Here is a 56,284-nt window from a genome sequence, read left to right on the forward strand (position 1 = left end):
GGTTAGCAGCTTCCCTTACAGTTGTTGGAGTGGCCTACTCCGATATCAGGTATGACCTGAAGTACTCCTTCGATAGCATTCCCACCCGCCCCGCTCTTGCGCTTAAAGAAAGCTCACGCCCCGATTCGCCCACCACTTCGAAGGTATGTGGCACCCCTTACCTCCCGGAGCATGCACCCTACCCGTATTACGACGGTCGGCCCATGTTCTTCATTGCCCAGTTCAATTTCTCTGAGCTCGAGCAGCTTCCGGGGTTCCCCACGACCGGGCTCCTTCAGTTATTCGTGCCTGATACTGATTTTTGGGGTGATTTTTTGATGGCGCCGAACCAGCAGGATTCGCGCCAAGAACCCACCCCGTTCGCCAGGTATTTCGAAGACCTTTCTGCACCGCATGTAGGTGAGATGCCTGAGGAAGAGATCCTGCATTCAGGCGAGCATCCAGCTCCCGAGCCACTCGATCCCGTCACGATCGATGGAGTTCGAATCGACCAGGAGGTTGATTATAGCGCCCACGAGTACGGTCGGGCTATTTTTGATCCGAAAGGTCCCCGCACCCTGCTTAGAAGAGGCCAGGATTACGTGGATATTCACACGTTTAGGGGAAGCCTTGTTTCGCGTTGGGTAATCGGCGGGGAGACGACTTTCGAGAAGCCCAGCCGTGATGGTCAAGGATCGAGGAAAGATGCGTTTGCCGCGGCTGTCGGGCGCGCAGAACAAGAGGGCTTCACTGTCTATCCCCATGCCGATGAGTTCCTAGAACCCATTGACTATCCGTCTGCAAACGGATCCTCGCTCGGTGGATACGAAATTCTTCTGAACCGCGACCCCTTCCATCCGTCTGATCCCCGAATAGTGCTCGCGAGAATAGACCAGGACCTCCCTTGCGAATGGGGCGACACCGGAGTTGGAAACTTTTATATCCATCCCGATGACCTCGCTGCGCGCAACTTCGATCGGGTCGAATTTGCCTGGGACTGCTTATAAGACCTGCGTGTGGCATTGCAGCTCTCGCTGTCTTGCCGTTTGTCGTGCTAGTCGTCCAACGCGCGCAGATAGAAGCGGCGAATCAAAGCACGCCGAGGCAGGTCGATAAGTCGACGTAAAGCGGGGAAGCGAGCGGGCTGAGATTTGGCGTCAACAAGAAAAAGAACCCGGCCATCGTGCAACCGCTCGAGGGTAAAGGTCTCCTCGCCGCGCTCGAGGTGGCCGGGGAGAGTGCCGTAGGTAAAGCCGCAACGTCCCGGTTCGGCGAACACATCAACCACCCGGCAGCGGAAGGTCCACGGCCCAAATCCCAAGGCAACTTCCGCATTGAGTTCCACGACCTCATGCGTGGGGTGCACACGGAATAGTCCGCTGCGCTGCACGCCCCACCTGAAGAGACGGTCGGCGGCGGTATCGAAGTCTGCGTTAATGACCCGCGACATATGCAGCTCTGGGAAGCCAACGGTCGAGGTATAGGAGAGGGGAGCTCGTGGCGCTTCAGGGTTCATAGAACGCACCAGGCTACTTGATGTGCCCGGAGATCTGCTGATGCTGTGGCACATGAGGAACAAAATCCTGCACATAAGCTCCCATGGCGATCAATGCATCGACGCGCTCCCAGATTGGTGGGTGGGTGGCGGAGAAATTCCGCCGCTTATTCATTGCCCGCTCGAACATGCCGCCCTTTTTGCTCTGGTCGGAGTTGTGGAAACTCTCGATGATGTCCCTCTCCGGTGCATATAGAGCCAAGGAACCAGGGCTACCGTACATGGAGTTATCCACCGTGTGGGGGTTGGCCTGGTGAAATGCGCGGATCGTGATGAGGGCTTGTGCCAGGGCAGTGGGGTTGCGGCAGAGCGAAACGCCATGGCTATCGGCCTGCTGCTCGCGATAGCGCGACATATAGGCCCTCGCAATGTTGGACAGCGCAGGGGCTGCCAGGATGACGCAGAAGGAGACCAAGAAAATGACCAGTGCGACAACCGCATGGCCACCACCGCTGGAGTTCGAGTTCGACCGATTGCGGTTATTGGAGCTCAAACTTCCGTAGATAAACGCGGACTGCAGGATGGAGATGACAGACGCAATCGCCACCAGCTGGGTCATGACCCGGTTGTCCTCGGCGGTAAGGTGGCTCATCTCATGGGAGATCACGGCCTGCAGCTGCTCGCGATTAAGCAGGTAGCCGAGCTCTTCGGTGACAATGATCGTGCCAGTCTGCGGCTTCTTTCTCTTGCCACCCAGGGCATAAGCATTGGGCACTCCGGTTCCGATGAGCACATAGACCTTCGGCGGAGAAGGCATACCGGCGGCGATCGCCATTTCTTCCACAATGTTGTAGATCATGCCCTGCTCCACCAGGCGCTTTTGCCCGCCGATCGCGGACAGTACGGTCCGGGTGGAAAAGAAGTAGGAATACAGAATGATCAGCATCGCTACCGGAATGGCAACACCGGCAGAGATCAAAATGACCATGCCTAGGGTGTTGAGGTCAATATTGCTGCCCTTGGTGCCGACATAGGCGGCGCAGGCACATGCCACGATGGACAGCTGCAAGACCAGCACGTTTGCGAGCCATGCGACGGCGATGCCCCGACGCAGCTGAGACAATGATTCGTTGAAGGTCGTCGGTTGGTGGCCCATGGTTCCTCCTTGTTGGTCGTGTAGTCACCTCGACTGCGGCGGCGGTAAGTGCAGTCTCTACAAAAATTGAAGGTGACGGGGGAGGAGATTAGAAGGACACGTCGGGAGCCTGGCGCTTGGACTCCTCCACCTGGAAGTATTCGAAGGGGCGGAAGCCGTGCACGGAGGCCACGATGTTGGTCGGCACGGACTGGATAGCGGTGTTGTAGTTGTTCGTCGAAGAGTTGTAGTACTGGCGCGCAAAGCCGACCTTGTTTTCGGTGGCGGCTAGCTCTTCCTGCAGCTGTTGGAAATTGCGGGACGCCTGCAGCTCTGGGTAGGCCTCTGCGGTTGCGCGCAGGGTGGCCATGGTGCGACCGAACACTGCTTCTGCCTGGGATGCATCCTGCACAGTGCCGGTGGCGCGGGCGCGGTCAGTTGCGCTGCGCAGCTCAGCGATATCGTGGAACACCTTCGCCTCGTGGTTAGCATAGCCCTTGACCGTGGATACAAGGTTGGGGATCAAGTCGCCGCGACGCTGCAGCTGGGTATCGATCTGTGCATATGCCTCGTTGACCGTGTTTCGCTTTTTGACGAGGCCGTTGTACATGGCGAACCAGATGATGACGAGTAGGACGAGGATAACGATGGCGATAATTGCAATGATCATGTCAGTACTTTCCTTGGAACCCTTGAACGTATCTATGTGTGAAATCGGTTGCGAAGTGGCCATTTAGGAGGATACGAAACTTCGCACCAACCACCAGTATTGAAATGTATTATCGCCAACCTTTGTTCCCGGCGCAGTGTAGTGCATTTTGTGTCTGTGCTCTCGATAAGGTGTCCCAGAGCTCGGGGGCATCACAGTCGTTAAGGTGGATTCCATGTCAACTAGTCCAAATCCCATGGTCGACCACCAGCTTTCCCATCGCACAATCAGGGAGTTCACCGATCAGCCGGTGGACGAGCAAACCCTGGAAACGATCTATGACGTCGCTATGCGTACTGCGTCCTCCCGTGGAATGCAGCAGGCGAGCATAATTCGCGTGACGGATAAACAGCTGCGGGAGCGCCTGGCGGAGATCGGAAATCAGGAGTACGTTCGCCGGGCCCCTGTGTACCTGTTGTTCCTGGCCGACACTGCGCGCAATGCTCAAATCCTGCGGGAAAACGGCGGCGATCCACGCGCTGCGGGGCGCACGAAGGCGTTTGTGGAAGCTTTCACAGATGCCTGCCTGATGGCGCAGAACGTGGTGAACGCCGCCGAATCCTTTGACCTTGGCGCGAACTACCTAGGCAATATTCATAACGACACTGCCGGGGTTATCGAATTGCTGAACCTGCCGCAATTTACCTTCCCCGTCGTAGGGCTCACCCTCGGTTGGCCGAATCAGGATCCGCAGCTAAAGCCCCGCATGCCACGTGCTTTCCGCGTCATGGAGAACAGCTACCAGACCAGGGAGAACTTGACCGCCGACCTGGCAGATTACGACGCGGAAATGAGGACGTATTACGACCTGCGCAACGCTAACCGGCGGGTGGATAGCTTTACCAACCAGGTCTTGAAGAACTTTCCTTTCTCCCGGGATAGCAATGACGACTCACTGCAGGCGGCGCGCTGGCAAGGTTTTATTGTGTGACGCCCTCTCGCACGTCACCCGCATCTAACCTGAACTTAACCTTTAGTTCAGCTACTTGGGTTAGCATTCCGGAGAGTTTATAAAACTATGTGAATTCGCGCCGGGCGGGCTCGCAGGCCTGGCGTTCACAAAGAAGACACAGTCGACATTTCAAGGATGAGGAAAACAGTGACCAACAAGAAGGGTCTGAAGATCACGACGGCGACCGTGATGGCCGCGACGATGTCCCTTTCCGCAGTAAACGTAGGTCAAGCCGCAGCTGCTCCAGTGAGCATGCCAGCTATCGCTGGTTCGCAGGGGCTACCGAACTACCCGCACCCGGTGCAGCACAAGGGTGCCCCGACCCCGCAGCCTTTCGGCCCGGAGTACCTGGGTGGCTACATCTCTGACATCAGCTCCCACGGCTACGGCATCTACCTGGATGTCGTCGATGGCTTCAACGATGTGCGCGCCAACCACCCGGCGATCATGAAGCAGAACCTGGATAAGGTTGTGAACATCAACAACGCTGTGCAGGACAACCCGGCAGCTATCCAGCGTGCACAGAAGGACGCTCGCGCGGACAAGGCTGGCGTGCTGGATGCGTTCTCCGACTCGCTGGGTGACGAGCTTGGCCGCCACTTCCGTGCCGCCTTGCGCGAGAACCGCCTGCCGAAGACCCAGTTCCTGCTGGGCAACGGCTACCTGGCACGCGCTGGCGGAGTGGCTTCCTCCACCTTCGTGGAGAAGATGGTGTTCGGTTATGACCGTCCGTTCGTGGTCGCCCCGGATCGCATCAAGAAGTACGAGGATGGCCAGAACAAGTACTACGGCACCTCCAAGTCCTACCCATCTGGTCACACCAACCAGGCTGTCTGGTCCACCACTTTGCTGGCGCTGACCCTGCCGGAGCTGGCTCCGCAGATCCTGGCTCGTGGGTCTGAGGCTGGTAACAACCGCATTGTGATGGGTGTGCACTACCCGCTGGACGTCATGGGTGGCCGCATGTCCGGTACTGCAGCGGCAGCTGACCGTTGGAATGACCCGAAGATGCGCGATGCGATCCGCCAGGCTGGAAAGGAACTGCGTGCCGAACTCGAGTGGCGCGCTGGCCGCCCGCTGGCACAAGTCATCAAGAGCGACAAGGCCTACCGTTCCACCGACCAGGCTGTGCGCGAGTACACCGACCGCATGACCTACGGCTTCCCGAAGATCTACCGCAAGGATGCGCCGATGATCGTGCCGCAGGCTGCGCCGGATCTGCTGCTGCCGAAGTTCCCGAAGCTGACCTACAAGCAGCGCGCCTCCATCCTGCGTCAGACGGCAATTCCGTCTGGCTCTCCGCTGGACGATCAGGGGCCACGTGGTTCTTGGCAGCGCCTGAACATGGCCGCCGCATTTGCCGCTAAGGTCAAGGTCAACGGCGACGGCAGCGTCACTGTTCTGCGTTAGAACCGCGTAGCTGGGAGGCAGGGGTAACCTTTAGCAAACTGTTACCACTGTGGCGCATGTGAATCCTGTTTCGTGCGATAGGGTTAGTTCCATTGCCAACAAAAACGAAGGAAAGTATGCGCTCCCGGTCCTTGACAGCCTCACTCGTCCCCACTCGCACTACCCGTCGCTTCGCAGCTTTGATCGCGGGCGCGGCACTGGCCATCTCCGCCACATTTGGTGCGACCTTTAATGCGCCGGAGGCCTCCGCGGCTCCAGCAGGATCCGCCGATGCCTTCCTCAAGGCCACCGGCCAGCCCGGACCACACCGCATTCCCGGCCACTACTTCACTTCCCCCGGCATTCCTCAAGCACAGCGAGCCGCCGCACCAAACGTGCTGGCAGGCCCGTCCATGCCGATCTACGTAGGCAACAACATCTGCACTCTGGCCGTCGTCGGCTATGACAAAGCAGGGGACAAAGTGGGCATCACCGCTGGACACTGCGGTAAGCCCGGCGCTCCGGTCACTTCCATGGATAGCGAGCGTGCGGGGCAAATCGGCACCGTCGTTCGTAACGGCTACCCGGACTACGCCGTCATCAAGTTCAACAACAAGGTGCGCCTGACCCGCAGCTACAACAACGTACACCTCAACGCACTGGGCGGACCGACCCCAGGTAGCTTGCAGCAGATGTGCAAGACCGGAGTGGCCACGGGTACCTCTTGCGGCCCAATGCTGGCGATCTCCGGCCCCTTCCTGGTCTCGCACCTGTGCGGCTCCGTTGGCGATTCGGGTGCCCCGATCTACGTCGGCAACCGCCTCATCGGCATTATCAACGGTGGCGTAGCCAACCTGCCTTCCTGCACTACCCCGCTGCAAGGACCTTTCCACGCGCCGACGGCCGGTGCGGCATGGAATGTTATCGCTGCTGACCTGAACGCGGCTGGGGGAGTAGGAGCCGGTTTCCGCCTGGCATAAACCACTAACGCCACGCTCTTTAGCCCAAGCGCCCTCTGCCTAGCTGCAGCAGGGCCTTTGCTATTTCTACGCCCTCTGTGCCGAATTCCTCGCGGAATTGATTAATGATCGCGACCTCGCGCGTATAGACGAGCTTCGTGCCACCCGAACCTAGACGTGTTTTGCCGATGGCCTTTGAGACCTCGCTACGGCGGTGAATTGCATCGATGATGGCGCGGTCGAGGCGGTTGATTTCCTCGCGGTAGGATTGAATTTCTGAATCCGATAAAGGATCGTCCGTGCCGGAAGGCATTCGGACGGTGAACTCAGCAGGCTGCGAGTCTTCGTTGTCGCTCATGCGCTGTAGTCTACCGCTAGTTGGCCGGAGAGTTTCACAAAGAGTTTCTAGGGAGCACAAAGGGAAAACATGCACAACCAGCACGATCCATTCGCCGACCTGCCGCTGCCCGAAGAACCGACACTGTTTGCAGAAGAGGTGCCTCCACCAGAGGAGGATCTGCCTCCGGAGGGCTATGAGAACGTACTGGCGAGCCTGCACACCACACCTCGCCCAGAACCGCAGCCGCAGCGCGCGACTGGACAGTCGGGCGCGGAAACTGGGCGTCAAAAAGAAGAACTGCTGAACGGACTTAACCCACAGCAGCGGCAGGCGGTCGAGCACATGGGTAGCCCGCTGCTGATCGTGGCGGGTGCCGGGTCGGGTAAGACGAGTGTGTTGACGCGCCGCATTGCCTACCTGCTGGCCAACGGTGTGGCGCCGTGGCAGATCCTTGCAATCACCTTTACCAACAAGGCCGCGGCGGAGATGCGCGAGCGCGTGATGGATATGGTCGGTCCACAAGCGGAGCGGATGTGGGTCTCTACCTTCCACTCCTTTTGCGTGCGTGTGCTGCGTGCCAATGCACACCTCGCGCCAGGGCTGAACACGAACTTCAGCATCTACGACTCGGATGATTCCAAGCGCTTAATGTCCATGATTATCAAGGACGCCTCGCTGGATTTGAAGGAGTTCTCGCCGCGCGGGGTGCTGCACGTGATCTCCAATTGGAAAAACGAGCTGGTTGGCCCGCAAGGTGCATTGGAGGAGGCGCAGCGCGATTCGAATCCTCACACCGCGCAGATCGCCACGCTGTACAAGACCTACCAGCAGCGTCTCCGGGCGGCGAACGCAGTGGACTTTGACGACCTGATCGGCGAGGTTGTGGGGATCCTCAATAACAATCCGGACGTGCGCGAACACTACCGCCGTCGCTTCCGTCACATCATGGTCGACGAGTACCAGGACACAAACCATGCGCAATACGAGCTGGTCGCGGCACTCGCCGGCAAGGGCAAGGCGGAATCCGAGCTGTGCGTAGTGGGCGATGCTGACCAGTCGATCTACGCCTTCCGTGGGGCGACGATCCGCAATATTGAGGAGTTCGAGCGCGACTATCCGGATGCTCACACAATCCTTTTGGAGCAGAACTACCGTTCCACGCAGCGGATTCTCACCGCTGCCAATGCTGTGATCGACCGTAACCAGGGCCGCCGGCCAAAGAAACTGTGGACGGATCTGGGCGATGGAGAGCTGATCGGCGGCTATGTTGCGGATAACGAACACGACGAGGCGAATTTCATCGTCCAGCAGATCGACGACCTCGTGGATAACGAGGGTTACTCCTACGGCGATATTTCGATCATGTACCGCACCAACAATGCCTCCCGCGCGATCGAGGATGTGTTGGTGCGCTCTGGGTTGCCGTACAAGGTTGTCGGTGGCACGCGCTTCTATGAGCGCCGCGAGATCCGTGACATCGTTGCATACCTAAAGGTGCTGGATAATGCGGATGACACGGTGGCGTTGCGGCGCATCATCAACACCCCGCGCCGCGGTATTGGAGATAAGGCCATCGCGCAGGTTACGGTGCACGCGGAAGGCCAGGAGATAGGTTTTTCGGCTGCTCTTGGTGACGCCGCCGCGGGCAAGGTCGCCGGCCTTTCCGCTCGCGGCCGCAATTCCATTGGCAAGTTCCTGGACATGATGGACGCGCTGCGGGCGGAGACAGAGACGATGGAGATGACCGCCTCCGACGGTTCTGGGCTGGGGCTGCCCGACTTGGGGCGGGTGATTTCCGCAGTGCTGGATGTGACTGGGTATAAGGAGCTGCTGGAGAAGTCCAACGATCCGCAGGATGGGGCACGTCTGGATAACCTGAATGAGCTGGTGAGCGTGGGGCATGAGTTCTCTCAGGAGTCGGCGAATTTGAAGGCTTATGAGGAGATGCCTGGTGCTAGCGCAGGGAGCGCTGGTGAAGACAGTGCTGACGCAGATGAGGCTGCTGAGGCGATGCTGGCTGAGGGGGAGGCGCCACTGGGTAGCCTGCAGGCTTTTCTAGAGCGCGTGAGCTTGGTCGCTGATGCCGACCAGATTCCGGCAGACGAGCAGGACATGGTGACGCTCATGACGCTGCACACTGCCAAGGGGCTGGAGTTCCCCGTCGTGTTTTTGACCGGGTGGGAGGATGGCCAGTTCCCGCACATGCGCGCACTGGGCGACCCCACAGAGTTGGCCGAGGAGCGCCGTCTGGCCTATGTGGGCATTACGCGCGCCAAGCAGCGGTTGTTCCTGACCCGGGCGATTACCCGCAGTGGTTGGGGTGCACCTGTAAACAACCCACCGTCGCGCTTCTTGTCTGAGGTGCCGGAGAACCTGATGGAATGGATCCGCGAGGAACCCGCGCGTTTCGGCAGCGGAGTGGATTCAGCCTGGGGTGGCGGAGGATACGCCGACGGTACGAGCTTCGGCGGCTCGGGTGGATGGAGCTCTGGCTCTGGAAGCTGGGGTGGCCAGTCCTATCGCAAGCCTGCAAGGAATACGAAGCCCGCCTTTGGAGCCGGCGCAAAGAAGAACCAAGATTTGGACTTGGCGGTCGGGGACAAGGTCAACCACGACAAGTACGGCTTGGGGACTGTGAAGAGCGTCGACGGCAGCGGATCACACACTACCTGCATGATTGACTTCGGCAGCCAGGGCACGGTGCGCCTGATGTTGTTCGGCGGTGTGCCGATGGAAAAGCTCTAGCGAAGTAACGGCCCCGGGGTTATTCCCGGGGTTTTTCTGACGCCGCCCGCTTTTGCGTCGGTAGAGGTCGTGCGGTGAGGTTGATGAACGCCACAGCAGCGTTAAAAAAAGAGACTTTTGTGACAAAAGTTTCGCGACGAATATTTTTGTTATGTAACGTAACTATGCGTCTCCTCGTTGGATTTAGCGGAAACAAAGAAGGGTATGTATGTCAGAAAACCAATCGATCACCTCAAAATTGCACAACCTTAAGCATTTCGGCGAGGCTGCATGGGCTGAGACTCATGCGATTGCCACTGGCCTGGGGACCGCGCTGCGATCGGGCGTGGTCGTTAGGGGCGGCGGAGTTAAAGGTAAAGCAAAGCTGGTGGAAAGTATCGCCCGTTATGGCTTCACCGCTGCGCGTCAGGCGTGGTATGCAGCAGAAGCAGCTCCGGAGCGAACGGCCATCATCGATGACATTGGTGAGCGCACCTATGCGGAAGTTCGAACTGAGGCGCTTGCTTTCGCCCGCGCGCTGCAGCGCATGGGGTTGGGGCCGGGGAAAAACATTGCGGTGATGGCACGCAATTCCCGCGTTGTTGTCTACGCGCTAGTCGCAAAGGGCTTTATTGGGGCAGATATTTGCCTGCTTAATCCTGCTTCCAGCTCGGTCCAGCTGCAAAAGAGCATGGAAGAACTCGATGTCCACACCGTTATTATCGATGAGGAGTTCGCAGACCGGCTGCCTGCAGATTATTCCCGCGCAAAGGTGGTTATTGGGTACGCGGAAGACCTACAAAACCCGCAGGCGCCGAACCCGGAATGGGAGACCTTTCAGCAGGTCATCGACCGTGCACCTTCTGAAGCTGAGGAAAAGCTTCCTACCATCCCGAAACGTGGCTTTATCACCATTATGAGCTCCGGCACTTCGGGCACACCTAAGGCGGTTGTGCACCGGGAACCGCCTATTCCGACACCCCTGGCGGACCTTGTGACGTGGATTCCGTGGCGTGCGGAAATGATGATTCAACAGACTGCTTCTATGTTCCACTCGTGGGGCTGGGCGAACCTTAACCTGATCTTCGCTCACCGTGCGACGGTGGTTTTCCGCCGAGTATTCGATCCTGTTCAGGCTATGGAGGATGTTGAGCGTTACGGTGTTAACGGCATTATCACCTCGCCTATCTTCATCAAGGAGCAGCTAAAGGTCGCGCAGAACGGTAACTACGATGCTTCATCGTTGGAGTTCATCGTGTCTTCCGGAAATGCCATGCATGAAGATCTGCTCCGTGGCCTGCACAAGCAATTCGGGCCGGTGGTGTGTAACTTCTACGGCTCTACAGAGAACAGCGTCGTTGCCATCGCTAAGAAGGAAGAACTTGCGGAAAACCCAGCCTTGGCTGGGCGACCGGTGCGTGGCGTGCGCATAAAGATTCTGGATGATGAAGGCAATGTGTTGCCTCCGAACACTCCGGGACGAATCTATGCCCGTGGAACCATGACTATGCGTCGCTACGCGCACACCCGCGATCAAATGAAGATCAAGCATGGCTTGTTGGAGATTGGCGACCGCGGGTACCTCGATGAAGAGGGGCGCTTGTTTGTCCTCGGCCGAGCTGATGACATGATCATCGTCGGCGGTGAAAATGTCTACCCACGCAGTGTGGAAGAAGTACTGGCGCCGATGCCCGGTGTGAAGGATCTCTTTGCCAAGGGGGTAGACGACGAGGAGAGTTTTAAGCGCATGGCCGTCTGGATTGTGCGTGACGACAACCCGGAAGGTGAGGAGCTGACCAAGGAGTCTGTGCAGGAATGGGTTAGGGATAATCTTGCGGAGCATTCCGTTCCCCGAGAAGTGACCTTCCTGGATGAGCTTCCGCGCAACCCAACTGGTAAGGTCATGCCAGCAATGCTTCCTAACACCTAACATTTTTGAACCAATATCGATAGGCTAGACACGGCCTTTAAACACTCACTGGAGAACATGATGAAGAAGATTGCACGTATTCTGACTGCGGCAGTTGTCGCGGCTGGATCCGTCATGGGGCTTGCCCCTGCTGCGCAGGCTGCACCGGGTAACACCGTTTTGATCGGTGATTCCTACTTTGCCAACACGACCCTCAACCAGATCTTGGACGCTAAGCGAAGCGGGAAGCGCAAGTGTATCCACGGTAAGTTCCGCGTTGCCACCGAGCTGCAACGTCTGACAGGAGCTCATATTGACGACTACTCCTGCAACGGCAAGGAACTGTACTTGGGGCGTGAGCCACTGGAGGCTCGCGTGGATCAAGCTATTCGAGATGGCAAGCTGAACCGCAATACGCGCAACGTGCCGATCATGGTCGGCGCCAACGACACCTACCGCACCCTTTCCCCGATCGACAATCGCGCAGCGGCTCGTTCCTACGATCGCATCGCTAGGAAGATCAAGCGCGTTGCTCCCGGCGCCCGCATCCAGTTCGTTAGCTACCCGCACCTGACGAACGACCGTGCAGGTCTCTGCCTCATCCGTCCCCACGGTTTGCCACCGATTGAAGCTCCGTTCCCGATCGTGAAGGAAGCTGAGCGCCAGCTTTGGCGTCAGGCGCACGACGCGGCAAAGCGTAACGGTGGCGTATTCGTTGATCTGCACCGCTCCACGCGTGGCCACGACACCTGCCAGCCAGGTGGAAAGGCATGGGTTGCTGGCGTCTTCGACAACCAGACTCCGCGCTACAACCTGACCCTGCACATGTCCAATGATGGTGTAACCAACGCGGCGAAGCAGATCGGCGCTGCTCTGCAATAAGCTGTACCTCTCCTAGGGGACACCCCAACACCCCAAGGGGAGCACCCCGGGAAAGCAACCCGGGGGACCAATTAAATAATTTAAGGGCCTGACTCCGATGTGGTATCGGAGTCAGGCCCTTTTGAAGGCTTTAACGCTAGAGCCTTAAGGGCGCTCGGCGGTTTAAAGCTGAATACCGCGCTCAGCCAGCCATGGCTTCGGGTCAACGGCGTCGCCACCGTTCGGGTGAACCTCGAAGTGTAGGTGGGAGCCAGTGGAGAAGCCCAGGGAACCCATGCCAGCAATCTTCTGACCGCTGGTTACACGGTCGCCAACCTTGACGTCCAAAGTGGCCATGTGGCCGTAAACGGTGATGGTGCCGTCATCGTGCTTAATGCGAATCCAGTTACCGAAGCCGGATGCCGGGCCGGAGTCGATAACGGTGCCGTCGTGGACAGCGCGGATGGGGGTGCCGACAGCGTTAGCGATATCGATGCCCTGGTGGAAGGAACCCCAGCGTGGGCCGAAGCCGGAAGTGAAAGTGCCCTCGGCTGGCTTTGCGAACTCAGGCATACGGGCAGCCAGGTCAGCCTCCGTGCGCTCCTTGGCAAAGCGCAGGGCGGAATTAAGCTGCTGGGAGAGGTCGGAGACCGGCTTGGCCTGCGGAACCTCGAGGATCTGCGGGGCTTCGGCAGCCGTTGCGTCTGCACCGTCGGCGGTGGCTGCAGAGCCCTGGGTGCCGGCCCCTTCACCCTGGGCGAGAAGAGTGGTGTTCTCAGAAGCCAGTGCGATGTCGTCGTCAGAGCTCTGGGAAGCACCAGCGGTGGCACCAGCAGCGCCAGCGGTCGTGACGGCCGTCGTCGCGACTGCTACCAGCGCAAAGCGACGCTTCGCGCTGTGATCCTGCTTGCGGTGGGCACCGGTACGGTTCGCCTCGGTAGTGTTTTGCACTGTCCTTGTAACCCTTCGACTTATTCGGTGTTTCTTAGCAACTGTCAAATGCGGCTCTGTCTGCTGGGCTATGGCGTTGTCTGGCGGATCCTCGGCGGATCCTCGATGCCTTCGCGCAAGCATTTTGTAACCACTTTGTTATTAACGGAACGTAACATTATCGGTTGAGCAACGTTGCGGCAACTAAATTCACGAAAAATAACGCTTTGGTTACATTGCGGGGGTGGTGCGATCTGAAGTGATATTGATCGATGATTCATTCCCCCTGTTCCAGACGTTTTTCTGGCGCTTCTTCACGTGTTCTTCGATGTTAGTGATCTTCCGCACGCTACCTCCAAACCCTCAAGTAGAAGATTAGGCATGGCGTGGGTGAAGAGAAGAAGCGACGGCTAACGGGTGGGTCAGTCCGCCAGATACCTATTCCTCTTAGGCACAATGGGACGGGTGAGTAAAGATTCTGCTGCCCAACGCCCCGGATCCCGACGATCATCGTCTTCGCGACGCCCAGGTGTGAGCCGTACCCGGCGAACTTCGTCTGGTAGTGACGCAGCCAGGATCAAAGGAATCCAGGGAGGTTCCAGTAACACGGGGCATGAGCGCTTCGTGGCCGCTGATCAGGCAAAGGGAACCCCGGTAGATGGCCGGCTTGCCTCTAAAAGCAAGGTTGCGAAGGCTACCTCTACTTCTTCCTCCAGCTCTGCCTCCACGTCGCGTGGTGGCGTTAAAGCCGCTCTGGGGAGCTGGTGGTCGAAATGGAAGCCCCACGTCAAACGTTTTGGACCTCAGCTGCTGATTAATCATGCTGTGACTCTGGGTGTCATCGTCATTATTGCCGTTCTCATCGGCATCGGTACCGGCTTTGCCAAAGTTCCGGCAAGTATTGCATCGATGTGGATGGCGTTTAATCTCGCGCCGGTGGAAATGGCGGGTGCGAAGTTGGGATTTGTGCCGCTGCTTCCTGCACTGTTGTTGGTGTGGGGGCATGCTAAACGCGCGACAACGGTGCTTGGAAACTCCATTAGCGTTCGCGGGCTTCGCGTATTCACAACCCTAAGCTTGTTGATTCCCCTCGTGCTTACCTGCATCGCATGGTTAATGCTGTGGGATGCCTCGCGCGTATTCGATGTAACTCCGCCAAATCTGCTGGTTGCATTAATCTCTACTGCTCTTGTCAATGGCGCAGCCATTGTTATAGGTATGCGGGCACGCGTATGGCGAGCACTGCTGCTTCGCCGTGGTTGGTCCACTTGGCCAGTGGAATCAATGCTGTTGGCACAGAAGTTCCTCAAGTGGATGAGCGCCGCGGGGCTGGCTGTGGCGCTGATATACCTTCTGACGAACCTGAAGGCTTTCAGCGAGGCGTATGACATCACCTCATCCACGATGGGTGTTATTGGCCTTAGCTTTGTTGCCCTTTTGTATGTACCCAACGTCGTAATCGGCGCGATTGCGGTCCTACTCGGTGGAGAGTTTCATGTAGGAAACGGCGCGGTGAGCTTGTTTACCGCGAACAATGTCAACCTTCCCCCGCTGCCGATCCTCGCGGCTATCCCAAATGATCAGATTCCGTTTGGTCCAATGCTGCTGGCTGTGCCTGCTTGTGTAGCTGTGGGATGTGTCTACAACTTCCTGCGCGGGAGAAGCTATGTCGAGGCTCCGTTGCTCCAAGCAGTCGGGGCGGGTGCATTTTCCGGGTTGATTGGCTTCTGCGTTTCCTGGCTAGCCGGTGGTGAGCTCGGCGTGTATGGGCGGGCGGGAGCTGTTGAGTGGCTCTTTGCTGTGGAACTCGCAGCCTGGTTGTTGGTGCCTGCGGCTGTGATGATGTTCTTTACGGCGCGCCGAGGTGCGACCGTTATTGAGGACATCCCGGAGGCAGAGATGGTGTCTGCCGCAGAGTCTGAAGATGCTCAAGAAGTCGAAACTGCCGAGGAAGCCGAGGACGCCGAGGACGCTGAAGCTGCTGAGGACGACGCCCCTACGGAGGAACCGGACAACGGGAATGATGGGGGCGTCACGAAGAAAAAGCAGGAAGACCAACAAGAAGATCAAGTAAAAGAGCAAGAAGAGAAAACGGACGAAAAAGCGGACCAAGAAGCGGACGAGGATACGGATACAGAGGATGACGAAGCAGATGAAGATAGTGATTCTGGCGAGCGGGACGGGGACACTTCTGCAGAGCGTGATCGATAACGTCGATCGCGACAAGGTAGAAATCCTCGCGGTGGGCAGTGACCGGCAGTGCGAGGCTCTCGACCGTGCCGAGCGCGCAGGAATCGAGCATTTCCTGGTCGAGTACGTGCCGAAGCAGACTGATCGCGAACAATGGAACGAAGATCTGGCCGACAAAATTTCCAGCTATGAACCAGACCTCGTGGTGAGCGCGGGTTTCATGCGCATCCTTGGTCCACAGGTGGTGGAGCGCTTCACAGGGAAGATCATCAACACACATCCGGCGCTTCTGCCGGCTTTCCCCGGAGCGCACGCGGTGGAGGACGCATTAAGTTATGGTGTTCGAGTCACCGGGTCTACAGTTCATGTAGTAGATAGTGGAGTGGACACGGGTCCGATCATCGCTCAAAAGGCGGTGGAGGTCGCGCGCGACGACACAGTCGACAGCTTGCATGAAAGAATTAAAAAGGTGGAGCGCGCACTCTTAGTAGAGGTGCTGCACGAGATTTCACATGAGGGACGAAAGGCCAGGAACGAAAACAATGAGTGACGGCACTGCAGCAACCAACGGCAGCGATAAGAAGGAAATCCGTCGTGCACTGATCAGTGTGTACGACAAGACCGGCCTCGAAGAGCTGGCCAAGGGACTGCACGCCGCGGGAGTCGACATCGTCTCCACTGGCTCGACTGCGAAGAAGATCGCCGACGCTGGCGTGCCAGTGACCGAGGTAGAAACCCTCACCGGCTTCCCGGAGGTGCTGGAAGGACGGGTCAAGACCCTGCACCCGCGCGTGCACGCTGGCATCCTGGCCGATACCCGCAAGGACGATCACCTCAAGCAACTTGAAGATCTAGGTATCGAGGCTTTCCAGCTCGCAGTTGTAAACCTGTACCCGTTCACCGAGACCGTAGCCTCCGGGGCGGGCTTCGATGATTGCGTGGAGCAGATCGACATCGGCGGCCCGTCCATGGTACGTGCCGCTGCGAAGAACCACCCGTCCATGGCCGTGGTGGTAGATCCTTCCCGTTACGAGGATGTCGTAGCCGCTGCCAACGCCGGCGGATTTACCCGCGCGCAGCGTACCGACCTGGCCGTGGATGCGTTCCGCCACACTGCCGCTTATGACGTGGCCGTGGCATCGTGGATGGGGGAGCAGACCGCCGACGGCGAGCAGTTCCCCGAGTGGATCGGCGCTTCTTACAAGCGCGCCAATGTGCTGCGCTATGGCGAGAACCCGCACCAGGCAGCCGCACTGTACTCTGACGGCACCGGTCTGGCTGGCGCCAAGCAGTTCCACGGCAAGGAAATGAGCTACAACAACTACACCGATGCGGATGCCGCCTGGCGCGCAGCGTGGGATCACAAGCGTCCGACCGTAGCCATCATCAAGCATGCCAATCCGTGTGGTATCGCCGTATCCGATGAATCCATCGCCGATGCGCACAAGAAGGCACACGCATGCGACCCAATGTCCGCCTTTGGCGGCGTGATCGCAGTGAACCGCGAGGTGAGCGTCGAAATGGCTCAGCAGGTGGCCGAGATCTTCACCGAGGTCATCATCGCGCCGGGCTACGAAGACGGTGCTGTGGAGATCCTCTCGCAGAAGAAGAACATCCGCATCCTGCAGGCCGAGGCACCGAACGAGGAGCCGGAGCTGCAGGGCCGCGAGATCTCCGGCGGCTTGCTGGTTCAGCAGGTTGATGCGATCGATGCAAAGGGAGACGACCCGAGCAACTGGACTCTGGCCGCTGGCGAAGCAGCCGATGAGGAAACTCTGCGCGAGCTGGAGTTCGCTTGGCGCACCGTGCGCGCGGTGAAGTCGAACGCGATCCTGCTAGCCAAGGATGACGCCACCGTGGGCGTGGGCATGGGCCAGGTGAACCGCGTCGACGCAGCCAAGCTGGCTGTCGAGCGCGCTAACTCCCTGGCTGGCGACGAGAAGCGCGCTGAGGGTGCGGTCGCAGCCTCGGATGCTTTCTTCCCCTTCGCCGACGGTTTTGAAGTGCTGGCTGAGGCGGGCGTGCGTGCAGTCGTACAGCCCGGTGGCTCGGTCCGCGACGCTGAGGTTATCGAGGCAGCGGAGAAGGCGGGCGTCACCATGTACCTCACCGGTGAGCGTCACTTCGCGCACTAGAAAACACGCTTGAGCGCAGGAGTTTTACGAACGTATGTCTAATGAGCACCCCACACATCCTGGCAGCGGCGACTATCCGTCCCGGCCGGAGCCACCGCAGTATCACCGCAATATGGGTGCGCAAGGACAGAACCAGTGGCAGCAGTGGCAGAACCCACAGCAGCAGCCCGCCTACTCGGAGTACCCCTATGAGGACTCCGACGGTGACAGTAAATTCCTGCCCATCCTGGGGATCATTCTGGCTGCAATCCTGGCCATTGCATTGATCCTAGGGGCCGCCTACTACTTCGGCTGGTTCGGCGATGACAATGGGAAGGGTAACGGAGGTTCCGGCGGAGGCACCTCCCAGTCGCAGAACGCTGACGGCGGAAGCACAAGTACCAACGGCAATAGCGAAGACGCCAGCAGCGACAATTCTGACACTGCAGAGGAGGAAAGCTCCTCGCAGGATGAGACCTCGGAGTCGGAGAGCGAGGACTCCCGGCCCACCCGTCCGAAGCTGCCTTCCGGCGCAGTTCCTGCCAACCAGTCCGCCGAGCAGGACAAGCCAGGCGGGGACTTCAATAACGTCTACACCGGTAGCGACATTACGTCTAAGCCCTTCGCACGCGCGGTGCGCGATGCATTCGTTGAGCACTACCTGGATACGGATGAAACCAACGGCACAGTAAAGGCGTACTCGACGGTGACCGGCGAGACTTACACCATGAGCTGTAAGGATAACGGCCAGTATGTGACATGCACCGGGGGCAATGATGCCATCGTCTACATTGCATAGGTTCCGCATGAGGGAGCCAGACCGGAAGTCTCGCTCCTCACTGCTCGCCGTTGCACTGGCTTTTGTCGGCACGGCGGTTGCTGGTTGCACGATTGGTGATGTGGAGAGCGATGACGCCACGTCGTCCACCGTCAGCACTTCAGACAATCAGGACGAATCGACGGCGGAGCGTTCGCCACGGCCGACGGTATCTGCAGATAAACCCAAACCTGACGAGCCTAAACATTCGCAGAAGAACCCAGGTGGGGAGCTGAGCTATGACGGCAGTGCGGAGATAGCCGTTGCTGGGGCGAAAGGGGCGGGACAGACCGCAGTTGCACCATGGTCAACCATGAAAGTGCCGATTGCAATTGCGGCTCTTCGGCGCTCTCCAGGAGTGGAAGCTACTGCGAAGCAGGCGATTCAGAACTCCGATAATGCGGCGGCGGAAGAACTCTGGGGTGCGCTAGGTACGCCGGAGCAGGCGGCTGCAGCAACCTCAGGCGTGATTAAGGAGGGGAGTAGCACCGCGCGGGTGGAGTCACAGGTCGTGCGCCCGGGCTTCAGCTCATTTGGACAGAGTGATTGGTCGTTGAGTGACCAGGCTGAATTCGCGTCTCATCTGCGCTGCATTCGGGGAGCAGAACCAGTGGTTGCTGCCATGGGGAATATTGTTAACGGTGGTGAATACGGCCTGGGGACGATCCCTGGGGCGATTTTCAAGGGAGGCTGGGGGCCGTCCTCATCCGGCGGCTATGGGGTGCGCCAGTTTGGCTTGATTCCAAAGTCTGACGGCAAGGGATATGTGGCCGTAGCGATTGCGGTGGAAAGCCCAGACGGGAGCTACGAGGTGGGGCAAGCCGAGCTGACAGCAGCGGCGGAGTTTCTGCAATCGAGGGTGGATGATCTGCCGGCAGCGGCATGCTAGGTGGCATAGAAAAACCAATTCTTTCGGTTAATGTTTCTTAACCGGTAAGGTCGGGGTTATGAGCTCTCATTATCTTGCCGAACCTAACACCGAAGGCTTATCTGCACGCGCAGCGGCGAAGGAACGTCGCCGAGTGGAGCTTCTGCGTGCTGCTGCGAGAATCATGGCAAACAAGGGCTTTCATGGCACGAGTCTGGAAGAGGTAGGGGAAGCGGTCGGGATCTCCGGGCCGGCTGTGTACCGGCATTTTTCGGGTAAAGAGGAGATCCTGACCGAGCTAATGACAGGCATCTCGGAACACATGCTCTCGGAGGCGCAGAAAATTGTTGATGGCTTGACCGATCCGCGGGAGCGCTTGGCGGTGCTAATCGACTTTCAGGTGGACTTCGCGCTGTCGCAACCAGAGCTAATTCGCCTGCATAACCGCGAACTTTTTCGTATGGGGGAAGCGGGACGAGGGCGTGTGCGCTCAGTCCAGGGAAGCTATCTCAAGCTCTTTGCGGAGGCCTTGGCGAAGATGGACTCGCATTATCGGGGAGAGGCGGGGCGCATCACGGCGCAGTTGGTGGTGGGCATGATTAATTCTTCTGAGGTTATTCGCGGATGGGCGTCTACCGCGCTGGCGCGGCGACAGATGCTAGCTGCGGCTCGCGCGGCAGTCGGGTTGGAGTAAACCCCACCATACGGGGGTAGTTCACTGGCAGAAACTTTTTAGATTCCCTAGCCAAAGTGTTGTAGCTCACATACAGTGGCGTCAACAAGTTAGTTAATCGCTTGTAACTGAATGTGGGGAGTGTGGACAAGCGCTCTCATCACAATCCCGCCACCTTTCAAGGAGCTGCACACGTGGAAACCACTACTGCCAACTCAACCGCCCCGGCAGCCGCAGATCTGACCGAGCCACGCGGAATCCCGAGCCACCGCGAACTTGTCAACGAACTGCGTGAGCGCCTAGCTCGTGCCCAAGCCGGCGGAGGGGAGAGAGCTCGCAAGCGCCACACGGATCGTGGCAAGCTACTGCCACGCGAGCGCATTCGCTTACTTCTGGATCCCGGCAGTCCCTTCCTGGAAATCGCGCCGCTTGCCGCCGAGGAGATGTACGACGGCAAAGCCCCAGCCGCGGGCATCATCGCGGGAGTCGGGCTTGTACACGGTCGCCTGTGCCTTATCGCCGCTAATGACGCCACCGTCTCCGGCGGTACCTACTACCCGATGACGGTCAAGAAGCACCTCCGCGCCCAGGAGATCGCAGAGCAAAACCACCTGCCATGTATCTACCTCGTTGATTCCGGTGGCGCGATGTTGTTGCAGCAAGACGATGTATTCCCGGACCGCAATCACTTTGGCCGTATCTTCTTCAACCAGGCGAACCTGTCAGCGAAAGGGATTCCACAACTATCTGCTGTGATGGGTTCCTGTACCGCAGGCGGTGCCTATGTTCCTGCTATGAGTGACGAGACGATCATCGTGGAAAACCAGGGCACGATCTTCTTGGCTGGCCCTCCACTGGTGAAGGCTGCGACCGGCGAGGATGTCACCCCGGAAGAACTCGGTGGTGGAGCAATGCATTCCCGTATTTCCGGGGTGACGGATCACCTGGCCGCCAATGATGAAGACGCACTGCGGATCATGCGTGGGATCGTCGAAACTCTGCCAGAATCCAAGCCGACTCCCTGGAAGCGCAGTGCCCCCGTGCCGGCTCCGCGCCCGCAGGAGGATCTTTACGACATCGTGCCCACCGATCCGAAGATTCCCTATGACGCGCATGAGGTCATCGAAACGCTGTGCGACGAGGGCAGCCTCTCGGAGTTCAAAAGCGAATATGGCAACAGCATCATCACGACCTTTGCGCGGCTGGAAGGCCACCAGGTCGGAGTGATCGCCAATAACGGCATCATCTTTGCCGAGGCCGCCATGAAGGGCGCACACTTCATCGAACTTTGCGAGCAGCGCAACATTCCCATCATCTTCTTGCAAAACACCACCGGCTTTATGGTGGGGCGTCAATACGAAGAAGGCGGCATCGCCAAGCACGGGGCGAAGATGGTTAACGCCGTGGCTACCGCATCGGTGCCCAAGCTCACCGTTGTCACTGGTGCGGCTTTCGGCGCTGGCAATTACTCCATGTGCGGCCGAGCGTATTCGCCGCGATTCCTGTGGATGTGGCCGAATGCGCGTATCGCAGTGATGGGCGGACCACAGGCGGCCATGACACTTTCTACCGTCCGACGTGCGCAGATTGAGCGCCGGGGCGAGGAGTGGTCTGCCGAGGCACAAGAGGCCTTCGAAGCGCCAATTCGCGAGATGTTCGACGAGAAATCCACCTGCTGGTACTCCACAGCACGACTGTGGGATGACGGAGTGATCGATCCTGCGGACACACGCCGCACGCTCGCCATGGCCCTCGATATCTGCGCTCAAGCTCCGCGCGAGGAAACCGGTTTCGGCGTTTTCCGCATGTAAGGCGTTCAAATCCTTTCAACGCAGCCCACCAACGCAACGCACCCACAGAAAAGAGAAACTGCCGTGAGTAAAACAACTGCTACCACCGGCCCGTTCGATACGGTGCTGGTCGCCAACCGCGGTGAGATCGCCCTGCGCGTGATCCGCACCGTGCACCGCATGGGGCTTAAGGCCGTGGCCGTCTACTCCGATGCCGACTCCGCAGCACCGCACGTCCACGCTGCAGACAAGGCTGTGCGTCTAGGCCCTGCCGCCGCTGCCGAGTCCTACCTCAACATTGACAAGGTTATTGACGCCGCGAAGGCGGCCGGCGCTGGCGCTATCCACCCCGGTTACGGATTCCTCTCGGAAAACGCGGCTTTCGCCAAGCGCTGTGAAGGTGAGGGAATCATCTTCATTGGTCCCCCGGCCAGCGCTATCGAGACAATGGGTGACAAAATCACCGCCCGCGCGACCGTCGAATCCCGCGACGTGCCCACCGTTCCCGGAATCTCCCGGCCAAATCTAACGGACCAGGAGATCATCGACGCTTCTGAATCCGTTGGCTTCCCCGTGCTCATCAAACCCTCCGCTGGTGGTGGCGGCAAGGGAATGCACTTGGTGGAGGAACCTGAGACGCTGGCCAGCGCGCTGGTCTCCGCCCGCCGCGAGGCTGCAAGCTCCTTCGGCGACGACACGTTGTTCTTGGAGCATTTCGTAGATACTCCGCGCCACATCGAGGTGCAGATAGTCGCCGACTCCCACGGTAACGTGATTCACCTGGGTGAACGCGAATGCTCTCTACAGCGTCGCCATCAAAAGGTCATTGAGGAAGCCCCCTCTGCACTGCTGGACGAAAAGACTCGGCAGGAGATCGGCGAGGCTGCCTGCGATGCCGCCCGAGCCTGCGGTTACTGCGGTGCGGGCACGGTGGAGTTCATCGTCTCGGCCAAACAACCAGAGCGCTTCTTCTTTATGGAGATGAACACCCGCCTTCAGGTCGAGCACCCGGTCACCGAAATGGTCACTGGTCGCGACCTGGTGGAATGGCAGATCCGTGTGGCGCGCGGGGACGCTCTGCCCATCTCACAGGACGACGTGCAGCTCAACGGCCATTCCGTAGAAGCGCGTGTTTATGCTGAGGACGCAGCCGCCGGGTTCCTGCCCACCGGAGGAATGATCACGGGACTGTCTTGGCCGGGTGGGAACGGGGTACGTGTGGACGCCGGTGTAGTAGAAGGCCAAGAGGTCAGTTCTGATTATGACCCAATGTTGGCGAAAATCATTTCCCACGCTGAGACGCGCGAGGCTGCCCTTCAACGCCTCGACCAGGCGCTGGCCCACACCCGCATTGAAGGTCTGACGACCAATATTGACTTCAACCGCTTCCTGGTCACCCGCCCGGAGGTTATCGCTGGAGACCTGCAAACCGGCTTACTGGATTCCATCGTCGAGGACTTCCAACCTCGCGCAGTCCCCGTGGACACTCTCGCCGTTGCCGTGCTCCACCTGGCGGGCGCGCTAGGTGGGGGAGACGAAGGGGCGTCACAAAGAACGACCTCGGAACCCACCCTCGGCAGTGCCTGGACCGCGTGCGACGGGTGGCGCGGCGCTGGGAAGCGAGCACCTTTGCGTTTGGTGCTTGCCGATCCAGGCGGGGTAAGCGCGCCGGTTGAGGCACGTGCCGAATTTGAAGACGACGCGTGGACGATACGGCTCACTCCATTAGTCAGCGATGAAGGGGAAGACGAAGCGTCAGCTTCGGAAACCCGCCGTATCAAGATCGTTGCCGACCCGCAGGCCACGCGCAACGAATGGCGGCTGTCCATCGACGGCGCGCCTGCTGAGAAGTGGAGTGCCGGAAGACACGGCAGCATCACTGGACCGAACGGCACCCACGTGGTGGAGGTGTTCTCCGGCACGGCGCACGACGCAGAGGCCAGCACTCAGGATTCGCCGGACATCCTCAGTCCCATGCCCGGCACCGTTATCGCAGTGGAAGTCGCAGATGGCGATGAGGTCACCGAAGGCCAACCCGTAATCGTGATTGAGGCCATGAAGATGGAGCACACTCTGGCAGCGCCTCGCGGCGGAAAAGTCAAGGTCAGCGCTGAAGTTGGCCAGAAGGTCGGCACTGGAGAAGTCCTGGCGGAAGTCATTTCTGCGAACGACGCGTCCGATTAGCCAGCAGCTAAGCACATTCAACAGTTCACAAAACACAAGCACACCAAAAACCCACAGAAAGAGGAGAACAATGAGCCAAAGCACCAAGGATCGCAACCCCTACCTCTCCGACGAACTGCACGAACTGCGCGCCAGCGTGGAGGACTTCGCCAACTCCGTAGTCGACCCCGTGGCCGCCCAACACGACCGCGACCACACCTTCCCCTATGATGTCGTCCGCCAGATGGGCGAGATGGGTCTCTTCGGCCTGCCAATCTCCGAGGAATACGGAGGCATGGGCGGTGACTACATGGCCCTCGGCGTGGCATTGGAGGAGCTGGCTCGTGTGGATCAGTCCGTCGCCATCACCCTGGAGGCCGGAGTTTCCCTGGGAATCATGCCGATCTACCGCTTCGGCAGCGACGAGCAGAAGGAGACCTTCCTGCCGAACCTGGTGGCGGGCAAGAACCTGGCAGGCTTCGGCTTGACCGAACCTGAGGCTGGTTCCGATGCCGGTGGAACCAAAACGACCGCCAAGCTTGACGGCAACGAGTGGGTGATCAATGGATCGAAGCAGTTCATCACCAACTCTGGCACGGACATCACCTCCCTGGTCACGGCCACCTGTGTGACCGGCCAGCGTGACAATGGCAAGAAGGAAATCTCCGCCATCATCGTGCCGACCGGCACACCGGGCTTTACCGCCGAGCCCTCGTACAACAAGGTCGGCTGGAATGCCTCCGATACTCATCCGCTTACCTTCGATAATGTCCGCGTACCCGAGGAGAACCTGGTCGGCGAGCGTGGCCGCGGATTCGCCTACTTCCTCTCCATCCTCAACGAAGGCCGCATCGCCATCGCCGCCCTGGCCACCGGTGCTGCGCAGGGCTGTGTGGATGAATGCGTGCGCTATGCCAAGGAGCGCACCAGCTTTGGCAAGCCCATCTCCGAGTACCAAGCCATCAGCTTCAAGATTGCCCGCATGGAGGCTCGCGCCTGGACTGCCCGCCAAGCCTGGTATGCCGCGGCGGCGAAGATGGCCGCAGGCCTGAACTTCAGTAAGGAAGCCTCCATCGCGAAAATGGTTGCTTCTGAGGCAGCCATGGATAACGCCCGTGATGCCACTCAGATCCACGGCGGCTATGGATTCATGAACGAATATCGCGTTGCTCGCCACTACCGCGATTCCAAGATCCTCGAGGTAGGCGAGGGAACCACCGAGGTACAGCAAATGCTTATCGCCCGCGCTCTCGGCGTATAGGCCGCGCTTCACCCCCCCCTAAGCACGTCGGATACCGACGAGGCGTCACAAAGAAAACTAAGGAGACCTGCAACAATGAGCGAAGAAAAAGAGGTTGTGCAGCGCGGCCTGTGGTTCGAGGAGTTCGCCGAGGGCGTGGTGTACCGGCACCAACCCGGACGCACCGTCACCGAGGCGGATAACACGCTGTTCACCACCATGACCATGAATACCCAGCCGCTGCACATCGACGCAGCGTGGGCTGCCGCCCAGGACGGCTTCCGCGGCGAGCGACTGGTGAACTCCATGTTCACCTTGTCGACGGTAGTGGGGCTATCAGTGAGCCAACTTTCCCTCGGCACGATTGTGGCCAACCTGGGATTCAGCGAGATTTCCTTCCCGGCCCCCATGTTCCACGGAGACACTCTCTACGCCGAAACGCGCTGCGTGGGCAAACGGCTTTCGAAGTCACGACCCGGGCAGGGCATCGTGGAACTCGAACACATCGGGCGCAACCAGGACGGCACCATCGTCTGCAAAGCCACACGCAAGACACTGATGCAATGCGCACCGGGTGGGGAGGAGCCCAGCAATGGTTAGTTCGAGAACTCCCCAGCCGAACTCTTGGCTGCCAAAGGGGCCTGCGCTTTTGTTCGCCCCTGCCGACCGACCCGAGCGTTTTGCAAAGGCCGCGGATCGTTCAGACATGGTGATTCTCGACCTCGAAGACGGTTGTCGCGCCGAGAACCGAGCAGAAGCCAGGAAGAACGTCCAACATGCAGACCTCGACCCGGAACGCACGATCGTTCGCATCAACGCAGTGGACTCGCCGGATTTCGCCGAGGACCTCGCCGCCGTCGTCGATTCGCCGTATCGAACCGTGATGGTGCCGAAGGTAGAGTGCGGTTTCTCTCTTGGTGACGCCAACTCCAACGATCGTCCGCTGCCTGCTGACTTTCGAGTGATTGCGTTGATCGAAACCCCCAGGGGCGTGGTGAACCTCCCGGAAATCGCGGCAGACCCGCAGGTCGTGGCTCTGTTTTGGGGTGCCGAGGATCTGACTGCTGCACTGGGCGGGACAAGCTCGCGCTACAGTGCCGACGAGGTTCCCACCCCGGGAGGTGGCCCATCAGGCCATCCAGGTGGTTACCGCGAAGTACCGCGCCTCACCCGTGCGCTGGTGCTCACGCACGCGGCGGCGGCTGGCATCGTCGCGCTGGATTCGATTCACGCAGATACGACGGACACTAAAGGTGCCAGCGCCGAAGCCATCGACGCAGCTGCCAGCGGCTTTACCGCCACCGTGTCCATTCACCCTGGCCTGGTGCCCGTTATTCGCGAGGCCTATGCCCCAACCGAGGAACAGGCCACGTGGGCGCGCCGCGTCATTGAAGGCGCGGCCAAGAACACCGGGGCTTTCGCTCTGGATGGCCAGATGATCGACGCACCTTTGCTCCGCCAAGCGGAAATCATCGCCGCCAGAATCCGCTAGTTTCCATCGCCAGTTTTCTCAATTCCCCTTCTCACAACTCTTCAGCGAGATTCCTTTCGCACGAAAAGGTTGATATCCATGACACTTCCGATTCGCAACGACCGTCCGATTGTGATTTCCGATCCGGCGGATCTAGACCCCACACTGTCACACCAGGTTGGCCGCACTGACGTCGATCTGCTGGACGAGACCATTGGGCAGTGTCTAGCCCGCATTGTGGCCGAGTATCCAGAGCACGATGCGGTCATTGACTTCTACGGTGATGTGCATCTGACCTACACGGAGTTCTATCGCAAGGTTCAACGTCTGGCCTCTGGGCTGCACGCAGCTGGTTACCGCAAGGGCGATCGTATCGGCATTTGGGCTCCCAACCGCTGGGAATGGACTCTGGTGCAGTTCGCCACCGCTGAGATCGGCGCAATCCTGGTGTGCATTAACCCCTCCTACCGTCACAAGGAATTGGTCTATGCCATGGGGCAGTCGGGAGTAAAAGGACTGTTCTCCGCCGGTCGCTTCAAGGACTCGAATTACCGGGCGATGATTGATGCAGCAGAGAGCCAGTTCAGCCGCCACAATTACAAGGAAACGATCTTCTTTGGTTCGGAACGTTGGGACGAGCTAGCTAACCACGCCATCTTGGATCTCAACCCAGTTCGTGAACAGCTGCACCAGGATGATCCCATTAATATCCAGTACACCTCCGGCACGACAGGTATGGCCAAGGGTGCGACGCTGACCCACCGCAACATTCTGAACAATGGTTACCTGGTGGGGGAGACCCTCCAGTACACAGACCGCGACAAGGTCGTCATCCCCGTACCTTTCTTCCACTGCTTCGGCATGGTGATGGGCAACCTCGGTGCCATTACACACGGTGCGACGACCATCATCGCGGGCCCAGTGTTTAACCCCCAATCCGTGTTGGAGGCAGTGGAGCACGGCAAGGCCACCAGCCTTTTCGGCGTTCCCACGATGTTTATGGCGGAGCTGGATGAGATTGAACACGCCAAGGCCAAGGGGAAGACCTACGACCTATCTAGCCTGCGCACCGGCATCATGTCCGGAACTGCCTGCCCTACCCGCACGATGCGGCAGGTGATGGACATCATGAATATCAATGAAATCACCATCGCCTATGGCATGACGGAGACCTCCCCGGTGAATCACCAGACAGTGGTAGACGACCCGATTGAAAAGCGTGTGGGTACTGTTGGACGCCCCAATCCGCACATCGAAGTGAAAATCGTTGACCCGGAGACCGGGGAGACCGTTAAGCGCGGCGAACAGGGCGAGATTCTGATCCGTGGCTTCCTGGTGATGCAGGGTTACTGGGACATGCCCGGTAAGACTGCAGATGCGATTGATGAGGACGGCTGGATGCACTCTGGTGACCTCGGAACGATGGACGAGGAAGGCTATGCCCGTATTACGGGTCGAGCGAAGGACATGGTGATTCGCGGCGGAGAAAACCTTTACCCGCGCGAAATCGAGGAGTTTCTGATGACCCACCCGGATATCTCCGATGTGCAGGTCGTGGGCGTGCCAGACGAGAAGTACGGCGAGGAACTAATGGCCTTCATCATCATGCGGGAGGATACCGTACCGCTGGACAAGGAAGCTGTCCGCGAGTTCTGCGACGGTGAGCTGACCCGGCACAAGATCCCCAAGTACGTCCAGTGCGTTGATTCCTTCCCCATGACCCTGTCGGGCAAGGTTCGCAAGGTTGAGCTGCGCGAACAGGCTGTCGAGATCCTCGGCATCTACCAGAAGTAAGCCGTCCCACCAACAGATCCACACAGATACACAGAAAGGAAGCAACCGTGAGCACTACAGCGGCCCATCATTCAAAACTGCGTACCGCCGCGGAGGCAATTGCTGATATCCCAGACGGCGCCACCCTGGCCGTCGGCGGATTCGGAGTATGCGGAATCCCGCAAGTCCTTCTCGAAGAGCTAAGCCGATCCAATGTGAAAGACCTGGAGGCCGTAAGCAACAACGCCGGCCTTGATGGTCGAGGCCTGGGTCTGCTGCTGGCTAACCATCAGTTGCGCCGCATTGTGGCCAGCTACGTGGGGGAGAACAAGGAGTTCGCCCGCCAGTACTTGGACGGCGAACTAGAGGTGGAGCTCACTCCGCAGGGCACCCTGGCGGAGCGTCTACGCGCCGGCGGTTCGGGCATCGGAGCTTTCTTCACCCGCACCGGCGTGGGCACGCTTGTTGCCGACGGTGGGATGCCATGGAAGTACGACGCCAACGACAAGACGAAGGTGCAGGTGGCCTCGCCTGCGAAGGAAACCCGCACCATCGACGGCGAGGACTATGTGCTGGAAACCGCTATCCGCGCCGACTTCGGCCTGGTTCGGGCCGCAATCGCAGATAAGGATGGCAATCTGCGCTTTTCCAAGACCGCCCGCAACTTCAACCCCCTGGCCGCCATGAGCGGCAAGATCTGCATTGTGGAGGCCGAAAAAGTTGTGGAAGTCGGAGAACTTGCCCCGGACGATATCCACCTGCCGGGTGTTTTCGTCCACCGCATTGTGGAGCTGACCCCAGAACAGGCAGATGACAAGATGATCGAAAAGGAGACCGTACGATGACCGGCTGGACCCGCCAGGAAATGGCCGCCCGTGCCGCCCAAGAACTCGAAGACGGCCAGTACGTAAACCTGGGCATCGGTATGCCCACGCTCGTGCCCAACTATGTGCCAGAAGGCGTGACTGTATCTCTGCAATCGGAAAACGGCATGCTGGGAATCGGCCCGTACCCGGAAGCCGGTCAGGCTGACCCGGATCTCATCAATGCAGGTAAGGAAACCGTCACAGCTTTGCCTGGCACTAGCTACTTCGACTCTGCCTTAAGCTTTGGCATGATCCGCTCGGGCAAGATCGACGTCGCCATCCTGGGCGCCATGGAGGTCAATGCCCGCGGCGACATCGCCAATTGGATGGTGCCCGGCAAAATGGTCAAAGGCATGGGTGGTGCTATGGATCTGGTCGTTGGTGCGCGCCGGGTGATCGTGTTGATGGACCACACCACCAAAACCGGCGAACCGAAGCTCATCAAGGAACTCACTCTGCCCACTACCGGGCTTGGAGTGGTAGATCGGATCATTACGGATCTGGCCGTATTTGATCGTGACGACGATGGTTTGAAGCTCGTGGAGCTGGCACCTGGCGTCACCACAGAAGAGGTAGAAGAAAAGACCGCAGTTCCGTTTACAACGGCCCTGAGTTAGACCAACCAATCGGCTTCGCTGAGCGGTCGTTCGTGCCATACTTGAGGGCACAACGCAGGCTTTTTAAGCGATGACGCCACTAGTTTCGAGAGTTAGGATTTATCAGATGACCTTGCAGGAAGACCCTAAGGATATTGTCGTTGTAGGTGCAGCACGAACCCCGCAGGGACGCATGCTCGGTGCGCTGGCGAAGAAGAGCTCGGTTGATCTGGGTGCAGAGACCATCAAGGCCGTATTGGAGCGCTCCGGTGTGGCAGCGGGAGACGTGGATTACGTACTGATGGGGCAGGTCGTACAGGCAGGTTCCGGGCAGAACCCGGCGAAGCAGTCCGCTGTGGCGGCGGGTATTCCGATGAACGTTCCGGCCATGACTGTGAACAAGGTGTGCCTGTCCGGCCTGGATGCCGTTATTAATGCTTCCCGTCTGATCCGCCTGGGCGATGCCAGCATCGTCGTCGCCGGTGGTCAGGAGTCCATGACCAACGCCCCGCACATCGCCGCAGGCGTGCGAGCAGGTAAGGGCTATGGCTCCCTGGCGTTGCAGGATTCCCTGGAGCGCGATGGTCTGTCTGACCCGAACGAGGGTACGGCCATGGGCCTTGAGACCGACGAGGGTAACGCTGAGCGTGGCATCACCCGCGAGGAGCAGGACGAGATTGCAGCCCGCTCTCACCAGCTCGCCGAGGCTGCCACCAACGAGGGCGTCTTTGCCGAGGAGATCGTTCCGATCGAGGTGAAGGGCCGCAAGGAAACCGTAACCGTTACCGCCGATGAGGGCATCCGCCCCGGCACCACAGCCGAGGGGCTAGCGAAGCTGCGCCCGGCCTTCGTGAAGGACGGTACGATCACCGCTGCTTCTGCCTCCCAGATTTCCGATGGTGCTGCGGCCGTGGTGCTGACCACCCGCGAAAACGCTGAGACCAAGGGGCTGGAGATCCTGGCCACCCTGGGGGAGTACGGACAGACTGCCGGCCCGGACACTAAGCTGCACTCCCAACCGTCGCAGGCCACCGCTGCAGCGCTGCAGAAGGCCGGCTGGGAGGCCGGCGACCTGGACTTCCTGGAGATCAACGAGGCCTTCGCCTCCGTGGTTGCACAGTCCATCAAGGACCTGGACTACCCGCTGGACAAGACCAACATCCACGGCGGCGGCATTTCCCTGGGGCACCCCATCGGTGCCTCCGGCGCACGCCTGGTGGTACACGCAGCGCACGAGCTGAAGCGCCGCGGCTCCGGCAAGGCCGCCGTTTCTCTGTGTGGCGGTGGCGGCCAGGGTGACGCTCTGCTGCTGTGGCGCTAAGCCGGCTTAAGAGCGGCGGGGCTTTCTCCAAGCTGCTGCCCTTAGCAGTTGGTGCGGCAGCCGTCTGCGCGTGCTGCGCCATTGCCGCAGCTGACCCGCAGACCCCGGGCGGGTTCATCCCGGAATGCCCCACGAAAGCGCTTTTCGGATTCAACTGCCCGGGCTGCGGCTCGATGCGCATGATCCAGGCGCTGGTACAGGGAGACTTCGGCGCGGCGCTGCGCTATAACGCCGTTGGGGTACTCGGACTATTCCTCCTCGTGTGGAGCTGGTTAGTCTGGATCGGGCGAGCCTGGGGGAAGCACATACCCAATTGGGAACACTATCGACACGCACCTCTGGTCGTAGGGGTGGTGATAGGGCTGTGGTTTATAGCTCGCATACTGCCGTTTTCGCCATTTTTGGAACTTCGAGTGTAGGTTCCTACAGCCTTTAGGCTTTGCTCGTAGTATGGGTGTGCTAGGAAGATAGCGTCACTTGAGAACCCAAAGTGCGAAAAACTAAGGACACCAATGACCAATCCCTATGACCAGGGGCCTTCCAATGAAGACCCGTTTGGACTAGAGGACAAGCAGGTTTATCCGTACAACAGTGGGTATAACCAGACTCCCTCCCCTGACCAATCTTCCAGCTATGGCGGTTACCAGAACAGTGGTTACCAGAATGGCGGGTACAGCGGCTACCAGAACCAGTCAGCTGGTTATGGAGCGCAACTGGGGCAGGCATACCAGCCGGGAGTGGGACGAACTCCACCCGATAACTGGATGTGGGCAACGATTTTGGCCACTATCATTTGCTGCCTACCGTTGGGGGCAGTTGGAATCTACTTTTCCTCCCAAGTGGAAAGCCGCTGGCTCCGTGGGGACTATGCAGGCGCACAAAGTGCCTCCGACACTGCGAGAAACCTGGCTCTCGCATCAGCATGCGTCTTCGCCGTGGGTTTCATCGTCTACTTCGTTATCTTTGCGGGTTTTCTAGGACTCAGCCTTAGCGACATCTAGACTCTTAGCAACATCATTATGAGCGCCATCACCGGTAGCGCGAGACCCGTGGAAACCACCGCGGTGTCTCGCGCTAGTACTTTATTGACGCCGAAGCGCTGCGCATAGGTAAAGACGTTCTGTCCGGTCGGGAGGGCGGCCAGGAGCACCATGGCCAGAAGCAACTGAGACGAGGCGTCACAAAGAAAAACGCCGTAGAACGCGGCGATGGCGGGGTGCACGACAGTTTTGACCAGCGACGCCGCCCACACAGAACGACGGGGCGATAGACCAGGCTGGAGTACGCGAACCTCCGCCATCGACATGCCAAAGGCAATGAGGGCACAGCCGACAGTCGCGTCTGCAATGATTCCCATTGGGTCGGCGATGATGCCGGGCAGAATGAAGCCCGTGTTGTGCTGCAGCAGCGAGATGACGATTCCGATTACGGCGCCGATGATGAGTGGGTTCTTCAGGATCGTCAGCACAGTGGAGCGGACGAAGCTGGTGGTCTGCTTGCCCGTGCGCATGTCCAGCGCAAGCACGCTCAGCGGGCCGTAGAATCCGACCTGGAAGAGGATGACGGGGAGGGTAAGGGTGGGATCGTCCATCAAGTGGGCGGCCAGGGGGATGCCGAGGTTTGAGCCGTTGCAGTAGGTGCAGGCGAGCATCGCGATGATGGAATCCTCGGTGGAACGCCTAGTGAGCCAACGATAGCCCAAGAAGGCCATAAAGCCCGTGGTGAGGGTGGACAGCGCCACAACCAACAAATTCGGCCCGAAAAGCTGGGCGATGTCCGTTTTGGACATGAACGTGATCAGCGTGCAGGGCAGCGCGATCCAGAACACGAACATGTTGAGGGTGTAGACCGCATTGGGGCCTAAGAGACGAAGACGCCCTACTCCGAAGCCGATCGCGATGACGAAGATGACGACGGCAAAGCCGGAGAGGACGTTGAGCATGAGGTTATGCTATAGGCGCGGTATTACTGAACTCCGTAGTAGGTGGACTTATCCACGACGTAGGCGTGGGCGAACTTATCGGTGAAGGACTGCTTCTCGGGGCTCCTGCCGATAGTTACGCCCACGGCGATATAAACCGCGAGTTGCACAAAGGGGCCTACCCCAGGAATTGCCCCCAATAGGCCGCCGAGGATGTACCAGCTGTTGCGCTTCAGCGAGTCGACGGCGGAAATGTTCTGTCCGTCCGTGGAAATAACTCGAGCGCCGATGGCCATTTTGCCGACGGTGGCGCCCTTTTTGGACTCCATGAGGACGCGGTAGGTCAGCCACATGATCAATATGATTAGACCCCAGAGAGCCAGTTTGCCGTTCGGAAAGAGGTGGTTCACCTCTTCAGGTGAATTGGCGGTTTTAAGAGCATGATACCAATCCACAAGATCACTACCGCAGATGGCAGCTAGTAAAATGCCACCGATAAACGCTTGCACCAAGAGGCCGTCGATGATCAGCGCCAGTAGGCGCTTCCAGGCACCTGGGCGGCTGCTATCGAACATTGCGCCGTTATCCTGCGCATCGTGGGGGAAGGCCGGGGCGCCGTAGGAATTGGGTGCGCCGGTGGCATAATCGTCCTGACCGTAAGGGCCGGTCTGCTCGTAGGGGTTGGTGTCACCAGAATTGCCACTGGCGTAGTCGTTGTAACCCGGCAGGTCGTTCGACCCACTGTTGTTTTGGGGGTAGTTGTTGCTCAACTGCAGACATCCTAACTATCGTTCGGCTGATATCCGATCGCCCGCACTCCCCGATAGCTTCTGTGCGTCGGAGAGCGCGGAAGAATTTTACTGTGCCAGCTTAGCGAAAATCGCCCCCGGTGCACGAAGATTGGATTCGAGCACCGACGTGAGGATACGAAAAAGACCCACCGCCTGTCTCGTACTTGCGTACGGGGCGTGGGTCTTGATCGTGTCTGTTAAACGTCTTCGGGCTGCAATCTCGAAGTCGCGAGCCCAAAAGGGCACAGCGGTTTAGCGGCTGTGGAAGGGCAGGAGTGCCATCTCGCGCGCGTTCTTCACGGCGGTGGCAACCTGGCGCTGCTGCTGCGGGGTCAGGCCCGTTACGCGGCGAGAGCGAATCTTGCCACGCTCGGAGATGAACTTACGCAGCAGGTCGTAGTTCTTGTAGTCAACCGTCTCAATGCCCTCGGCCTTGAGCGGGTTCTTCTTCGGGCGGCGGGACTGTTCCATCCGCGCCTTCTTCATGTTGGTGCGCTTCATTGTTAAAGCTCCCCCTTACCAGCTGGACTTGCGTACGCCCGGCAGCTCACCGCGGTGAGCCATGTTGCGGACACGTACACGGGACAGGCCGAACTTACGCAGGTAGCCGCGCGGGCGGCCATCGGCTGCGTCGCGGTTACGGACGCGAACCGGGGAAGCGTCGCGGGGCTGACGGTTCAGCTCCCACTGTGCATCCAGGCGCTCCTCGTCGGTGCTGTTCGGGTTTTTGATGATCTTCTTGAGCTCAGCGCGACGCTCCGCGTAGCGGGCGACGATTTCCTTGCGCTGCTCGTTCTTCGCGATCATGGACTTCTTAGCCATAAATTATCGCTCCTCGCGGAATTCGACGTGCTTGCGGGCGATCGGATCGAACTTCTTCAGGGTGATGCGATCCGGGTTGTTGCGCTTGTTCTTACGGGTGACGTAGGTGTAACCGGTGCCAGCCGTAGACTTCAGCTTGATGATTGGGCGGATATCGTTACGTGCCATAGTTAGATCTTCTCCCCACGGGCGCGGATCTTGGCAACGACAGACTCGATGCCGTCACGGTCAATGGTCTTCAGACCCTTAGTGGACACGTTCAGCGTGATGGAACGGCCCTCAGAGGGCAAGTAGAACGTACGACGCTGGATGTTCGGGTTCCAGCGACGGTTCGTGCGGCGGTGCGAGTGGGACACAGACTTGCCGAAGCTCGGCTTGCGTCCCGTGACCTGGCAATATGCCGACATGGGTTTTCTCCTTCCGCCGGAGATCAAAGGTGCCAGCGCCGCGCACATCTAAAACCCATGGTTAGACGGGCCTTGAGTTTTACGTGGTGGGGCGCTGTTTTTAGCCTTAAATCCGTCCGGCGATGACGTTTACATAGACAACAGCGGGAGCTAACTTTACCCCACGGGTGCGCTATAACCTAATCGCTCTTTGTGACGCCCTATGCTCTCATCGCGCCCTGCTGTGACACCGTCCCAGCACGGCAAACGCGATTTTATTAATGAGGTGTTTGTTCGCTATCATAGTCCCTCGTTGTGCGACTAACTTTGTCGCGCCTTAATAGCCCCTCGGTAACCGAGTGGCCTGAAGGGCGTCAATAAAGAAGGCAGAGAAGGCGCGCTGCTTTTTATGACCCGACTCAGGCACGACCTGCGTAACAGATTCGCAGGACCGACCTGATGTACACGCACCTAAGGGAATAAGAGGAAACCATGAAGAAGGATATCCACCCCGACTACCACCCCGTAGTCTTCAAGGATGCGAGCACCGGACACCAGTTCATCACTCGCTCCACCGCTACCTCCGACCGCACCGTTGAATGGGAAGACGGCAACGAGTACCCGCTCATCGTCGTTGACGTGACCAGTGAGTCCCACCCCTTCTGGACCGGCGCTCAGCGCGTTATGGACACCGCCGGCCGCGTGGAGAAGTTCCAGCGTCGCTACGGCAACATGACCCGCCGCAAGAAGAAGTAAGAACTCTTCTCACTAAACAGATCCCAAGAAATCTATTTCACACCTTTAATAAGGAGGTAGAAGACAATGGCAGTACCGAAGCGCCGTATGTCTCGTGCAAACACGCACTCCCGCCGTTCCCAGTGGAAGGCCGACAACGTTGCTCTGCAGAACGTTAAGGTCCAGGGCCAGGAAGTTCAGATTCCTCGCCGTCTGGTAAAGGCCGCTCAGCTGGGTCTCATCGACCTGGACTAGGTCTGATTCCATAGCGATTTTAAAGCTACGTTCGTAGCGTATCGATCCCCACCGCACACACAGTGTGGTGGGGATTTTGCCTTGTTAAGACATATAAGAAAAGCTGTGTGTTCATTAAAAAAGTTGTTGCGCACGAGCATGGCCACAGATTCGAAGGCACAATGGTTCGTATGAAGATTCTTGTTGTAGATGACGACCAGGCAGTGCGTGAATCCCTACGCCGTTCCCTGATCTTTAACGGCTACACTGTCGTACTGGCGACGGATGGTGAAGAAGCTCTGGAATCCATCACCAATGAGCGGCCAGACCTTGCCATCCTTGACGTGATGATGCCGAAAAAGGATGGGCTGGATGTCTGCCGCGAACTGCGCAGCCATGGCGATGATCTGCCTATCCTTCTACTCACTGCCCGCGACTCCGTGGAAGAGCGCGTTGCCGGTCTCGATGCTGGTGCAGACGACTACTTGCCGAAGCCCTTTGCGTTGGAGGAGCTGCTGGCGCGTACCCGCTCACTGTTCCGTCGCGCTGCCCGCCCGGCGATTCAGGAGGGTGAGTCCCACGAACCGCTGCGTTTCGAGGATCTAACCCTCAACCCGGAGACTCGCGACGTGTACCGCGGCGACCGCCAGATCAGCCTGACCCGCACGGAGTTCGCCCTCCTGGAGCTGCTGATGAGCAACCCGCGAAAGGTTCTTTCTCGCAACACGATCCTGGAAGAGGTTTGGGGGTACGACTTCCCAACCTCCGGCAATGCTCTGGAGGTGTACATCGGTTACCTCCGACGCAAGACCGAGGCCAATGGCGAAAGCCGTTTGATTCACACTGTGCGGGGAGTGGGCTACGCGCTGCGTGAGACTGCACCGTGATCCTGCGTAGGCTCCCGGAGGAGAATCTTGCGGTCGAGCCCGGAACGGATTACACCCAGGCCGAGAAAGACGGTGGCTCTAGCGAAAGCAGAAGCGGCCGACTAGTAAAGTCGGTGCGTTTTTCTCTGCGCGGATTATCTCTGCGTGTCCGCTTGGCTGGGCTCACAGCCATCGTAGTGATGCTGTGTATCGCGATTATCACCGTAGCTTCCTATGCCACTGTCAAGCAGGTGCTATCGCAAGAAATGGATAAGACGCTGCAGACTCAGGCACAGGCTTATATCGATTCTGGATTCGAGTTTCCGACCAGCGAAACCGGCGAAGGGGAGAATTACCGCCCTCGCTTCTTTGACTCCGACAACAACATGAGTGTGCTCGTCGTCCCCGCTGAGCAGGCGGGACGGCAGGCAGATTTATCGAAGTTCGAGGGTATTCTCAGCGCCGACGAAGTCGGTGTGTTGGTGGGCGATGACCCATACGTTTTCGAAAGCAACGGCGATACCCGCAGTTTCGCCATTGCTGCGCTAGACGGTCGTGTCATCGTGCTGCGTCTGGATATTTCCTTTACCAATCAAACCCTGGAATCTCTGTGGCTAGTGTTGATTCTCATTGCCACGACAGGTTTTATTGCCTCGATTATCGTGGGCATAGCGGTGGCGAACTCCGGTGCTCAGCCGATCACCCGGCTGCGCCGGGCTGCTGATGAAGTCTCCCGTACCGGTGAGCTGCGGCAGATCCCAGTCTACTCTCAGGACGAGCTAGGGGCGCTGACCGTGTCGTTTAACAACATGATGAATGCGCTGCAAGAGGCTCAGACGAAACAGAAGAATCTGGTTGCGGATGCCTCACACGAGCTGAAGACACCTCTGACGTCGCTGCGTACAAATGTGGAGCTGCTGATGTTGGCGTCGCAAAGAAAAGACGGCGACGGTCCCGGCATAAGCGATGAAGACCGTAAAGACATAGAGCGGGACGTCATTGCGCAGATCGACGAAATGAGCGGTCTGATCGGCGATCTTGTTGACCTAGCCCGTGAGGACTCCGACCCAGAGGTCTTGAGCACTGTCGAGATTTCCGAGCTCATCGCGCAAGGCATTACACGCGTGCAAAGGCGTCGTCCCGACGTGACCTTCGATACCCACCTCATTGAGTGGAACCTGCGGGGAGATTCTTTCGCCCTGTCGCGTGCGCTGCTTAATTTGCTGGATAATGCGGCCAAATGGTCGCCCGAAGGCGGTGTGGTGCGGGTCTGGATGCAGCCGATCGCTGGTGAGGGATGTGACGCCGCAGCTTCCCATCTAGAAGGTTCAGCATTGCAAGAGGTGGAGATTCGTGTGGCAGATTCGGGGCCGGGCATTCCGCAGGAGGATCGAGAACTTGTATTCGATCGCTTCTATCGGTCAATAAAGGCTCGATCAATGCCAGGATCCGGTTTGGGGTTGGCGATCGTGAAGCAAGTTATTGAGCGCCACCACGGTGTGATCGTGGTTGACGAGTCCGATGACGGCGGTGCTCTCATGCGTGCCGTTCTTCCTGGACTGCCTGGGGAATCGCAGGAGTGACGTGGGTCGGGAACATTTGTCCGCTGATTTTTCTTAAACTGGCAGAAAAGTTACAGCGTTCGTAGCGCTGACCTACATATATGACAGACATACTGGTGTCCATGAACGAAAGGGAACACGATATGGGTGAGAACACTTCGGGGAATGGGCAGCGAATGCCGGGCGAACCGGACTTTTCCGATGGGGGACGGGAAGCAGCTCAGAATCCTGGAGCTAGTGCAGGCGCTAGCGGCGTCAACGCGGACGCTAATGCAAACGGTAACGTCGGTGGTGGCACAGAGGCTCGCAAGATAGCGCGCGAGCATATTCATTGGAATGGCGAGCAAGGTACGCCACAGTATCCGGCAACGCACGCTGGCTCGCCGGTGCAACCGGGAGCGTGGCCAACGGGTCTGGAGGATAATCAGACTCAACAGATCCAGGCTCAGCACATTCAACCCCAGCAAATGCAGCGCCAGCAGGCTCAGAGCCAACCGTTCCAGGATCCGCTAGTGCCACAGGATCCGATGGCGCCGCAGCCACGGGAGAAGAAGCGTTGGTCGACACCAGCGGTTGCTGCGTTGTTGCTGACCGGTGCCGTGGTGGCCTCCGCGGTGACCTACGTGGGCATGGATGCCTTGAATGAGAACAAGTCCAGCAACAATGCCACAACGTCTTTCGACAGCTCTAACACCACCAATAAGTCCGCAAAGGAAAAAGAGGCTTCTAACCCGGTAGAGCCGGGAAGCACCTCCGATGTGGCTAACAAGGTTCTACCTTCAGTCGTGTCAATTCGCGTCACCACGTCTCAAGGCGGTGACGAGGGATCTGGCTCGATCATTTCCTCTGACGGTCTCATTCTGACGAATAACCACGTTGTCTCTGCCGCTGAAGGCGGAAAGGCGAAAATGGAAGTGGCTCACAACGACGGTCGTACTCTCGAGGCGGAGGTCGTAGCCACCGATCCGCAGACTGATATTGCGGTGATTAAGGCCAAGAACGTCACGGACCTTAAGCCCATTGAGTTCGGTGATTCGAATGCTGTGAACGTGGGCGAAGACGTGATGGCGATTGGTTCCCCCCTTGGGCTATCGGCCACGGTGACGACGGGCATTGTTTCTGCTAAGAACCGTCCTGTACAGGCATCTGGCGAAGATGGTGGCGAAGCTTCTCTGATTGATGCGATCCAGACGGATGCTTCCATTAACCCCGGCAACTCCGGTGGTGCACTGGTGGATATGCAAGGCAAGCTCATTGGCATCCCCTCTGTTATCGCCTCCACTGGTGGTGAGTCAGCGGGCTCCATTGGCTTGGGCTTTGCCATCCCGATTAACCAGGCCGAACGCATCTCTAAGCAGCTGATCGATAAGGGTAAAGCAGAGCACCCGATTATCGGTGCGAAGGTCAATACTCGATCCAATGAAGTGGGCGCCGTCGTCGTCGACGTCAACAAAGACAGTCCTGCGGATAAGGCTGGTTTGAAGAAGGGCGACCTGGTTACTCACGTCGACGAGCGACGTGTGGATTCCGGCGTTGCTTTGATTGCGGCTATCCGATCGCACGCAGTGGGAGACACTGTAAAGCTCAAGGTTAAAGAAGGTCGCGATGGAGAAGAACGTGAGGTTGAGCTCACTCTAACTACCGCCGAGTAGTCCGGCATTCCCGTTCGCCTGTACAGCAGTAGGCGGACGGGATATTTTATTAGTTACGTTCGTTTATTTATTCAGGAGGATCGCAGTGGCCGTTCGGAAGGCTAACCCAGAGTCTGCGGACATCAATGAAGTCGCGGTCATGAAGTCCGTGGATCACGCACAGGTGGAGCGACTGGCAGAGGAGATCCCCGAGCCGGATGACGCACTGTTTCACTCCTTGGACGCCAAGGAGCGAACCCGCGAGCAGCTTCTCGATGATCCGCCCCTGCACGCCATGGTTGTTCTCGTAACCGACTTCCCCGAGGAAAAAGCGAAGAACGGGGAACTGGTTGCCGAGCTGCTGGTCGAGGAAGGTTTCTTGGTCGACGCCGTTCTCAGCGTTGAGTCCCGAAAGGGGGCGATCCGCAAGGCTATTCAAACCGCCGTTGTCGGAGGCGCGGATCTTGTTGTCACCATTGGCGGAACCGGAACCGGTCCGCGGGATAAGACGCCGGAGGCTACACGCGCGGAGTTGGATCGCAAGATTCCGGGCATTGCTGAAGCGCTTCGATCCTCGGGCTTGGCGGCGAACTCTTTGGATGCGGGCCTTTCCCGCGGTGTTGCGGGCATCTCCGGTTCCACCGTGGTGGTGAACATCGCCGGTTCTCGCGGAGCGATTCGCGACGGTATGGCCACTTTGGGGCCGCTGGTTCGTCACGTTGTCGACGATATGAATGACCGGGCTTAGCATGCCCCGACGGCACTCGGGTTCGAAGCAACCCGGTTACCGCAATCGCTATGACCTAGAGGTTCCACAACCCGTTTCTGGTCGTCGCCGCAGGTTCTTCGGCAAGGTCGGCCAGGCGCAGAACCCGGGGACTTCTTTTCTTGACGCCATCGCCTCCAAAACGACGAAACCCCACTCAGACCTTGTTCAGGATGAGTGGGGTGATGAGCTGCCTTCTGCGGAATTGGAACGCCGCTACCTAGAGGAGCAGCGTCCACCGCATTGGGGTTAGTCCGGTGGACTTTAGTTGGCGTGCTTGCCGGTCGGCTCAGCCTCGCCACCGCGTTGCTCGATGAGCAGGTCTCGGATCTCGGCTAGCAGCTCAGTCTCGGTTGCAGTAGCCTCCTCCGGCTCAATGCCCTTACGGCGAGCGTTGATCTCTGCCAGCTTGTTCATCGGCATGATCATCAGGAAGTAGATAACGCCAGCGATGATCAAGAAGTTGAAGATTGCGGTCAGGATGCCACCGATATTGACGAAGGTGGCGGGGTTACCCTCACGCAGGTGGAAGCCAAGGCCAAACTCAGGGGATCCACCAACGGCTGCGAGCAGCGGTTCGATGATGCCACTAGTGAAAGCAGTAACGATAGCGGTAAACGCACCGCCGATGATAACGGCAACGGCAAGCTCAATAACGTTGCCGCGCATGATGAACTTCTTAAAACCTTCGAGCATTGTGCTGAAAGACCTTTCTTGTCCGCGACGCATGCGCGGTCAGTACAAGCAACTACATGACGGGAAAGAAACCGAGGTCGTTGATCACAGCGTCGACGACCAAGTCGTGCTCCCGGCTAGGGACGATGCGTGTGAACTCTTCGTGGTCCACCACTGCCCACACATTGATGTGTGAGGGGCGGTCGGCCAGTGCCCGGTCGTAGAAGCCACCACCTTGCCCGAGCCGTATCCCATGATAATCAATCGCCAGCGCAGGTGTAATAATTACATCCGCGCATGTTGGAAAAGTGTGAATCGCATTACCTTCCGGCTCAAGAATCCCCCAAGTTCCAGCAACCAGGTTCGGGTTTTCGGGATGAAACTCGACCCATTCGAGGACAGGGACGTGAGTAGATCCTTCAACGGTGCCGTCGCTGGGGGAGCCGTTTGAAGCTGAGGCATTGTTTCGGGACACCCTTGGGAGAAGAACTCGCGCGCCAGTACTAGCAATAACGTCAGGGAGATCAGCGCCTCCGGGCTCGCCAGGTAGGGGAACATAGCCGGCGATAGTGAGAGTTGAGGGTGCTGCAGGCAATTTCGTGAGGGCTTTAAGAAGATGGGACTGGATTGCGCGGTCGCGCGCTGGGCGCTGATCAGTTCGGGCGGTGCGAGCGGCACGGACTGCGGCGCGGGCAAGTTTTTTGCTGGTAGAAAGATCTTTCATCGCCTTCGAGCCTACTGCAGAGGGCAAAATGCTTGATCTGGGAAAGAAAACTGTGCATAGGCGGTGTGTAGAGCACAAATCGGTTCATAGAAGCGCTACTATTCCGGCATGACTTCTAGCCCTACGATCTCCACGTCCGAGCAAGCTAACCTGCATACCGTTGTGGTGCCAGCTGCCGGACTTGGAACCCGTTTCTTGCCTGCTACTAAGACTGTTCCGAAGGAGCTGCTTCCAGTTGTAGACACTCCCGGTATCGAGCTAATCGCCAAGGAAGCTGCTGACGCGGGGGCTGGTCGCCTCGCTATTGTGACAGCCCCGAAAAAGGGAGGTGTGCTCGGTCACTTCGATACCGACGCTGAGCTGGAAAGCACGCTGGAACAGCGAAACAAGACCGAACAACTGGCAAAGGTTCGAGCCACCGATGGATTGATCGATGTGGTCGCTGTGGAGCAGGAAAAGCCTTTGGGGCTGGGGCACGCTATTGGGCTGGCCGAGGAGACGCTGGATGATGACGAGGATTGCTTCGCCGTCATGCTGCCGGATGACCTGGTGCTGCCGATGGGCGTGATGGAGAAGATGCTGGCCGTACGTAAGCAGTATGGCGGGTCGGTCTTGTGTGCCTTCGAGGTGCCACGTGAGGAAGTAAGTAACTACGGCGTTTTTGAGATCGACGAGGCTGACCACGCCGATGTCAAAGTCGTCAAGGGCATGGTTGAGAAGCCGGCGGTGGAGGATGCTCCGTCGAACTTCGTTGCAACGGGTCGCTATCTGCTGGACCGTCAGGTATTCGACGCGCTGCGTCGCACCAAGCCTGGTAAGGGCGGCGAAATTCAGATCACCGATGCCATCGAGTTGATGATCACCGAAGGTCACCCAGTACACATTATTGTCCACCATGGTCTGCGCCATGATCTAGGTAACCCCGGTGGGTACATTCGAGCTTGCGTCGATTTCGCGTTGCAGAATGAGACTTATGGCCCCAGCTTGAAGACTTGGCTGCAAGAGCGCCTGGCACAAGAGAACTTGGGATCATAGAGAACTAACAAGCTTTTTAAGCTGAAGGGAACCTCTCATGCGATCGGTTGAAGAACAGCTGGCAATCATCACCTCTGCGGCGGTGACGCCTGAGCCAGTGCGCATCGCCATCACCGAGACCCTGGGCCTGCGCTGTGCAGAAAGGGTCGAAGGTTCCGAACCTTTGCCGGGCTTCGATCAGGCAGCGATTGACGGTTATGCCGTGAGAAGCGTCGACATCCGCCAGGCACTTACCCTCGCGCGAGGCGGGGATCACGGTGATACGTCAGAGGGCGGTAAAGCGGCTGAGAACCTCAGCGGAGTGAAGGAAACCCTGCCGATCGTTGGCGATGTTACGGCTGGTTCTCTAAGGCCAATTCGCCTACAACCGCGCCAAGCTGTGCGCGTTGAAATGGGAGCTCCGCTGCCGACCCTTGCCGATTCTGTGCTGCCGCTGGACTGGGTGGAAAAGGAAGGCCGTAAAATCCGCCCGCTGGAAGCCATCGCGTCCGGCGAGTTCGTCCACCGCAAAGGCTCTGATGTTCAGCCCGGAGACGTGGTCGTCGAAGAAGGTGCCGTCATTGGGGCAGCTCAAGTAGGGCTTTTGGCGGCAGTGGGACGCTCCAAAGTGCTGGTGTACCCGCGCCCGCGCCTGTCGGTGCTCTCCTTCGGACGCGAACTATTGGATATCGACCGTGACCCGGCCGTGGGACAGGTTTATGATGTGAACTCCTATGCGCTGGCTGCTGCTGCACGGGAAGCAGGCGCGGACGTCCACCGCGTCGGCATCTTGAGCGGTGAACCGCGCAAGATGCGAGAGGTCATCGAAAGCCAGCTACTCCGCTCCGAGGTAGTCGTCATCTCTGGTGCGATAGGCGGAGCCGCCAGCGATGAGCTGCGCGAGATTCTCTCTGAAATGGGAGAGATGGATATTCAGCGCATCGCTATGCACCCTGGCTCCGTAATGGGATTCGGCACCCTGGGACAAGACAAGGTGCCAACGTTCCTGCTGCCCTCTAACCCCTCGGCGGCGTTAGTGGCTTTCGAGGTTATGGTGCGTCCACTAGTACAGCTGATTCGCGGACGTCGTCAGGCCACTCGCCGGGTGGTGTCCGCCCGCACGATTGCAGCCATCGCCTCTGCCCCTGGTCGGCGTGGATTTATCCGCGGTCAGCTGATGCGTGACCGCGAAACCCGGGAGTTCCTGGTGGATCCACTCGGTGCGGTCAACGGCGGCGAGCCGACCCACCTGTTAGGCAGCCACGGACAGGCAAACTGCCTGATCGTAGTTCCTTCCGACGTCACCGACGTGGCGCCGGGGCAGGTCGTTGACGTGCTATTCCTCAGCAACAAGGAATAGTCCGCTCGTGTTGCACCGCCTCCGCGCTGCTCTTTCCTCCGCAGCGCTCGAAACCCGTGCGTCGGAACTGCGAACGCGTACCGTCCTCAGCCGCGGTCATCTTTATGGGACTGCCGAAGACACTGATGACGCCTTCACTCCCGGCCTGCCAGTCTCTCTGCGTCCCATTCGCGCAAGCGATGGCTCTCAGTGGAGAGCTGCGCGCATCGAAGATCAACACTTGCTGCAGCCATTTGAACCAACCACAGCCGTGGGGTGGGACGACGCACACAGCCCGGAGGCGTGGCGCAAGAACTTCCACAATCTGCAAGTTCTAGCTGCTGATCGCCTTATCGTGCCAATGGTCATCGACGTCGACGGGGAGTTCGCCGGCCAATTGACGATTGGAAACATTCAATACGGAACTATCTCAAGTGCCTGGATTGGTTATTGGGTTCACTCGCGATTCCAAGGTAGGGGAGTGGCCACCGCCGCTGTCGCTTTGGGCGTGGATCTGGGGATGCAAGAGGTGGGGCTGCACAGGATAGAGGCAACGGTCATGGCGGAGAACGTGGCGTCACGAAGAGTCCTTGAGAAAACCGGCTTCCGTACCGAGGGGCACCTGCGTCGAAACCTGCACATTAACGGCCAATGGCGGGATCACTATCTGGTGGCACAGACGCAGGAAGAAGTGCTGCCTGAGGGGCTGGTTCGCAGGTTGGTGAACCGAGGACTCTTGGGGCTGGCTGTGAACCGCCAATAGCCTCGGCGTGGCACCGCAGATTAGCCCACTGCACGGGTAGCGTGGCAAGCACTTGACCACTCACGCTGCCCGCATAAAGAACCCGAGGAGAACTGATACTCGTGTCCGGCTCCCTATTGCTCATCGCCGCCGTATGGCTGGTGCTGTTGGCGCCACTTTTGCTGCGCAACCAAAAACCCGTGCGACGGACTGCTCAGGCACTGAGTGAAACGAGGGTGCTGCACCGAGGGGGAAGCGAGCTTAATGCAAAGCGCAAGCTCAAGCCCGCAAAGGGGCTGTACATGAGCTCCGATGACGAGGAGCTGGAGCTGGTAGACGCGGAGCCGGAGTACGTCTTGCTGGAAGACGAGGATTCCAACGCGAACAAGAAGAAGGGCGCGTCGCGTGGGCTGCGAGATCTGATGACTTCTAAGAGCTCTGCGGATGAGGAGGCCGAGAAGGCCGCCGAGGTGATTGATGGTGAGGTTGTGGAGACCAACGATGACGACGTAGAAGACACCGGCGACGTTGCCGAAAAGGTCGTTTCTTCTGACGTGAAGGCTCCCTCGGCTACCGCCAATGTGTCGGGTGCTGCTGTGCGCTACACCGCTCAGGATGAGATGGACACTGGAGAGTTTTCCCCGGTGAAGAAGGCAGAGATGAGCGGTGAGGCAGACGCGGAAGGTGCTGATAGCGCCGCCTTTGGCGCGAATTCCGACAGCACCGGTGGTGCCGAAGTTGCCGAAGAAAACGCTGAAGAAGACACCCAAGAAAACACTGAAGAAAACACCGCTCGCCAAGCTGCGTACGCCGCAGTTCCTACCCAGTACGTGCGCGGCGGGGACGTGAAGGCGTCACCGGGCTTGGTCGATGAAGTCGACGCAGCTCCGGCAGGTAAGGCTGTGGATATCCTCGAGGATTCCGACGAGCTGAGCGAGGCCGACCTGAAGTACCTCGCTGCTCGCCGTGGCCGCGGCGTATATGACCCCGTGGCTTCCGCGGAGCTGGCTCGCCAGCGGCAGAATCGTCGCAAGAGGGTTCTGCTGGTTCTGCTCGCGCTGTGCGCACTAACTTTCGGTACGAGCCTCGCGCTGGGCGGCGCAGTGTGGCTGACCTTTATCGCAATGGTTGCATTCACTGCGTTCTATCTAGTTATGCTGCGCCGACAGGCCGTTGAAGAACGTGAACTGCGGCACCGTCGCCTGGCGCGCATGCGCCGCGCTCGCCTGGGCGTGCGCAACACTGAGGACGACGAGCTGGGTGTCCCGGATCGCCTCATGCGACCGGGTGCAGTGATCTTGGAAACGGATGACAACGATCCGGCCTTGAGCAATCTGGAATACGCCGACGGCGCCGACTTCTTCGACATGCCAGGCACCGAAACGCACGTGGGTCCTGGGGCGAACTCCAACACCAACTTCACTAACCCCCGCATTGCCGATCGCGACGAAGAATACCTCGACCCGCGCTCCGGCATCCGCGCGGTATAGGAGCGATCCGCGCGCATGCTGAACCACCCCGCCACGCGTGACGCGGCTCTGCTGTTGGTACGCCTCGTTACTGGAGTGATTTTCATCGCCCACGGCTGGCAGAAAGTCTTTATCGACGGCATGGATGGCAAAACTGGAACTATTGCCACCTTCGAAAGATTGCATATTCCGCAGCCGAAAATAAGCGCCTGGGCGGCCGCCATTTGCGAGATGATGGGCGGAGCGATGCTCATCGCAGGCTTGCTGACCACAGCCGTAGCCGGACTGTTCGTGATCTACAGCGCACTGGTGCTCTACTTTGTGCACTGGTCAAATGGTTTCTTCGTTACCGAAGGTGGCATGGAGTTTATGTTGCTCTTGGTCGTCTCCCTTATGATGATTGTTGTTTTCGGTGCGGGACGCGCGAGCTTGGACAAGGCACTGTCGCGCTTCGGCTGAGGTTAATAAACACGCAAGAGACGGGATGAGCGCATGGACTGTCAGGAAGTCAGAACCTCCATGTCGGCCCGCTTGGACGGAGAGACTGCGGAGCTGTCCGACGAGCTCATTGATGCGCACCTCGCAGGCTGCGAGGACTGCCAACGCTGGTACGCCACCATCACCGCGCTGGGCCGTCGCATGAATCTCACCACAGCGCCCGCTGAAGAGGAATCGAACCCCGGTGCTGAACATGACGACCGAAAGGCCGCACTGCTAGAGCAGGTTCTTGCCCAAGCTGATAGCGATCCGCAGATCAGTGTGGGACTCCGCCGTCGCCAGCTGCCTTTCGCGTTCGGTCGTTTTGCCCTGGTAGGGGTCGCCCTGGTCTATCTCGTTCGGGGACTGTCGCTGTTGTTCGGAGGGCCGATTGGGGACGACGCCGACTCGTCTCAACTCCACCTCGTTTCCGACGCTGCGACGATGCGCTTTGCCCTAGCTAGCGGATTGCTATGGGCGGCCTGGCGCCCCAAAGTTGCCTCTGCAGTCTTGCCGATCTACTTGGCCATGTGGGCTTTCGGCCTGGGTTTTGCCACCAGGGAAATCGTGCTGGGGCTAATAGGGGAAAGCGGCAACCTCAACGCCCTATGGCTGTTGTTTGTGCATCTTTTCGCAGTAGTGGCTTTGATTGTCGTGTGGGCTGGGCGACGAAACGTGTTCATGCCTCTGAAGCAATCCTTGCGCGCGCTCATGGCTCAGCCTGTCACTTTTAGCCCCAGCGATGCGCGCCGTCACTCTACGTACGAGGTAGGTCAACCTCGCCCGCGCGGATGGGAATAACCCATACCGTCGCCTACTTCTAACGCCAAGAAGGTAACCACATGCGCATATCGAAAGCAGCGTCATTGAGGGGTGCGGCTGTGTAAATCGGCAAGAAATACAGGAAATTCCAGACCACCAGCATCAAGTAGACGACGACCAGCAGCTGTCCAGGGCGAGCCTTGACGAATGTTCGAGGGGAGGAATACGGCTGGGCTACGCCCGGGCGCTGCCAGCGCACCAACTGACCCAGAGCCATAGCCAATGCGATGGCAAGGAATGGAACCAGGTTTGCAGCGTAGAACAAGTACATCTGGCGATCGAGGTTAAACAGCCAAGGAACAAATCCAGCTGCGAAGCCAAGAACCGGCACCACCCAACGGCGATCCTTGTGCACGATGAGGCACCACAGACCCCACAACATCACTGGAACGCATACCCACCACACAGCGGGAGTGCCGACCAGCAGGATCACCTTATGGATACCTTCATCGTTGGAGGGACTGTAATACATTAGCGAACGGCTGGAAACGAGCCACGACCAGGGCTTTGATTCCCAGTTGTGGTGGTGGCCATTGGAATTGGTCAGCTCAGTATGAAAACGCAGGACAGACACGTGGTAGTAGATAAAATTCTGCACGGTGTCTGGCAGGAAAGACCAGAACCAACCCTCCGTAGTACTAGCGAACTCACCGGATTCCACTGCGTGACGGAACACTCCCGCTTCGGAGGCGAACCACGCGCGCCAACTGACGACGTACAGGATTACGGGCACGATCACGATGGAGAAGAAGGAGGGTACAGCGTCGAAGAAGGCGGTTCCGAGAAGGGGACGGGCTACGCCGAAACGGCGGCGTCGAAAATAATCAACCGCAACGATCGTCACGCCGAAAAAGGCCATGTAGTAGAGGCCATTCCACTTGACCGCCAGCGACAGGCCCAGCGCGACGCCGGCGGTAAAGCGCCACCAGCGATAACCCATGCGGGGACCAAAAACCGAGTCCTGGATGCGATCCGAAGCCCAGACGCGCTGGAAGCGATCCTCCATCTGCTCAGCATCGCGGACGGCGCAATAAGCGGCCAGGCACAAAAGGAATACCTGGAAATGGTCCAACATTGCCGAGCGCCCGGTGACGAAAAGAATGCCATCGCAAATGGCGATGGTGCCGGCGAACATACCCACCAAATCCGACTTAGAAATGCGCCGAGCAATGGAGGCGATCAGCAGAATCACAACGACAGCCAGCAGAGCGGACATAATGCGCCAGCCCCACGGCGTATAGCCAAAAAGGGCCATGCCTAAAGCTTCGATTTGTTTACCGAGCGGTGGGTGGACGACCAATCCATAACCCGGGTTATCCTCGATGCCGCCAATCAGCGGATTAGACCAGCTCTGAAAAATTTGCCAGGCTTGCGGCACATAGTGTTTTTCGTCGAACACGGGAGTGCTCGCATCCGTTGGCCGCTGCAGCATCATGAGGCGACTCAGGGCGCCCAGCACGCCGAGGGCGAGCATGATGCCAGTCCAACGGGTCAGTGTGAATGACCGTGCCCGCGCAGCGATAGTTGCCCGACGTGCGCTTTTCCGTGCCCTTTCGGGGGTTTTCGGGGTAGCTGCTTTCACAGGCGTCGTCGGCGGCGTGGGTGGGGTCGTTGACGAGGTCGGCACGAAAGACAACCTTAGTAGAAGCACCGGACAAGCGGGAGCAATGGCGGGCATACTGGCGGTTATGAGTGATGCTGTTGATGCCGTAGCTACCGTTGATGCCAATGCGCTCGTCGCCCGCGCAGTCGAGAACCGTCCCTTGCCACGGGGCGGGATTATCCTGGCGGCCACGCCCTTGGGCAATCCACTGGATGCGTCTATACGCCTTATCGACGCCTTGGCGAGTGCCGATATCGTGGCCGCGGAGGATACCCGGTGTACTCGCACACTCGCGGACACACTGGGAGTGGAGATCGCAGGCAGGCTCTATTCAAACTTTGACCACAACGAATCCGTGCGGGCCGAGTTCTTTGTCGAGCAGGCTGAGCAGGGGCGTCGTGTGCTGGTGGTCACTGATGCAGGCATGCCATCCGTTTCCGACCCCGGTTTTCCGTTGGTCGTTGCTGCTCGGCGCGCCGGGGTTCCTGTGACCTGCCTGCCGGGTCCTTCTGCCGTGCCGACTGCCCTGGCGCTCTCGGGCTTGGGCATGGGGCATTTTGCATTTCTGGGGTTCGCGCCGCGCAAGGACGGCGCCCGGAGGTCTTTCTTTCAAGCTTTTAGTGACGCCACCTACGCGGTTTGTTTCTTTGAATCTCCGCACCGGCTGGCCAAGACTCTGCAGGTGGCAGCAGACGAATTGGGGGAGTACCGCCAGGCAGCGGTGTGCCGTGAACTGACAAAAACTTTCGAAGAAGTAAAGGTTGGCGGATTGGGGGAGCTGGCTCAGTGGGCGGCTGAAGGTGTGAAGGGGGAAATATGCGTTGTGGTGGATGCCGCTGCAGAAACAGAGGAACCAGATGTTGATTCTCTGGTCGAACTGGTGGAGCAGAAGGTTGCACAGGGCGACCGGTTAAAGACAGCAGCAGGGGAGGTGGCGAAAGCCAAGGGAGTGAGCAAGCGCGAGCTTTATGAGGCCGTCCTGCGCGGTCGCGGGGAATGAAGCGGTTGAAAAGTTCCAGCGTAACCCCCACTATGTAAAGAATGACAGTGTCAAGAGAAGAAGTGTTAGCGAAAGAGACTGAAGAGGTGGATGCTGGCCAGCTCATGGATGAGTCTGAGCAGGATCAACCGATCGATTGGGTGGTAACCGGCAGTGCTGCGGCTTTGATTTTGGCAGTCGTGCTGTGGGGCGTGTTCGGTGGCGATAGCTTCGCCGCATTCGCTTCTACTGCCCTGAGTTACGTGGTGGGCGACTGGGGCTGGCTGTACGTGCTGGCCGGAACCGTGTTCGTCGTTTTCATTCTGTTCATTGCGTTCAGCAAGTTCGGGCACATCCGATTGGGTAAGGATAACGAATCCCCAGAGTTCAACAGTGTGTCCTGGGTGGCGATGATGTTCGCTGCGGGCATGGGTATTGGCTTGATGTTCTATGGCGTCACTGAGCCACTGACTTATTACCGCAACGGCGTGCCAGGATCGAAGGATCACGACGTGGCAAGTTCCTTTGCTTCTACACTTTTCCACTGGGGCCTGCACCCGTGGTCTCTGTATGCCATCGTGGCGCTTGCTATCGCCTACAGCACCTTTCGCTTGGGGCGCAAGCAACTCCTCTCCGCAGCCTTCATCCCACTGATCGGAGAGAAACGCGCCGAGGGAGCACTCGGCAAGATCATTGATGTCGCCGCTATTTTCGCCACCGTCTTTGGCACCGCCGCGTCTCTGGGTTTGGGCGCTGTGCAGATTCAGTCTGGCCTGAAAGCAACGGATCTTATTTCCAACCCGGGTACTTCCGTGATCGTCGGCACGATTGTGATCCTGGGTCTGTGTTTCCTGGTTTCCGCTGCGTCCGGCGTAGGCAAGGGAATTCAGTACCTCTCTAATGCGAATATGATCCTGGCCGGTCTTATTGCACTATTTGTCCTGATTGCCGGGCCAACTGTGGTGATTTTGAATCTGATCCCGACTTCGCTGGGCAACTATTTTTCCCAGTTCTTCAGCATGGCAGCCCGTACCGCCGACTCGGGCGAGGGCGCGGGCGAGTGGCTGGGCTCTTGGACCATCTTCTACTGGGCATGGTGGGTCTCCTGGTCCCCATTCGTCGGGATGTTTGTCGCACGTATCTCCCGCGGTCGTACCATCCGCGAGTTCGTATCCGTTGTGCTCATGGTGCCTACTGTGGTCACCATCATCTGGTTTTCGATCTTCGGTGGCTCTGCCGTTCACGCAGAGGACACGGGCAACTCCATCTGGGGCGATGGTGAGGCCACCAGCCAGCTATTTAACCTGTTGCACACTCTGCCTATGGGCAAGGTCGCAAGTATCGTTGCGATGATTCTGCTGGCGACCTTCTTCATCACGTCCGCCGATTCTGCGTCCACGGTCATGGGCTCAATGTCGCAGCGCGGCAAGCTTGTCGCTAACCGTGGTGTCACGGTTCTGTGGGGTGCCCTGACTGCAGTGATTGCTCTCATGCTGCTGCTCACCGGTGGTGACGAGGCACTAACCAACTTGCAGAACGTCACGATCATTGCGGCAAGCCCCTTCCTGCTGGTGATCATTGCGTTGATGTTTGCCATCTTCAAGGCCTTGTCCAACGATCCTCTCTACCTGGATCAGAAGGCGCAGCGAGAATACGCTTTGCGCATGGCACGCGAGCGTCGCATCAACAAGCAGCGAGAAGCTGCGAATGCAAAGAAATCCCGGCGCGTCGAGGGAGCTGCCAAGGGAACTCAAGACGCATAAACTGACGCTATAGAAAAGCAGCCCAGGTAACCTGGGCTGCTTTCGCATCGTATAAGCGGATCACCTAATCTTAAGGTTATGTCTAAACGAGTTCTCACCTCAGTTGCATGGCCTTATGCCAACGGCCCCCGTCACATCGGCCACGTCGCCGGGTTCGGTGTGCCCTCGGATGTTTTCGCACGCTATCAGCGAATGGTCGGCAACGAGGTGCTCATGATCTCGGGCACCGACGAGCACGGCACACCGCTGCTGGTGCAAGCGGAAAAAGAAGGCACGACCGTTCAGGAACTTGCGGATCGTTACAACCGCATCATCGTCGAAGATTTGGCGGGACTCGGACTTTCCTATGATTTATTCACCCGCACCACCACGCGCAACCACTACGCCGTAGTGCAAGAGCTCTTCACCGGCCTTTACAACAACGGCTACATGGTCACCCAAACCACTCGCGGAGCCATCAGCCCGTCAACGGGGCGTACCCTTCCGGATCGCTATATCGAAGGCACCTGTCCGATCTGTGGCGCTAAGGACGCCCGTGGCGACCAATGTGACAACTGCGGTAACCAGCTGGATCCTGAGGATCTCATCGACCCGCGCTCCAAAATCAACGGCGAAACCCCGGAATTCGTCGATACCGAGCACTTCATGCTGGACCTTCCCGCTCTAGCCGACGCGCTGAGCACCTGGCTCAAAGGCCGCACCGATTGGCGACCGAACGTCCTGAAGTTCTCCCTCAACTTGCTAGAGGATATTCGCCCGCGCGCTATGTCCCGCGATATCGACTGGGGTGTGCCGATCCCCGTCGAGGGATGGCAGGACAACAACGCGAAGAAGCTCTACGTGTGGTTCGACGCCGTCGTGGGCTATCTCTCCGCGTCCATCGAATGGGCCTGGCGCATCGGTGACCCTGAGGTATGGCGCAAGTGGTGGAACGATCCGGAAGCGCTGTCCTACTACTTCATGGGTAAGGACAACATCACCTTCCACTCCCAGATTTGGCCTGCCGAACTGCTGGGATACAGCGGCAAGGGAGCCAAGGGCGGAGAGGCCGGCGAGTTGGCCGAGCCTGAGCTGAACCTCCCGACCGAGGTTGTGTCCTCCGAGTTCCTGACAATGTCGGGTTCCAAGTTCTCCTCTTCCAAGGGAGTTGTGATCTACGTCCGCGACTTCCTCAAGGAGTTCGGTCCCGACGCACTGCGTTACTTCATCGCCACCGCCGGCCCGGAGACCACTGACACCGATTTTACCTGGGATGAGTTTGTGCGCCGCATTAACTCCGAACTCGCAAATGAGTGGGGAAACCTGGTTAACCGCACGGTCTCTATGGCCTACAAGAACTTTGGCGAAGTGCCTACCCCAGGACCGCTCACTGCAGAAGACGAAGCACTGTTGGCCGAATCCGCCAAGGCTTTCGACGTGGTCGGCGACAACCTCAGCCGCTCTCGCTTTAAGGCCGGCATTACCGAAGCCATGCGCATTGCGGGTCGTGCCAACCAGTACATCGCCGCAATGGAGCCGTGGAAGCTGGCGAAGGACGAATCGCAGCGCGAGCGTCTCGCCACGGTTCTGTACACCGCACTGCAGGTCGTCTCGGACGTCAACACCTTGCTCACCCCCTACCTGCCGTTCTCCGCGCAGAAGATTTATGAAACTCTCGGCGGGGAAGGGACTTGGGCAGCTCAGCCAGAGGTTATTGAGGTGACTGATGAGTCTCCGCGGGAGCCAATGGGCGTCGGCCTACCGGAAAAGGGACGTACGTACCCCGTCATCATGGGCGACTACACAAAGCAAAAGGCGACATGGGCACGCCAAGAGATTCAGCCCGGAACGGTACTGCACAAGCCAAAACCACTGTTCCCCAAGCTGGACCCAGAGCTGGCAGAGACCGGACCCGAGTGGGCTCCTGTCCAAAAGTGACGCGGAGCTAGTCCGCGCGGCGTAGACCCGTAATCGGCATCAGCACCTCGTGGACGGATTCCACGCCGCGCCATGGGTACGCATCCCAGCCACGGCGCTCAGCAGCATCCAAGTTGGCCTGGCGATCGTCAAAGTAAACCAGGGAGGCGTCCTCGTAGCCGGCTGCGGCCGCGGCCTGCTCGAAGCGACGGAACGCGCCCTGGTGGGGCTTAGTGAACCGCAGGTCGGGGGAGAAACAGGTGACGGCTGCACCATCGGTCCAATCCTGGCTCAGCACCGCCTCCATCACCGGTCGCGGCGCGTTGCTGAAAATGCCCCATGGCTGATCAATAGCGTTGAGGTGGTTCAGCAGGTTGAGCACAGACGTGTTAACGGTAGAGCACAGTCGGGTGTCCGTCTCCTGCAACTCGGCGAGGAGTTCCGGGGTAGGGCTTACCCCAGCTGCGCGGCAGAGCGTGGTGAAATAGTCGTTCGGCCCCATCGAAAGACTATAGCTTTCACGGTAGCGACCATAGGCGGCCTCGAAGCTGAACGGATCAGTGATGATGGTCGGAACGCTAGTCTGACTGCCGGTATTGTCGCGGGACTGGATGCTGGCGTGGCGGATCATCACAGTGGTGAGCTCGCGCAGAGTGTGGTGGCGCTGAACCAGTACGCCACCCAAGTCGAAGACGATGAAGTGTTCCATGGTCAGAGTGCTTTCCTTTGCAGTGGTGTGGGAAGTAGCTGGTGGGAACTAGTAGGTTTAAAGCTAGTGTGCCTCGCCTGCATGGCCAGAAAGTGGCGCCAACGCGAAGCTAAAACGAACCGGGGGTGAACAAAATGCCGACTGTGCGACAAGGAGTGCGTCGCATCCCTTCCGCCGTCGCTTTCATTGCGGCATTGGCGGTATTGCTGACTAGCTCCAACTTGCGCAGCCCTGTGAGCACTTTTCCGCCCATCGCGGACCAGGTCGCCGATGGGCTGGAGGCTTCCGGGCTATTCATCGGCTTAGTGGGAATGGCTCCTACCGCAATGTTTGCCGTTGCCGCGATCCTTTCTGGTCCCATGGCCAAGGCGTTGTCTTTTCGGGCCGTCATTAGCACGGCAATGGTGCTCGCTACCGCCGGATTTGGACTAAGAACTATCGCATCCAACGAGATGCTGTTCCTTGCCGGCACCATGATCGGGCTGGTTGGGGTTGGTATAACCAACACCCTCTTACCCGCCGTGATTAAGGACTATTTTCCTTTCAAGCTCACGGTCATGTCCATTGCCTACATGGCAGTCGGGCAGGTCAGCATGGCCACTGCTTCTGTCGTTGCCGTGCCGCTCGCCGAACTCGGAGGCTGGCGTGTGGCGATCGGAGTGTGGGCCATCCCGCCGCTTTTGGCGCTGCTGTGCTGGGGTGTGCTTGTGTTTGCTGTGACTCCGGGAACCGCCAGCCAACGCGGTGGCGAGATGTTGCGACAGGCGCACCCGCGGAAGCTGATGGGCGTCATAAACAACAAAAACAACGAGTCCCGCGGCGCCTATAGTCATATTTGGAAGAACCCCGTGAGCTGGGGGATTGTGGTCATGTTCGCCATGACCTCCTCGATTTCCTACTGCTTTATCACCTGGGCGCCAAAGATCATTGTGGAGTCCGGTGGCTCGGCGCAGCTTGGTGGGGTTATCGGCGGAGTGTTCGCCATCGTCGGCACGGCGTCATCCTTCTTGGTGCCGTGGATGACCTCGCGCTTCGAACGCGGTGCAGCGGCGGTGACGATCCTCTCTTGTAGCTGCATGTTCGTTGCGCTGCTG

At 58.7% G+C, this 56,284-nt stretch carries 56 protein-coding genes (1 of these 56 cut by a window edge); 41 read left to right on the top strand and 15 right to left on the bottom strand.

Annotation, left to right across the window (positions count from 1 at the left end):
• Nucleotides 1–29: 29 nt before the first annotated feature.
• Entirely contained in the window at nt 30–986 is a 957-nt protein-coding gene (locus ACWXWJ_RS05125; protein ID WP_434815745.1) for a DUF1963 domain-containing protein, read from the top strand.
• A 47-nt stretch (nt 987–1,033) separates the two neighbouring features.
• On the opposite strand, the gene ACWXWJ_RS05130 is transcribed toward ACWXWJ_RS05125, so the two are convergent.
• The 3 genes from ACWXWJ_RS05130 to ACWXWJ_RS05140 all read right to left on the bottom strand — a co-directional run bounded on the left by ACWXWJ_RS05130 (nt 1,034) and on the right by ACWXWJ_RS05140 (nt 3,279).
• Nucleotides 1,034–1,495, bottom strand: coding sequence for a DUF1990 family protein (locus ACWXWJ_RS05130; protein ID WP_473963731.1), 462 nt, complete (start codon nt 1,493–1,495; stop codon nt 1,034–1,036).
• Nucleotides 1,496–1,508: 13 nt separating this feature from the next.
• On the bottom strand, nt 1,509–2,630 hold the full coding sequence (locus tag ACWXWJ_RS05135) for a M48 family metalloprotease (RefSeq protein WP_473963732.1): 1,122 nt from the start codon (nt 2,628–2,630) through the stop codon (nt 1,509–1,511).
• Between the two features lie 88 nt (nt 2,631–2,718).
• A complete protein-coding gene (locus ACWXWJ_RS05140; RefSeq protein ID WP_293790937.1) occupies nt 2,719–3,279 on the bottom strand; it encodes a LemA family protein in 561 nt (186 codons plus the stop codon).
• Between the two features lie 214 nt (nt 3,280–3,493).
• Here ACWXWJ_RS05140 and ACWXWJ_RS05145 point away from each other — a divergent pair, with 214 nt between their 5' ends.
• The 3 genes from ACWXWJ_RS05145 (at nt 3,494) to ACWXWJ_RS05155 (ending at nt 6,639) form a co-directional block, all read left to right on the top strand.
• A complete protein-coding gene (locus ACWXWJ_RS05145) occupies nt 3,494–4,249 on the top strand; it encodes an NADPH-dependent oxidoreductase (RefSeq protein WP_473963733.1) in 756 nt (251 codons plus the stop codon).
• Between the two features lie 168 nt (nt 4,250–4,417).
• On the top strand, nt 4,418–5,680 hold the full coding sequence (locus ACWXWJ_RS05150) for an acid phosphatase (RefSeq protein ID WP_473963734.1): 1,263 nt from the start codon (nt 4,418–4,420) through the stop codon (nt 5,678–5,680).
• 116 nt (nt 5,681–5,796) lie between these two features.
• Nucleotides 5,797–6,639, top strand: coding sequence for a chymotrypsin family serine protease (locus tag ACWXWJ_RS05155; protein ID WP_473963735.1), 843 nt, complete (start codon nt 5,797–5,799; stop codon nt 6,637–6,639).
• Between the two features lie 19 nt (nt 6,640–6,658).
• On the opposite strand, the gene ACWXWJ_RS05160 is transcribed toward ACWXWJ_RS05155, so the two are convergent.
• On the bottom strand, nt 6,659–6,976 hold the full coding sequence (locus ACWXWJ_RS05160; protein ID WP_293790941.1) for a chorismate mutase: 318 nt from the start codon (nt 6,974–6,976) through the stop codon (nt 6,659–6,661).
• A 69-nt stretch (nt 6,977–7,045) separates the two neighbouring features.
• On the opposite strand from ACWXWJ_RS05160, the gene ACWXWJ_RS05165 reads away from it, so the two are divergent.
• The 3 genes from ACWXWJ_RS05165 to ACWXWJ_RS05175 all read left to right on the top strand — a co-directional run bounded on the left by ACWXWJ_RS05165 (nt 7,046) and on the right by ACWXWJ_RS05175 (nt 12,473).
• Nucleotides 7,046–9,703 (top strand): ATP-dependent helicase, encoded by a 2,658-nt coding sequence (locus tag ACWXWJ_RS05165; RefSeq protein ID WP_448308422.1) that lies wholly within the window; start codon nt 7,046–7,048, stop codon nt 9,701–9,703.
• Between the two features lie 208 nt (nt 9,704–9,911).
• Entirely contained in the window at nt 9,912–11,612 is a 1,701-nt protein-coding gene (locus ACWXWJ_RS05170) for an AMP-binding protein (RefSeq protein WP_473963736.1), read from the top strand.
• A 57-nt stretch (nt 11,613–11,669) separates the two neighbouring features.
• Nucleotides 11,670–12,473, top strand: coding sequence for an SGNH/GDSL hydrolase family protein (locus ACWXWJ_RS05175; protein WP_448308424.1), 804 nt, complete (start codon nt 11,670–11,672; stop codon nt 12,471–12,473).
• 162 nt (nt 12,474–12,635) lie between these two features.
• Here the strand turns inward: ACWXWJ_RS05175 and ACWXWJ_RS05180 are convergent, their stop codons facing one another.
• Nucleotides 12,636–13,403 carry a M23 family metallopeptidase gene (locus ACWXWJ_RS05180; protein ID WP_473963737.1) on the bottom strand — a complete coding sequence of 256 codons (768 nt, stop codon included), beginning with the start codon at nt 13,401–13,403 and terminating at the stop codon, nt 12,636–12,638.
• 435 nt (nt 13,404–13,838) lie between these two features.
• On the opposite strand from ACWXWJ_RS05180, the gene ACWXWJ_RS05185 reads away from it, so the two are divergent.
• The 17 genes from ACWXWJ_RS05185 (at nt 13,839) to ACWXWJ_RS05265 (ending at nt 32,265) form a co-directional block, all read left to right on the top strand.
• A complete protein-coding gene (locus ACWXWJ_RS05185; protein WP_473963738.1) occupies nt 13,839–15,593 on the top strand; it encodes a cell division protein PerM in 1,755 nt (584 codons plus the stop codon).
• Complete coding sequence (purN, locus tag ACWXWJ_RS05190) at nt 15,535–16,122, top strand: phosphoribosylglycinamide formyltransferase (protein ID WP_293791037.1); 588 nt, start codon at nt 15,535–15,537, stop codon at nt 16,120–16,122. Before ACWXWJ_RS05185 ends, purN begins: the two co-directional genes overlap by 59 nt.
• The gene (purH, locus tag ACWXWJ_RS05195) at nt 16,115–17,707 is read left to right on the top strand and encodes a bifunctional phosphoribosylaminoimidazolecarboxamide formyltransferase/IMP cyclohydrolase (RefSeq protein ID WP_473963739.1); all 1,593 of its coding nucleotides are present in this window, start codon (nt 16,115–16,117) and stop codon (nt 17,705–17,707) included. Before purN ends, purH begins: the two co-directional genes overlap by 8 nt.
• Before the next feature lie 34 nt (nt 17,708–17,741).
• On the top strand, nt 17,742–18,485 hold the full coding sequence (locus ACWXWJ_RS05200; protein ID WP_473963740.1) for a hypothetical protein: 744 nt from the start codon (nt 17,742–17,744) through the stop codon (nt 18,483–18,485).
• Between the two features lie 7 nt (nt 18,486–18,492).
• Nucleotides 18,493–19,392, top strand: coding sequence for a hypothetical protein (locus ACWXWJ_RS05205; RefSeq protein ID WP_473963741.1), 900 nt, complete (start codon nt 18,493–18,495; stop codon nt 19,390–19,392).
• A gap of 58 nt (nt 19,393–19,450) precedes the next feature.
• Nucleotides 19,451–20,065, top strand: coding sequence for a TetR/AcrR family transcriptional regulator (locus tag ACWXWJ_RS05210; RefSeq protein ID WP_434828424.1), 615 nt, complete (start codon nt 19,451–19,453; stop codon nt 20,063–20,065).
• A 218-nt stretch (nt 20,066–20,283) separates the two neighbouring features.
• A complete protein-coding gene (locus ACWXWJ_RS05215) occupies nt 20,284–21,855 on the top strand; it encodes an acyl-CoA carboxylase subunit beta (RefSeq protein WP_473963775.1) in 1,572 nt (523 codons plus the stop codon).
• A gap of 63 nt (nt 21,856–21,918) precedes the next feature.
• A complete protein-coding gene (locus tag ACWXWJ_RS05220; RefSeq protein ID WP_473963742.1) occupies nt 21,919–24,018 on the top strand; it encodes an acetyl/propionyl/methylcrotonyl-CoA carboxylase subunit alpha in 2,100 nt (699 codons plus the stop codon).
• A gap of 70 nt (nt 24,019–24,088) precedes the next feature.
• Nucleotides 24,089–25,258, top strand: coding sequence for an acyl-CoA dehydrogenase family protein (locus ACWXWJ_RS05225; RefSeq protein ID WP_293790952.1), 1,170 nt, complete (start codon nt 24,089–24,091; stop codon nt 25,256–25,258).
• Nucleotides 25,259–25,333: 75 nt separating this feature from the next.
• Nucleotides 25,334–25,837: a MaoC family dehydratase gene (locus ACWXWJ_RS05230; RefSeq protein ID WP_293790953.1), complete on the top strand. Its 504-nt coding sequence runs from the start codon at nt 25,334–25,336 to the stop codon at nt 25,835–25,837.
• Nucleotides 25,830–26,729 carry an HpcH/HpaI aldolase/citrate lyase family protein gene (locus tag ACWXWJ_RS05235; RefSeq protein ID WP_473963743.1) on the top strand — a complete coding sequence of 300 codons (900 nt, stop codon included), beginning with the start codon at nt 25,830–25,832 and terminating at the stop codon, nt 26,727–26,729. Before ACWXWJ_RS05230 ends, ACWXWJ_RS05235 begins: the two co-directional genes overlap by 8 nt.
• A gap of 78 nt (nt 26,730–26,807) precedes the next feature.
• Nucleotides 26,808–28,502 carry an AMP-binding protein gene (locus ACWXWJ_RS05240; protein WP_473963744.1) on the top strand — a complete coding sequence of 565 codons (1,695 nt, stop codon included), beginning with the start codon at nt 26,808–26,810 and terminating at the stop codon, nt 28,500–28,502.
• 47 nt (nt 28,503–28,549) lie between these two features.
• Nucleotides 28,550–29,326, top strand: coding sequence for a CoA transferase subunit A (locus tag ACWXWJ_RS05245; RefSeq protein ID WP_473963745.1), 777 nt, complete (start codon nt 28,550–28,552; stop codon nt 29,324–29,326).
• Nucleotides 29,323–29,964: a CoA transferase subunit B gene (locus tag ACWXWJ_RS05250; RefSeq protein WP_473963746.1), complete on the top strand. Its 642-nt coding sequence runs from the start codon at nt 29,323–29,325 to the stop codon at nt 29,962–29,964. The genes ACWXWJ_RS05245 and ACWXWJ_RS05250 overlap by 4 nt, the downstream gene beginning before the upstream one ends.
• Nucleotides 29,965–30,070: 106 nt before the next feature.
• Nucleotides 30,071–31,264: an acetyl-CoA C-acetyltransferase gene (locus tag ACWXWJ_RS05255; protein ID WP_293790958.1), complete on the top strand. Its 1,194-nt coding sequence runs from the start codon at nt 30,071–30,073 to the stop codon at nt 31,262–31,264.
• A complete protein-coding gene (locus ACWXWJ_RS05260) occupies nt 31,255–31,683 on the top strand; it encodes a DUF2752 domain-containing protein (protein ID WP_448308436.1) in 429 nt (142 codons plus the stop codon). The genes ACWXWJ_RS05255 and ACWXWJ_RS05260 overlap by 10 nt, the downstream gene beginning before the upstream one ends.
• Nucleotides 31,684–31,776: 93 nt before the next feature.
• Entirely contained in the window at nt 31,777–32,265 is a 489-nt protein-coding gene (locus ACWXWJ_RS05265; RefSeq protein ID WP_293790960.1) for a CD225/dispanin family protein, read from the top strand.
• Here the strand turns inward: ACWXWJ_RS05265 and ACWXWJ_RS05270 are convergent.
• From ACWXWJ_RS05270 to rpmB, 6 genes are all read right to left on the bottom strand, one after another.
• The gene (locus tag ACWXWJ_RS05270; RefSeq protein ID WP_473963747.1) at nt 32,262–33,206 is read right to left on the bottom strand and encodes an AEC family transporter; all 945 of its coding nucleotides are present in this window, start codon (nt 33,204–33,206) and stop codon (nt 32,262–32,264) included. The genes ACWXWJ_RS05265 and ACWXWJ_RS05270 overlap by 4 nt on opposite strands.
• 23 nt (nt 33,207–33,229) lie before the next feature.
• Nucleotides 33,230–33,955, bottom strand: coding sequence for an RDD family protein (locus tag ACWXWJ_RS05275; RefSeq protein WP_473963748.1), 726 nt, complete (start codon nt 33,953–33,955; stop codon nt 33,230–33,232).
• A gap of 273 nt (nt 33,956–34,228) precedes the next feature.
• A complete protein-coding gene (gene rpsR / locus ACWXWJ_RS05280; RefSeq protein ID WP_005293672.1) occupies nt 34,229–34,477 on the bottom strand; it encodes a 30S ribosomal protein S18 in 249 nt (82 codons plus the stop codon).
• 15 nt (nt 34,478–34,492) lie between these two features.
• Nucleotides 34,493–34,798, bottom strand: a complete 306-nt coding sequence (gene rpsN / locus ACWXWJ_RS05285; protein WP_005293669.1) for a 30S ribosomal protein S14 — start codon at nt 34,796–34,798, stop codon at nt 34,493–34,495.
• A gap of 3 nt (nt 34,799–34,801) precedes the next feature.
• Nucleotides 34,802–34,966, bottom strand: coding sequence for a 50S ribosomal protein L33 (gene rpmG, locus ACWXWJ_RS05290; RefSeq protein ID WP_005279910.1), 165 nt, complete (start codon nt 34,964–34,966; stop codon nt 34,802–34,804).
• 2 nt (nt 34,967–34,968) lie between these two features.
• Nucleotides 34,969–35,205, bottom strand: coding sequence for a 50S ribosomal protein L28 (rpmB, locus tag ACWXWJ_RS05295; protein ID WP_005293665.1), 237 nt, complete (start codon nt 35,203–35,205; stop codon nt 34,969–34,971).
• 471 nt (nt 35,206–35,676) lie between these two features.
• Between rpmB and ACWXWJ_RS05300 the strand changes: the two genes are divergently transcribed.
• The 7 genes from ACWXWJ_RS05300 (at nt 35,677) to ACWXWJ_RS05330 (ending at nt 41,231) form a co-directional block, all read left to right on the top strand.
• Nucleotides 35,677–35,940 (top strand): type B 50S ribosomal protein L31, encoded by a 264-nt coding sequence (locus ACWXWJ_RS05300; RefSeq protein WP_005293662.1) that lies wholly within the window; start codon nt 35,677–35,679, stop codon nt 35,938–35,940.
• Nucleotides 35,941–36,006: 66 nt separating this feature from the next.
• Entirely contained in the window at nt 36,007–36,174 is a 168-nt protein-coding gene (gene rpmF / locus ACWXWJ_RS05305; protein WP_293790963.1) for a 50S ribosomal protein L32, read from the top strand.
• Nucleotides 36,175–36,344: 170 nt separating this feature from the next.
• Nucleotides 36,345–37,040 (top strand): response regulator transcription factor, encoded by a 696-nt coding sequence (locus tag ACWXWJ_RS05310; RefSeq protein ID WP_293790964.1) that lies wholly within the window; start codon nt 36,345–36,347, stop codon nt 37,038–37,040.
• Entirely contained in the window at nt 37,037–38,602 is a 1,566-nt protein-coding gene (locus ACWXWJ_RS05315; protein WP_293790965.1) for a sensor histidine kinase, read from the top strand. The genes ACWXWJ_RS05310 and ACWXWJ_RS05315 overlap by 4 nt, the downstream gene beginning before the upstream one ends.
• Nucleotides 38,603–38,703: 101 nt before the next feature.
• Nucleotides 38,704–40,233, top strand: a complete 1,530-nt coding sequence (locus ACWXWJ_RS05320) for a S1C family serine protease (protein ID WP_473963749.1) — start codon at nt 38,704–38,706, stop codon at nt 40,231–40,233.
• Nucleotides 40,234–40,372: 139 nt separating this feature from the next.
• Nucleotides 40,373–40,960 carry a MogA/MoaB family molybdenum cofactor biosynthesis protein gene (locus tag ACWXWJ_RS05325; RefSeq protein WP_473963776.1) on the top strand — a complete coding sequence of 196 codons (588 nt, stop codon included), beginning with the start codon at nt 40,373–40,375 and terminating at the stop codon, nt 40,958–40,960.
• 1 nt (nt 40,961) lies between these two features.
• Nucleotides 40,962–41,231, top strand: a complete 270-nt coding sequence (locus ACWXWJ_RS05330; protein ID WP_293790968.1) for a hypothetical protein — start codon at nt 40,962–40,964, stop codon at nt 41,229–41,231.
• A gap of 11 nt (nt 41,232–41,242) precedes the next feature.
• On the opposite strand, the gene mscL is transcribed toward ACWXWJ_RS05330, so the two are convergent.
• A complete protein-coding gene (gene mscL / locus ACWXWJ_RS05335) occupies nt 41,243–41,674 on the bottom strand; it encodes a large conductance mechanosensitive channel protein MscL (protein WP_293790969.1) in 432 nt (143 codons plus the stop codon).
• A gap of 52 nt (nt 41,675–41,726) precedes the next feature.
• On the bottom strand, nt 41,727–42,377 hold the full coding sequence (locus ACWXWJ_RS05340; protein WP_473963750.1) for a 5-formyltetrahydrofolate cyclo-ligase: 651 nt from the start codon (nt 42,375–42,377) through the stop codon (nt 41,727–41,729).
• Between the two features lie 108 nt (nt 42,378–42,485).
• Here ACWXWJ_RS05340 and ACWXWJ_RS05345 point away from each other — a divergent pair, with 108 nt between their 5' ends.
• From ACWXWJ_RS05345 to ACWXWJ_RS05370, 6 genes are all read left to right on the top strand, one after another.
• Entirely contained in the window at nt 42,486–43,412 is a 927-nt protein-coding gene (locus ACWXWJ_RS05345; protein WP_293790971.1) for a UTP--glucose-1-phosphate uridylyltransferase, read from the top strand.
• A gap of 37 nt (nt 43,413–43,449) precedes the next feature.
• Nucleotides 43,450–44,751, top strand: coding sequence for a molybdotransferase-like divisome protein Glp (gene glp, locus ACWXWJ_RS05350; protein WP_473963751.1), 1,302 nt, complete (start codon nt 43,450–43,452; stop codon nt 44,749–44,751).
• A 7-nt stretch (nt 44,752–44,758) separates the two neighbouring features.
• Nucleotides 44,759–45,493 carry a GNAT family N-acetyltransferase gene (locus ACWXWJ_RS05355; RefSeq protein WP_448308371.1) on the top strand — a complete coding sequence of 245 codons (735 nt, stop codon included), beginning with the start codon at nt 44,759–44,761 and terminating at the stop codon, nt 45,491–45,493.
• Between the two features lie 101 nt (nt 45,494–45,594).
• Nucleotides 45,595–46,962, top strand: a complete 1,368-nt coding sequence (gene sepX, locus ACWXWJ_RS05360; protein WP_448308372.1) for a divisome protein SepX/GlpR — start codon at nt 45,595–45,597, stop codon at nt 46,960–46,962.
• Nucleotides 46,963–46,977: 15 nt separating this feature from the next.
• On the top strand, nt 46,978–47,400 hold the full coding sequence (locus ACWXWJ_RS05365) for a DoxX family protein (RefSeq protein WP_473963752.1): 423 nt from the start codon (nt 46,978–46,980) through the stop codon (nt 47,398–47,400).
• Nucleotides 47,401–47,433: 33 nt separating this feature from the next.
• Nucleotides 47,434–48,219, top strand: coding sequence for a zf-HC2 domain-containing protein (locus ACWXWJ_RS05370; RefSeq protein WP_473963753.1), 786 nt, complete (start codon nt 47,434–47,436; stop codon nt 48,217–48,219).
• A 19-nt stretch (nt 48,220–48,238) separates the two neighbouring features.
• On the opposite strand, the gene ACWXWJ_RS05375 is transcribed toward ACWXWJ_RS05370, so the two are convergent.
• Complete coding sequence (locus tag ACWXWJ_RS05375; RefSeq protein ID WP_473963754.1) at nt 48,239–49,714, bottom strand: dolichyl-phosphate-mannose--protein mannosyltransferase; 1,476 nt, start codon at nt 49,712–49,714, stop codon at nt 48,239–48,241.
• Nucleotides 49,715–49,928: 214 nt separating this feature from the next.
• Here ACWXWJ_RS05375 and rsmI point away from each other — a divergent pair, with 214 nt between their 5' ends.
• From rsmI to metG, 3 genes are all read left to right on the top strand, one after another.
• A complete protein-coding gene (rsmI, locus tag ACWXWJ_RS05380) occupies nt 49,929–50,843 on the top strand; it encodes a 16S rRNA (cytidine(1402)-2'-O)-methyltransferase (protein WP_473963777.1) in 915 nt (304 codons plus the stop codon).
• 41 nt (nt 50,844–50,884) lie between these two features.
• Nucleotides 50,885–52,585: a BCCT family transporter gene (locus tag ACWXWJ_RS05385; protein WP_473963755.1), complete on the top strand. Its 1,701-nt coding sequence runs from the start codon at nt 50,885–50,887 to the stop codon at nt 52,583–52,585.
• Nucleotides 52,586–52,663: 78 nt separating this feature from the next.
• Nucleotides 52,664–54,502 (top strand): methionine--tRNA ligase, encoded by a 1,839-nt coding sequence (gene metG, locus ACWXWJ_RS05390; RefSeq protein WP_473963756.1) that lies wholly within the window; start codon nt 52,664–52,666, stop codon nt 54,500–54,502.
• A 7-nt stretch (nt 54,503–54,509) separates the two neighbouring features.
• On the opposite strand, the gene ACWXWJ_RS05395 is transcribed toward metG, so the two are convergent.
• Nucleotides 54,510–55,190, bottom strand: a complete 681-nt coding sequence (locus ACWXWJ_RS05395) for an HAD family hydrolase (protein ID WP_473963757.1) — start codon at nt 55,188–55,190, stop codon at nt 54,510–54,512.
• Between the two features lie 143 nt (nt 55,191–55,333).
• Between ACWXWJ_RS05395 and ACWXWJ_RS05400 the strand changes: the two genes are divergently transcribed.
• Nucleotides 55,334–56,284: the 5' portion of an MFS transporter gene (locus ACWXWJ_RS05400; protein WP_473963758.1), read on the top strand. The gene runs 312 nt beyond the window's last position; the window shows 951 of its 1,263 coding nt (coding positions 1–951); it begins with the start codon at nt 55,334–55,336; the stop codon falls past the right edge of the window.

The sequence above is a fragment of the Corynebacterium sp. p3-SID1761 genome, from assembly GCF_055862885.1.

Bases quoted from the DNA above. Each gene is read 5' to 3' on its own strand.
- ACWXWJ_RS05130 (WP_473963731.1), bottom strand. From the start codon at position 1,495: ATGAACCCTGAAGCGCCACGAGCTCCCCTCTCCTATACCTCGACCGTT.
- ACWXWJ_RS05135 (WP_473963732.1), bottom strand. From the start codon at position 2,630: ATGGGCCACCAACCGACGACCTTCAACGAATCATTGTCTCAGCTGCGT.
- ACWXWJ_RS05140 (WP_293790937.1), bottom strand. From the start codon at position 3,279: ATGATCATTGCAATTATCGCCATCGTTATCCTCGTCCTACTCGTCATC.
- ACWXWJ_RS05145 (WP_473963733.1), top strand. From the start codon at position 3,494: ATGTCAACTAGTCCAAATCCCATGGTCGACCACCAGCTTTCCCATCGC.
- ACWXWJ_RS05155 (WP_473963735.1), top strand. From the start codon at position 5,797: ATGCGCTCCCGGTCCTTGACAGCCTCACTCGTCCCCACTCGCACTACC.
- ACWXWJ_RS05160 (WP_293790941.1), bottom strand. From the start codon at position 6,976: ATGAGCGACAACGAAGACTCGCAGCCTGCTGAGTTCACCGTCCGAATG.
- ACWXWJ_RS05165 (WP_448308422.1), top strand. From the start codon at position 7,046: ATGCACAACCAGCACGATCCATTCGCCGACCTGCCGCTGCCCGAAGAA.
- ACWXWJ_RS05170 (WP_473963736.1), top strand. From the start codon at position 9,912: ATGTCAGAAAACCAATCGATCACCTCAAAATTGCACAACCTTAAGCAT.
- ACWXWJ_RS05175 (WP_448308424.1), top strand. From the start codon at position 11,670: ATGATGAAGAAGATTGCACGTATTCTGACTGCGGCAGTTGTCGCGGCT.
- ACWXWJ_RS05185 (WP_473963738.1), top strand. From the start codon at position 13,839: ATGGGACGGGTGAGTAAAGATTCTGCTGCCCAACGCCCCGGATCCCGA.
- purN (WP_293791037.1), top strand. From the start codon at position 15,535: ATGAAGATAGTGATTCTGGCGAGCGGGACGGGGACACTTCTGCAGAGC.
- purH (WP_473963739.1), top strand. From the start codon at position 16,115: ATGAGTGACGGCACTGCAGCAACCAACGGCAGCGATAAGAAGGAAATC.
- ACWXWJ_RS05200 (WP_473963740.1), top strand. From the start codon at position 17,742: ATGTCTAATGAGCACCCCACACATCCTGGCAGCGGCGACTATCCGTCC.
- ACWXWJ_RS05205 (WP_473963741.1), top strand. From the start codon at position 18,493: ATGAGGGAGCCAGACCGGAAGTCTCGCTCCTCACTGCTCGCCGTTGCA.
- ACWXWJ_RS05210 (WP_434828424.1), top strand. From the start codon at position 19,451: ATGAGCTCTCATTATCTTGCCGAACCTAACACCGAAGGCTTATCTGCA.
- ACWXWJ_RS05225 (WP_293790952.1), top strand. From the start codon at position 24,089: ATGAGCCAAAGCACCAAGGATCGCAACCCCTACCTCTCCGACGAACTG.
- ACWXWJ_RS05230 (WP_293790953.1), top strand. From the start codon at position 25,334: ATGAGCGAAGAAAAAGAGGTTGTGCAGCGCGGCCTGTGGTTCGAGGAG.
- ACWXWJ_RS05235 (WP_473963743.1), top strand. From the start codon at position 25,830: ATGGTTAGTTCGAGAACTCCCCAGCCGAACTCTTGGCTGCCAAAGGGG.
- ACWXWJ_RS05240 (WP_473963744.1), top strand. From the start codon at position 26,808: ATGACACTTCCGATTCGCAACGACCGTCCGATTGTGATTTCCGATCCG.
- ACWXWJ_RS05250 (WP_473963746.1), top strand. From the start codon at position 29,323: ATGACCGGCTGGACCCGCCAGGAAATGGCCGCCCGTGCCGCCCAAGAA.
- ACWXWJ_RS05255 (WP_293790958.1), top strand. From the start codon at position 30,071: ATGACCTTGCAGGAAGACCCTAAGGATATTGTCGTTGTAGGTGCAGCA.
- ACWXWJ_RS05265 (WP_293790960.1), top strand. From the start codon at position 31,777: ATGACCAATCCCTATGACCAGGGGCCTTCCAATGAAGACCCGTTTGGA.
- ACWXWJ_RS05270 (WP_473963747.1), bottom strand. From the start codon at position 33,206: ATGCTCAACGTCCTCTCCGGCTTTGCCGTCGTCATCTTCGTCATCGCG.
- rpsR (WP_005293672.1), bottom strand. From the start codon at position 34,477: ATGAAGCGCACCAACATGAAGAAGGCGCGGATGGAACAGTCCCGCCGC.
- rpsN (WP_005293669.1), bottom strand. From the start codon at position 34,798: ATGGCTAAGAAGTCCATGATCGCGAAGAACGAGCAGCGCAAGGAAATC.
- rpmG (WP_005279910.1), bottom strand. From the start codon at position 34,966: ATGGCACGTAACGATATCCGCCCAATCATCAAGCTGAAGTCTACGGCT.
- rpmB (WP_005293665.1), bottom strand. From the start codon at position 35,205: ATGTCGGCATATTGCCAGGTCACGGGACGCAAGCCGAGCTTCGGCAAG.
- ACWXWJ_RS05300 (WP_005293662.1), top strand. From the start codon at position 35,677: ATGAAGAAGGATATCCACCCCGACTACCACCCCGTAGTCTTCAAGGAT.
- rpmF (WP_293790963.1), top strand. From the start codon at position 36,007: ATGGCAGTACCGAAGCGCCGTATGTCTCGTGCAAACACGCACTCCCGC.
- ACWXWJ_RS05310 (WP_293790964.1), top strand. From the start codon at position 36,345: ATGAAGATTCTTGTTGTAGATGACGACCAGGCAGTGCGTGAATCCCTA.
- ACWXWJ_RS05320 (WP_473963749.1), top strand. From the start codon at position 38,704: ATGAACGAAAGGGAACACGATATGGGTGAGAACACTTCGGGGAATGGG.
- ACWXWJ_RS05325 (WP_473963776.1), top strand. From the start codon at position 40,373: ATGAAGTCCGTGGATCACGCACAGGTGGAGCGACTGGCAGAGGAGATC.
- ACWXWJ_RS05330 (WP_293790968.1), top strand. From the start codon at position 40,962: ATGCCCCGACGGCACTCGGGTTCGAAGCAACCCGGTTACCGCAATCGC.
- mscL (WP_293790969.1), bottom strand. From the start codon at position 41,674: ATGCTCGAAGGTTTTAAGAAGTTCATCATGCGCGGCAACGTTATTGAG.
- ACWXWJ_RS05340 (WP_473963750.1), bottom strand. From the start codon at position 42,377: ATGAAAGATCTTTCTACCAGCAAAAAACTTGCCCGCGCCGCAGTCCGT.
- ACWXWJ_RS05345 (WP_293790971.1), top strand. From the start codon at position 42,486: ATGACTTCTAGCCCTACGATCTCCACGTCCGAGCAAGCTAACCTGCAT.
- glp (WP_473963751.1), top strand. From the start codon at position 43,450: ATGCGATCGGTTGAAGAACAGCTGGCAATCATCACCTCTGCGGCGGTG.
- ACWXWJ_RS05365 (WP_473963752.1), top strand. From the start codon at position 46,978: ATGCTGAACCACCCCGCCACGCGTGACGCGGCTCTGCTGTTGGTACGC.
- ACWXWJ_RS05370 (WP_473963753.1), top strand. From the start codon at position 47,434: ATGGACTGTCAGGAAGTCAGAACCTCCATGTCGGCCCGCTTGGACGGA.
- ACWXWJ_RS05375 (WP_473963754.1), bottom strand. From the start codon at position 49,714: ATGCTCGCCCTCGGCGTGCTGGGCGCCCTGAGTCGCCTCATGATGCTG.
- rsmI (WP_473963777.1), top strand. From the start codon at position 49,929: ATGAGTGATGCTGTTGATGCCGTAGCTACCGTTGATGCCAATGCGCTC.
- ACWXWJ_RS05385 (WP_473963755.1), top strand. From the start codon at position 50,885: ATGACAGTGTCAAGAGAAGAAGTGTTAGCGAAAGAGACTGAAGAGGTG.
- metG (WP_473963756.1), top strand. From the start codon at position 52,664: ATGTCTAAACGAGTTCTCACCTCAGTTGCATGGCCTTATGCCAACGGC.
- ACWXWJ_RS05395 (WP_473963757.1), bottom strand. From the start codon at position 55,190: ATGGAACACTTCATCGTCTTCGACTTGGGTGGCGTACTGGTTCAGCGC.